Annotated in this window: 47 protein-coding genes and 3 pseudogenes (1 of these 50 running past the window's edge); 32 read left to right on the top strand and 18 right to left on the bottom strand. The window is 62.7% G+C overall.

Going from position 1 to position 57,671, the window contains the following annotated elements; genetic code table 11:
- Positions 1–1,378, top strand: the 3' portion of a protein-coding gene (locus tag G7025_RS17475) for an acyl-CoA dehydrogenase (protein WP_181080384.1). Its footprint begins 425 nt before the window's first position; only the last 1,378 of its 1,803 coding nucleotides appear in the window; its start codon lies beyond the left edge, outside the window; it ends in the stop codon at positions 1,376–1,378.
- Here G7025_RS17475 and G7025_RS17470 read toward each other — a convergent pair.
- Positions 1,375–1,665, bottom strand: coding sequence for a cell division protein ZapA (locus tag G7025_RS17470; protein ID WP_181080383.1), 291 nt, complete (start codon positions 1,663–1,665; stop codon positions 1,375–1,377). The genes G7025_RS17475 and G7025_RS17470 overlap by 4 nt on opposite strands.
- Positions 1,662–1,892, bottom strand: coding sequence for a hypothetical protein (locus G7025_RS17465; RefSeq protein ID WP_024073014.1), 231 nt, complete (start codon positions 1,890–1,892; stop codon positions 1,662–1,664). The genes G7025_RS17470 and G7025_RS17465 overlap by 4 nt, the downstream gene beginning before the upstream one ends.
- Before the next feature lie 281 nt (positions 1,893–2,173).
- Here G7025_RS17465 and G7025_RS27145 point away from each other — a divergent pair.
- The 6 genes and pseudogenes from G7025_RS27145 to trxC form a co-directional block, all read left to right on the top strand.
- Positions 2,174–2,944 (top strand): annotated as a pseudogene (locus G7025_RS27145) (MCP four helix bundle domain-containing protein); the annotation flags it as partial.
- Positions 2,927–3,799, top strand: a complete 873-nt coding sequence (locus G7025_RS27140; RefSeq protein ID WP_370694756.1) for a methyl-accepting chemotaxis protein — start codon at positions 2,927–2,929, stop codon at positions 3,797–3,799. The pseudogene G7025_RS27145 and the gene G7025_RS27140, both read left to right, overlap by 18 nt.
- Before the next feature lie 175 nt (positions 3,800–3,974).
- Positions 3,975–5,717: a potassium/proton antiporter gene (locus G7025_RS17455; protein WP_181080381.1), complete on the top strand. Its 1,743-nt coding sequence runs from the start codon at positions 3,975–3,977 to the stop codon at positions 5,715–5,717.
- A gap of 49 nt (positions 5,718–5,766) precedes the next feature.
- Positions 5,767–9,150, top strand: coding sequence for a mechanosensitive channel MscK (mscK, locus tag G7025_RS17450; protein WP_181080380.1), 3,384 nt, complete (start codon positions 5,767–5,769; stop codon positions 9,148–9,150).
- A gap of 48 nt (positions 9,151–9,198) precedes the next feature.
- Complete coding sequence (gene selO, locus G7025_RS17445; RefSeq protein WP_181080379.1) at positions 9,199–10,662, top strand: protein adenylyltransferase SelO; 1,464 nt, start codon at positions 9,199–9,201, stop codon at positions 10,660–10,662.
- Positions 10,663–10,749: 87 nt separating this feature from the next.
- Positions 10,750–11,184 carry a thioredoxin TrxC gene (gene trxC, locus G7025_RS17440; protein ID WP_181080378.1) on the top strand — a complete coding sequence of 145 codons (435 nt, stop codon included), beginning with the start codon at positions 10,750–10,752 and terminating at the stop codon, positions 11,182–11,184.
- Between the two features lie 133 nt (positions 11,185–11,317).
- Here trxC and G7025_RS17435 read toward each other — a convergent pair whose 3' ends face one another.
- On the bottom strand, positions 11,318–12,088 hold the full coding sequence (locus tag G7025_RS17435) for a ParA family protein (RefSeq protein WP_181080377.1): 771 nt from the start codon (positions 12,086–12,088) through the stop codon (positions 11,318–11,320).
- A 337-nt stretch (positions 12,089–12,425) separates the two neighbouring features.
- Between G7025_RS17435 and G7025_RS17430 the strand changes: the two genes are divergently transcribed.
- From G7025_RS17430 to G7025_RS17335, 20 genes are read left to right on the top strand one after another with little or no spacing between them, the layout of a single operon-like run.
- Complete coding sequence (locus G7025_RS17430) at positions 12,426–13,145, top strand: beta-ketoacyl synthase chain length factor (protein WP_181080376.1); 720 nt, start codon at positions 12,426–12,428, stop codon at positions 13,143–13,145.
- Complete coding sequence (locus G7025_RS17425; protein ID WP_181080375.1) at positions 13,121–13,927, top strand: lysophospholipid acyltransferase family protein; 807 nt, start codon at positions 13,121–13,123, stop codon at positions 13,925–13,927. The genes G7025_RS17430 and G7025_RS17425 overlap by 25 nt, the downstream gene beginning before the upstream one ends.
- Positions 13,911–14,180, top strand: a complete 270-nt coding sequence (locus G7025_RS17420) for a phosphopantetheine-binding protein (protein WP_181080374.1) — start codon at positions 13,911–13,913, stop codon at positions 14,178–14,180. The genes G7025_RS17425 and G7025_RS17420 overlap by 17 nt, the downstream gene beginning before the upstream one ends.
- Positions 14,181–14,189: 9 nt before the next feature.
- Positions 14,190–14,444 carry an acyl carrier protein gene (locus tag G7025_RS17415; RefSeq protein WP_181080373.1) on the top strand — a complete coding sequence of 85 codons (255 nt, stop codon included), beginning with the start codon at positions 14,190–14,192 and terminating at the stop codon, positions 14,442–14,444.
- The gene (locus G7025_RS17410; protein WP_181080372.1) at positions 14,441–14,986 is read left to right on the top strand and encodes a COG4648 family protein; all 546 of its coding nucleotides are present in this window, start codon (positions 14,441–14,443) and stop codon (positions 14,984–14,986) included. The genes G7025_RS17415 and G7025_RS17410 overlap by 4 nt, the downstream gene beginning before the upstream one ends.
- Positions 14,983–16,647, top strand: coding sequence for an acyl-CoA synthetase family protein (locus tag G7025_RS17405; RefSeq protein WP_181080371.1), 1,665 nt, complete (start codon positions 14,983–14,985; stop codon positions 16,645–16,647). Before G7025_RS17410 ends, G7025_RS17405 begins: the two co-directional genes overlap by 4 nt.
- Positions 16,640–17,374 carry a glycosyltransferase family 2 protein gene (locus tag G7025_RS17400; protein WP_181080370.1) on the top strand — a complete coding sequence of 245 codons (735 nt, stop codon included), beginning with the start codon at positions 16,640–16,642 and terminating at the stop codon, positions 17,372–17,374. The genes G7025_RS17405 and G7025_RS17400 overlap by 8 nt, the downstream gene beginning before the upstream one ends.
- Complete coding sequence (locus tag G7025_RS17395; protein ID WP_034095529.1) at positions 17,371–18,306, top strand: LpxL/LpxP family acyltransferase; 936 nt, start codon at positions 17,371–17,373, stop codon at positions 18,304–18,306. Before G7025_RS17400 ends, G7025_RS17395 begins: the two co-directional genes overlap by 4 nt.
- Entirely contained in the window at positions 18,290–19,831 is a 1,542-nt protein-coding gene (locus tag G7025_RS17390; RefSeq protein ID WP_181080369.1) for an HAL/PAL/TAL family ammonia-lyase, read from the top strand. The genes G7025_RS17395 and G7025_RS17390 overlap by 17 nt, the downstream gene beginning before the upstream one ends.
- Positions 19,824–20,249: an acyl-CoA thioesterase gene (locus G7025_RS17385; protein WP_181080368.1), complete on the top strand. Its 426-nt coding sequence runs from the start codon at positions 19,824–19,826 to the stop codon at positions 20,247–20,249. The genes G7025_RS17390 and G7025_RS17385 overlap by 8 nt, the downstream gene beginning before the upstream one ends.
- Complete coding sequence (locus G7025_RS17380) at positions 20,246–20,836, top strand: outer membrane lipoprotein carrier protein LolA (protein WP_181080367.1); 591 nt, start codon at positions 20,246–20,248, stop codon at positions 20,834–20,836. The genes G7025_RS17385 and G7025_RS17380 overlap by 4 nt, the downstream gene beginning before the upstream one ends.
- Entirely contained in the window at positions 20,808–23,138 is a 2,331-nt protein-coding gene (locus G7025_RS17375; protein WP_181080366.1) for an MMPL family transporter, read from the top strand. Before G7025_RS17380 ends, G7025_RS17375 begins: the two co-directional genes overlap by 29 nt.
- A gap of 33 nt (positions 23,139–23,171) precedes the next feature.
- A complete protein-coding gene (locus G7025_RS17370; protein ID WP_181080365.1) occupies positions 23,172–24,419 on the top strand; it encodes an NAD(P)/FAD-dependent oxidoreductase in 1,248 nt (415 codons plus the stop codon).
- On the top strand, positions 24,416–25,150 hold the full coding sequence (locus tag G7025_RS17365; RefSeq protein ID WP_181080364.1) for a class I SAM-dependent methyltransferase: 735 nt from the start codon (positions 24,416–24,418) through the stop codon (positions 25,148–25,150). The genes G7025_RS17370 and G7025_RS17365 overlap by 4 nt, the downstream gene beginning before the upstream one ends.
- Positions 25,147–25,629 carry a hypothetical protein gene (locus G7025_RS17360; protein ID WP_181080363.1) on the top strand — a complete coding sequence of 161 codons (483 nt, stop codon included), beginning with the start codon at positions 25,147–25,149 and terminating at the stop codon, positions 25,627–25,629. Before G7025_RS17365 ends, G7025_RS17360 begins: the two co-directional genes overlap by 4 nt.
- Positions 25,626–26,792, top strand: coding sequence for a beta-ketoacyl-[acyl-carrier-protein] synthase family protein (locus G7025_RS17355; RefSeq protein ID WP_181080362.1), 1,167 nt, complete (start codon positions 25,626–25,628; stop codon positions 26,790–26,792). The genes G7025_RS17360 and G7025_RS17355 overlap by 4 nt, the downstream gene beginning before the upstream one ends.
- Complete coding sequence (locus G7025_RS17350) at positions 26,789–27,250, top strand: hotdog family protein (protein ID WP_034136590.1); 462 nt, start codon at positions 26,789–26,791, stop codon at positions 27,248–27,250. The genes G7025_RS17355 and G7025_RS17350 overlap by 4 nt, the downstream gene beginning before the upstream one ends.
- Positions 27,247–27,975, top strand: a complete 729-nt coding sequence (gene fabG, locus G7025_RS17345) for a 3-oxoacyl-ACP reductase FabG (RefSeq protein ID WP_181080361.1) — start codon at positions 27,247–27,249, stop codon at positions 27,973–27,975. The genes G7025_RS17350 and fabG overlap by 4 nt, the downstream gene beginning before the upstream one ends.
- Entirely contained in the window at positions 27,975–29,201 is a 1,227-nt protein-coding gene (locus tag G7025_RS17340; RefSeq protein WP_034095712.1) for a beta-ketoacyl-ACP synthase, read from the top strand. The genes fabG and G7025_RS17340 overlap by 1 nt, the downstream gene beginning before the upstream one ends.
- 26 nt (positions 29,202–29,227) lie before the next feature.
- Positions 29,228–29,674: a hypothetical protein gene (locus G7025_RS17335; protein WP_181080360.1), complete on the top strand. Its 447-nt coding sequence runs from the start codon at positions 29,228–29,230 to the stop codon at positions 29,672–29,674.
- 103 nt (positions 29,675–29,777) lie between these two features.
- On the opposite strand, the gene G7025_RS17330 is transcribed toward G7025_RS17335, so the two are convergent.
- Positions 29,778–30,701: a LysR family transcriptional regulator gene (locus tag G7025_RS17330; protein WP_181080359.1), complete on the bottom strand. Its 924-nt coding sequence runs from the start codon at positions 30,699–30,701 to the stop codon at positions 29,778–29,780.
- Between the two features lie 125 nt (positions 30,702–30,826).
- Between G7025_RS17330 and G7025_RS17325 the strand changes: the two genes are divergently transcribed.
- Positions 30,827–32,095 (top strand): MFS transporter, encoded by a 1,269-nt coding sequence (locus G7025_RS17325; RefSeq protein WP_181080358.1) that lies wholly within the window; start codon positions 30,827–30,829, stop codon positions 32,093–32,095.
- A gap of 32 nt (positions 32,096–32,127) precedes the next feature.
- Here G7025_RS17325 and G7025_RS17320 read toward each other — a convergent pair.
- The 11 genes and pseudogenes from G7025_RS17320 to pilM form a co-directional block, all read right to left on the bottom strand.
- Positions 32,128–32,616 (bottom strand): annotated as a pseudogene (locus G7025_RS17320) (cytochrome b/b6 domain-containing protein); the annotation flags it as partial.
- Between the two features lie 194 nt (positions 32,617–32,810).
- Positions 32,811–33,878 (bottom strand): uroporphyrinogen decarboxylase, encoded by a 1,068-nt coding sequence (hemE, locus tag G7025_RS17315; protein WP_181080357.1) that lies wholly within the window; start codon positions 33,876–33,878, stop codon positions 32,811–32,813.
- A gap of 129 nt (positions 33,879–34,007) precedes the next feature.
- Positions 34,008–35,426, bottom strand: coding sequence for an FAD-dependent oxidoreductase (locus G7025_RS17310; protein ID WP_181080356.1), 1,419 nt, complete (start codon positions 35,424–35,426; stop codon positions 34,008–34,010).
- A gap of 32 nt (positions 35,427–35,458) precedes the next feature.
- On the bottom strand, positions 35,459–39,904 hold the full coding sequence (gltB, locus tag G7025_RS17305) for a glutamate synthase large subunit (RefSeq protein WP_181080355.1): 4,446 nt from the start codon (positions 39,902–39,904) through the stop codon (positions 35,459–35,461).
- A gap of 350 nt (positions 39,905–40,254) precedes the next feature.
- Positions 40,255–41,832: an SPOR domain-containing protein gene (locus G7025_RS17300; protein ID WP_181080354.1), complete on the bottom strand. Its 1,578-nt coding sequence runs from the start codon at positions 41,830–41,832 to the stop codon at positions 40,255–40,257.
- A 10-nt stretch (positions 41,833–41,842) separates the two neighbouring features.
- The gene (aroB, locus tag G7025_RS17295; protein ID WP_181080353.1) at positions 41,843–42,943 is read right to left on the bottom strand and encodes a 3-dehydroquinate synthase; all 1,101 of its coding nucleotides are present in this window, start codon (positions 42,941–42,943) and stop codon (positions 41,843–41,845) included.
- Between the two features lie 125 nt (positions 42,944–43,068).
- Entirely contained in the window at positions 43,069–43,587 is a 519-nt protein-coding gene (gene aroK, locus G7025_RS17290; protein WP_034105907.1) for a shikimate kinase AroK, read from the bottom strand.
- Positions 43,588–43,591: 4 nt separating this feature from the next.
- Positions 43,592–44,848: pseudogene (locus tag G7025_RS17285) on the bottom strand (type IV pilus secretin PilQ); the annotation flags it as partial.
- Positions 44,849–44,987: 139 nt separating this feature from the next.
- Positions 44,988–45,968, bottom strand: a complete 981-nt coding sequence (locus G7025_RS17280) for a pilus assembly protein PilP (protein ID WP_181080352.1) — start codon at positions 45,966–45,968, stop codon at positions 44,988–44,990.
- The gene (locus G7025_RS17275) at positions 45,965–46,519 is read right to left on the bottom strand and encodes a PilN domain-containing protein (RefSeq protein ID WP_253510060.1); all 555 of its coding nucleotides are present in this window, start codon (positions 46,517–46,519) and stop codon (positions 45,965–45,967) included. The genes G7025_RS17280 and G7025_RS17275 overlap by 4 nt, the downstream gene beginning before the upstream one ends.
- Positions 46,516–47,169: a type IV pilus biogenesis protein PilM gene (pilM, locus tag G7025_RS17270; protein ID WP_181080350.1), complete on the bottom strand. Its 654-nt coding sequence runs from the start codon at positions 47,167–47,169 to the stop codon at positions 46,516–46,518. The genes G7025_RS17275 and pilM overlap by 4 nt, the downstream gene beginning before the upstream one ends.
- Positions 47,170–47,385: 216 nt before the next feature.
- Between pilM and G7025_RS17265 the strand changes: the two genes are divergently transcribed.
- A complete protein-coding gene (locus G7025_RS17265) occupies positions 47,386–49,851 on the top strand; it encodes a penicillin-binding protein 1A (RefSeq protein WP_375139338.1) in 2,466 nt (821 codons plus the stop codon).
- 136 nt (positions 49,852–49,987) lie between these two features.
- Here the strand turns inward: G7025_RS17265 and G7025_RS17260 are convergent, their stop codons facing one another.
- The 3 genes from G7025_RS17260 to rpmE form a co-directional block, all read right to left on the bottom strand.
- Positions 49,988–51,256 carry a malic enzyme-like NAD(P)-binding protein gene (locus tag G7025_RS17260; protein ID WP_181080348.1) on the bottom strand — a complete coding sequence of 423 codons (1,269 nt, stop codon included), beginning with the start codon at positions 51,254–51,256 and terminating at the stop codon, positions 49,988–49,990.
- A 181-nt stretch (positions 51,257–51,437) separates the two neighbouring features.
- Positions 51,438–52,244 carry a thermonuclease family protein gene (locus G7025_RS17255; RefSeq protein WP_181080347.1) on the bottom strand — a complete coding sequence of 269 codons (807 nt, stop codon included), beginning with the start codon at positions 52,242–52,244 and terminating at the stop codon, positions 51,438–51,440.
- 14 nt (positions 52,245–52,258) lie between these two features.
- Positions 52,259–52,492: a 50S ribosomal protein L31 gene (rpmE, locus tag G7025_RS17250; RefSeq protein ID WP_005784030.1), complete on the bottom strand. Its 234-nt coding sequence runs from the start codon at positions 52,490–52,492 to the stop codon at positions 52,259–52,261.
- Between the two features lie 216 nt (positions 52,493–52,708).
- On the opposite strand from rpmE, the gene G7025_RS17245 reads away from it, so the two are divergent.
- The 3 genes from G7025_RS17245 (at position 52,709) to G7025_RS17235 (ending at position 57,478) form a co-directional block, all read left to right on the top strand.
- Positions 52,709–54,928: a primosomal protein N' gene (locus tag G7025_RS17245; RefSeq protein WP_181080346.1), complete on the top strand. Its 2,220-nt coding sequence runs from the start codon at positions 52,709–52,711 to the stop codon at positions 54,926–54,928.
- A 110-nt stretch (positions 54,929–55,038) separates the two neighbouring features.
- The gene (gene argS, locus G7025_RS17240; protein WP_181080345.1) at positions 55,039–56,775 is read left to right on the top strand and encodes an arginine--tRNA ligase; all 1,737 of its coding nucleotides are present in this window, start codon (positions 55,039–55,041) and stop codon (positions 56,773–56,775) included.
- A gap of 1 nt (position 56,776) precedes the next feature.
- The gene (locus G7025_RS17235) at positions 56,777–57,478 is read left to right on the top strand and encodes an SPOR domain-containing protein (RefSeq protein WP_181080344.1); all 702 of its coding nucleotides are present in this window, start codon (positions 56,777–56,779) and stop codon (positions 57,476–57,478) included.
- Positions 57,479–57,671 lie beyond the last annotated feature (193 nt).

Below are 57,671 nucleotides of genomic sequence, written 5' to 3'. Positions count from 1 at the left end.
CGAGGAGCAGAAACAGCGCTTCCTGCAGCCGATGATCGAAGGACGCTTCTTCGGCACCATGGCGTTGACCGAGCCCCATGCCGGCTCGTCGTTGTCGGATATTCGTACACGCGCAGAACCTGCGGATGACGGCACCTATCGCCTCAAAGGCAACAAGATCTTTATTTCCGGCGGTGATCACCCCTTGTCGGAAAACATCGTGCACATGGTGCTGGCCAAGTTGCCGGATGCGCCGCCTGGGGTGAAGGGCATTTCGCTGTTTATCGTGCCTAAATTCCTGGTCAACGACGACGGCAGCCTGGGCGCACGCAACGACGTGCTGCTGGCAGGGCTGTTTCACAAGATGGGCTGGCGTGGCACCACGTCCACAGCGCTGAATTTCGGTGACAACGGCAACTGCGTGGGCTACCTGGTAGGCAAGCCGCATCAGGGCCTGAGCTGCATGTTCCAGATGATGAACGAGGCGCGTATTGGCGTGGGCATGGGCGCGGTGATGCTCGGCTACGCCGGTTACCTGTACTCGCTGGAATACGCCCGCGAACGCCCGCAAGGCCGCTTGCCGGACAGTAAGGACCCCACGACCGCACCGGTCTCGATCATCCAGCACGCGGACATCAAGCGCATGCTGCTGACGCAAAAAGCCTACGTGGAAGGTGCCTTCGATCTTGGCCTGTATGCGGCGCGCCTGTTCGACGACACCACTACGCTGGTCAGCGAGGCAGAGCGCAAGCAGGCCCACGAATTGCTGGACCTGCTCACCCCCATCGTTAAATCCTGGCCGTCGGAGTTCTGCCTCAAGGCCAACGAGCTGGCGATCCAGATTCTCGGCGGCCACGGCTACACCCGCGAATACCCGGTGGAGCAGTACTACCGTGATAACCGCCTCAATCCGATCCATGAAGGCACCCATGGCATCCAGTCCCTGGACTTGCTGGGTCGCAAGCTGGCGCAGAACGGCGGCGCGGGGCTCAAGCAACTGATCCGCCTGATCGCCGACACCGGCGCGCGCGCCCAGCAGTACCCGTCACTCACCGCATTGCGTGAACCGCTGGAGCACCTGCTCAACAGACTGCAAAGCGTCACACTCGGCCTGTTGACGGACCTCGCGCAAGGCAAGGTCAACAGCAGCCTGGCGAACTCGGCGCTGTACCTGAAGGTGTTCGGGCACACGGTGATTGGCTGGCGCTGGCTGGAACAGGCGATTCGCGCCGAGGAAGGACTGGCCAAGGGCAATGCAGCGGACGCTGCGTTTTATAAAGGCAAGCTCCAGGCTGCCCGGTACTTCCTGACCTGGGAAGTACCGAGCTGCCATCATGAACTGGCGATTCTGGAGGCACGGGACGATACGTGCCTCGCGATGCAGGATGAGTGGTTCTAAGGCTGGATCGCCTTGGAAATCACCTCGACCGTGGCGCTGACTTGCTCTTGGTAACGGTCGAGTTCCTGTTGATGGGCCTGCTGCATTTCGATCTGCTCGGCGCATAGATTCAGCGCCGCCAGCACCAGTAATTTGTCACCGATCAACGTCGGGTACTTCTTCTTGGTGGTGGCCAGGGAGGCCTTGAGCATGGTCACGGCGTGCATCAGGGTCGTGTCTTCCCCGGCCGGCGCCTTGATCGAGTAATCCTCGCCGAGGATCGAAACGACCTTTATCCCTTCATTCATGCGCTCACAGGACCTGCGCTCACGCGCTCAACCAGCGCTTGGATACGGGCAGCGGTAGCACCGTGCTTTTCTTCCTGTTCCATCAGGTTCAGTTGCAGGCTGTCGTTTTCATCCTTGGCACGAGCGAGTTCTGCCTTAAGGGCTTCATTGCTGCCCAGCAAGTCCTGGTTTTGCTGTACCAAGTCGCTGACCAGTTGTTCCAGTTGGCTGAGGGATGCTTCTAACATTTTGATTTCTCGAGCTTTTTAAAAGGGCGGTGACGATAAAGAAAATTCACCTCGGATGCCAGGCTTATCCCGGCGCGCAGCCCGGTTTTTCAAGGGGCAGGCCACGCTTTCGAGCCTTAGTGACTGCAATTCCCCCATCTGGTTCCTGAATCGGCCAAACCCCTCGTCAGGTGCGACAAAAACGCACAGCCCCCTTTAGACTTTAGTCTTACGACCGATAGCCATGCACATCCCGTCTCACGGCCGCACGGATCGCGCTTTTCCCCCTTCAGGATTTCAGCATGTCGCTTCGTAATATGAATATCGCGCCGAGGGCTTTCCTCGGTTTCGCGTTGATTGGTGCACTGATGTTGTTTCTCGGTGTGTTTGCCCTGAACCAGATGAGTAAGATCCGAGCCGCCGCGCAAGACATCACCCTGTCCAGTGTGCCGAGCATCCGCGCACTGGATGAATTCACCCAACTGACCCTGCGCCTGCGGGTACTGTCGTACCGCCTGCTGACCAATCGCGAACCGGACGTGCAGCAAAAAACCCTGGAAGCGTTCGAACTGCGCAACCAACAGATCCGCACCGCCCAGGCTACCTACGAAAAGCTGATTGAAAGCCGCGAGGAGCGCGCTGCCTACGATGAGTACGTGCAGCTGCTCGGCCAGTACCACCAGATCGAAGCGCGCATGAAGAGCCTGTCCCTGGCTAATCAGATGGATCAGCTGCGGACCCTGCTCAACACTGAGCTGTTGAGTAACTCGGAGCAGGTCAACGCAGTACTGACACGCCTGCTGGATATCAACAACAGCATGGCGCTGGCGACCAATCAGGAAGCCAAGGATCAATACACCCTGGCCTTTGACCTGGTGGTGGGCCTGCTGGTGCTCGCCACCGCGTTGACGATGCTGTTCGCCTGGCTATTGACCCGCAGCATCACGCTGCCGATTTCCCAGGCATTGAGCGCCGCCGAGACCATCGCCGAGGGCAACCTGACGCAGCCGGTCCAGGTCGAAGGCAACGACGAAGCCGGTCGCCTGCTCGCCGCCATGGCGAAGATGCAGACCAAATTGCGCGACACCCTGCAGCGTATCGCCGGCTCGGCCACTCAGTTGGCCTCGGCGGCGGAAGAACTGAACGCAGTCACCGACGAAAGCGCGCGCGGCCTGACCCGACAGAACAACGAAATCGAACAGGCCGCCACGGCGGTCAACGAGATGACCAGCGCCGTCGAAGAAGTCGCGCGCAATGCCGTGAGCACGTCCGAAGCCTCACGCAATGCCACCGCTTCAGCCGGCGACGGCCGCGATCTGGTGCAGGAAACCGTCAGCGCCATCGAGCGTATGAGCGGCGACGTGCAGGCCACCGCCACCTTGATCGGTGACCTGGCCACTGAGTCGCGGGACATCGGCAAAGTGCTGGATGTGATCCGCGGCCTGGCCGACCAGACCAACCTGCTGGCCCTGAACGCCGCCATCGAAGCGGCTCGTGCCGGTGAAGCCGGGCGTGGATTTGCGGTGGTCGCCGACGAAGTCCGCGCCCTGGCCCATCGCACGCAGCAGTCCACCAGCGAAATCGAGCGGATGATCGGCAGCATCCAAGCCGGCACCGAACACGCCGTGAACTCGATGCGTAACAGCACCGAGCGCGCGGAATCGACGCTGAACATCGCCAAAGGCGCAGGGATGTCCCTGGAGACCATCAACAGCGCAATCGTCGAGATCAACGAACGTAACCTGGTGATCGCCAGCGCGGCGGAAGAGCAGGCGCAGGTGGCGCGGGAAGTGGATCGCAACCTGGTGAATATTCGTGATTTGTCGGTGCAATCGGCTACGGGCGCCAGCCAGACCAGCGCCGCGAGCAGCGAATTGTCACGCCTGGCGGTAGACCTGAACGGGATGGTAGGCCGCTTCCGCCTCTAACTGCCTGCACAGGCTTGAAAAATGTGGGAGAGGCTTGCCCCTCCCCCATTTGGATCCAGGTGAATCAGAAAAGCTTTTTGACAGGGCGGCAATTCAACAGGTTAGAATCCCTGGCACGCAGACTGCATGGTCAGTTTGCGCCTCGTCTTATGTATCTGCTTATGGAGTACTGCCTTTGAATGCGACGACCATCAACAGCCTGTTCTTGATCGGCGCGTTGCTGGTAAGTGCGAGCATTCTGGTCAGTTCTCTTTCTTCACGCCTGGGCATCCCGATCCTGGTGATCATCCTGGCCGTGGGCATGGTCGCCGGCGTCGACGGCGGCGGCATCATCTTCGACAACTACCCGACCGCCTACCTGGTGGGCAACCTCGCACTGGCCGTGATCCTGCTCGACGGCGGCCTGCGAACCCGGGTGGCGAGTTTCCGCGTGGCGCTCTGGCCGGCTTTATCGCTGGCCACGGTCGGGGTGTTGATCACCACCGGCCTTACCGGCATGGCGGCGGCCTGGCTGTTCAACCTCAACATTATCCAAGGCTTGCTGATCGGCGCGATTGTCGGTTCCACGGACGCCGCGGCGGTGTTCTCACTGCTGGGCGGCAAGGGTCTGAATGAGCGGGTCAGCGCCAGCCTGGAAATCGAATCCGGCAGCAACGACCCGATGGCGGTGTTCCTCACCGTCACCCTGATCGACATGCTCGCCAGCGGCCAGACCGGCCTGCACTGGAGCCTGCTGACACATTTGGTGCGCGAATTCGGCATCGGTGGCCTGGTCGGCCTGGGTGGCGGTTGGCTGATGCTGCAATTGGTCAATCGTATCAACCTGGCCACCGGCCTCTATCCGATCCTGGTGATCGCCGGCGGCCTGTTCGTTTTCGCCTTGACCAACGCCTTCCACGGCAGCGGCTTCCTCGCCGTGTACCTCTGCGGCCTCGTCATCGGTAACCGCCCGGTGCGCAGCCGGCATGGCATCTTGCATATGCTCGATGGCATGGCCTGGCTGGCGCAGATCGGCATGTTCCTAGTGCTGGGCCTGCTGGTCACGCCCCATGACCTGCTGCCGATCGCCCTGCCGGCCCTGGGCCTGGCGCTGTGGATGATCCTGTTCGCGCGGCCGCTGTCGGTGATGGTCGGCCTGTTGCCGTTCAAGGCCTTCCACGGCCGCGAAAAAGCCTTCATCGCCTGGGTCGGCCTGCGCGGCGCGGTGCCGATCATCCTGGCGGTGTTCCCGCTGATGGCCGGCCTGCCCCATGCGCAGCTGTACTTTAACCTGGCGTTCTTTATCGTGCTGGTGTCGCTGCTGGTGCAGGGCACGAGCCTGCCGTGGGTGGCCAAGCTGCTCAAGGTCACCGTTCCGCCGGACCCGGCGCCGATCTCCCGCGCGGCACTCGAGGTCCACGTCACCAGCGAGTGGGAGTTGTTCGTCTACCGCCTGGGCGCGGAAAAATGGTGCATCGGCGCGGCCCTGCGTGAGCTGAAAATGCCCGAAGGCACGCGCATCGCTGCGCTGTTTCGTGGCCAACAACTGCTCCATCCGTCGGGTAGTACGGTGCTGGAAGTCGGCGATCTGCTCTGTGTCATCGGCCACGAACACAACCTGCCGGCCCTGGGCAAACTGTTCAGCCAGGCGCCGCAACGTGGCCTGGACCTGCGCTTCTTCGGCGACTTCGTCCTCGAAGGCGACGCCCAACTGGGTGCGGTATCGGCGCTGTACGGCCTCAAACTCGACGGCATCGATCCGGACATGCCGCTGAGCCGATTCATCACCCAGAAAGTCGGCGGCGCCCCGGTGGTGGGCGACCAGGTGGAGTGGAACAACACCATCTGGACCGTCGCGGTCATGGACGGGAACAAGATCGGCAAAGTCGGCGTCAGATTCCCCGAAGGAAGTCGCCCGGGCCCCGGGCTCTTCCTCTAAACTGCGGGGCGACAATGCCCCCGATTCTTCACTTGCTCGACCGGTCTCTATGCCAATCCTGCGCACTTTTCTCGCCACTGCCCTGCTGGGCCTGACTCTTTGTGTCGGCAGCGTCTACGCCGCCGACCCTCCCAGCGCCGACGCCATCCAGCAATCCCTGGACAAACTGCCCGACCGCAAGCTGCCCGACGCCGACATGAAGGCGTTGCAGGCGATCCTGCAGCAGACGCTGACTTACCTGAGCAACAAGCAGGATTACGAGCAGCGCCTGGCCGACCTCAAGCGCCAGCTGGAAAACGCGCCACGCGAGACCGCCGATAACCAGCGCGAGCTGGCCCGACTCAAGGCCACCAAAATCGTGCCCGTGGCCCAGCGCTACGCCACGTTGCCGGTGCCGCAGCTCGAACAACTGCTGGTGCAGCGCAGCACCCAGCAAGGCGACCTGCAAAAAGAGCTGGCCGACGCCAATAGCCTGACCATCGCCGCCCAGACCCGCCCCGAGCGGGCGCAGACCGAAATCAGCAGCAGCCAGACGCGCATCCAGCAGATCAATACGATCCTCAAGACCGGCAAGGACAATGGCAAAGCCCTCAGTGGCGACCAGCGCAACCAGCTGAACGCTGAACTCGCCGCCTTGAACGCATTGATCCCGTTGCGCCGCCAGGAACTGGCCGGCAACAGCCAATTGCAAGACCTGGGCAACAGCCAGCACGACCTGATCCAGGAAAAAACCGCGCGCCTGGAGCAGGAAATCCAGGACCTGCAAACCCTGATCAACCAGAAGCGCCTGGCCCAATCGCAGCAAACCGTTACGCAGCAGTCCATCGAAGCGCAGAAAGCCGGCGGCAGCAGCCTGCTGGCCACCGAAAGCGCGGCCAACCTGAAGCTCTCGGACTACCTGCTCAAAAGCACCGACCGCCTCAACGACCTGACCCAGAAAAACCTGCAGACCAAGCAGCAGCTGGACACCGTCACCCAGAGCGACTCGGCGCTGGACGAGCAGATCAACGTGCTCAAGGGCAGCCTGCTGCTTTCCAAGATTCTGTATAAGCAAAAACAGGCATTGCCGCGTCTGACGGTGGACCGCGACCTGGCGGACGATATCGCCAACATTCGCCTGTACCAGTTCGAGGTCAACCAGCAGCGCGAGCTGATCAGCTCCCCCAGTGCCTATGTGGATAACCTGCTGACCAATCAGCCACCGGACGAGGTGACCCCGCAACTGCGGCGCACCCTGCTGGAACTGGCGATTACCCGCAGCGACCTGCTCGAACGCCTGAGCCGCGAGTTAAGCGCGCTGCTGAACGAATCCATCACCCTGCAACTGAACCAGAAACAACTGCTCAGCACCGCCACCACCCTGCGCGCCACGCTGGACGAACAGATGTTCTGGATCCCCAGCAACAAGCCGCTGGACACTGAGTGGCTGGAAACCGTGCCGGCGCACCTGAGCAAGCAAGTCACCACCCTGCCCTGGGCCTCCAGCGTCAGCGAATTGTATGACGGCCTGATCCAGCGCCCGCTGCTGTTTCTGCCATTGCTGCTGTTGATCGGCGCGCTGCTGTGGCGCCGCAAGGCCCTGTATCAGCGCCTGAACAAGGTGCACCTGGACATCGGCCACTTCAAGCGCGACAGCCAGTGGCACACGCCGCAGGCCATTCTGATCAACATTCTGCTGGCCATGCCGGTGTCCCTGGGCCTGGCCTTGTGCGGCTACGCGCTGCAGATCGACGCCCGAGGGCAGAACGCCAACCTGGGTTCGGCGCTGCTGCAGCTGGCCCAGGCGTGGCTGGTGTTCTACACCGCTTACCGGATTCTGGCGCCGGGCGGCGTGGCCGAATTGCACTTCCGCTGGGAAAAACCCCAGGTTGAATTCCTCCAAGGCTGGGTGCGCAAGCTCGGGTTGGTGGTGCTGGCACTCGTGGCGGTGGTAGCTATCGCCGAACACCAGCCGGCGGCGCTGGCCGACGATGTGCTGGGCATCGGCGTGGTGCTGACCTGCTACGCGTTGATGGCCTGGCTGCTGGGTCGCCTGCTGCTCTACAGCCCGACCCACGAAAAAGCCTCGCTGTTTCGCAAAGCCGTGGGCCTGTTGTTCACCGCGCTGCCCGTCGCGCTGTTTATCGCGGTGTGCTTCGGCTACTACTACACCGCTCTCAAGCTCAGCGACCGTTTGATCAACACCCTCTACCTGCTGATGCTCTGGCTGGTGATCGAAGCCACCTTTGTGCGCGGCCTCGGTGTCGCGGCGCGGCGCCTGGCTTATTCGCGTGCCCTGGCCAAACGCCAGGCTGCCAAGGAAGCCGGCGAAGGCGAAGCGGTGATCGAAGAACCGACCCTGGACATCGAACAGGTCAACGAACAGTCCATGCGCCTGATCCGCCTGGCCTTGCTCGGCGGCTTCATCGCGGCCCTGTACTGGGTGTGGTCGGACCTGATCTCGGTATTTTCCTACCTGGACAACGTCACCCTGTACGAATACACCAGCGGCACCGGCGCGAATATCAGCATGGTGCCCATCAGCATCGGCGACTTGCTCGGCGCGCTGATCATCATTGGCATCACCTTCGCCCTGGCGCGCAACCTGCCCGGCCTGCTGGAAGTGCTGGTGCTGTCCAAACTGGACCTGGCCCAGGGCAGCGCCTACGCCACCACCACCTTGCTGTCCTACATCATTGCCGGCGTGGGTTTTGTTTCGACCCTGTCCACCCTCGGCGTGAGCTGGGACAAGCTGCAATGGCTGGTGGCCGCGCTGTCGGTGGGCCTGGGCTTCGGCATGCAGGAAATTTTTGCCAACTTTATTTCCGGCATCATGATCCTGTTCGAACGCCCGGTGCGCATCGGCGACACCATCACCATCGGCAACCTGTCGGGCACGGTGAGCAAGATCCGCATCCGCGCCACCACCATCACCGATTTCGACCGCAAGGACATCATTGTCCCGAACAAAACGTTTATCACCGGGCAACTGATCAACTGGTCGCTGACCGACACCATCACCCGCGTCACGCTGAAACTGGGCGTGGACTACGGCTCCGACCTGGACCTGGTGAAGGAACTGCTGCTCAAGGCCGCGAGGGAAAACCCACGGGTTCTGAAAGATCCGGAACCCCATGTGTACTTCCTCAACTTCGGCGAAAGCACTCTGGACCACGAACTGCGCATGCACGTGCGCGACCTGGGCGACCGCAACCCGGTACTGGACGAGGTCAACCGCTATATCAACCGTGAGTTCAAGAAACAGCACATCAACATCTCGTTCCGGCAGATGGAGGTGTACCTCAAGAACATGCACGGCCAGGAATATAAGCTGGTGCCGGTCGAGGACGAGCGCAAGACCATCGCCGCCTCGACGCCGGAGCAGGACGCACCCGAGCCGCCCGCCGGAAAAGTCCAGGATGCACCTGAACCGCCACCGAGCAAACTCGACTAACGCATCCAGCCCCAGCAAAATGCGGGGGCATTCTGCTGGAGATGGCCGGTGAAAGCCCTCGATGAACTGACCTTCGACAACCGCTTCGCCCGTTTGGGCGACGCGTTCTCAACCCACGTTCTGCCCGAGCCCCTCGACGAGCCACGCCTGGTGGTGGCAAGCAATGCGGCCATGGCCCTGCTCGATCTCGACCCGGCGGTGGCGGCAACGCCGGTGTTTGCCGAACTGTTCGGTGGCCACAAGCTGTGGGCCGAAGCCGAACCGCGGGCGATGGTGTATTCCGGGCACCAGTTCGGCGGCTACACGCCGCAACTCGGCGACGGCCGGGGGTTGCTGTTGGGCGAGGTGTACAACGAAGCCGGCGAACACTGGGACCTGCACCTCAAGGGCGCGGGGATGACACCCTACTCGCGCATGGGGGATGGCCGCGCGGTCCTGCGCTCGTCGATTCGCGAGTTCCTGGCGTCCGAAGCGCTGCACGCCCTGGGCATTCCCACCAGCCGCGCGCTGTGCGTGATCGGCTCCGACACGCCGGTATGGCGCGAGAAGCAAGAGCGCGGCGCAATGGTCCTGCGCCTGGCGCCCAGCCACATCCGCTTCGGGCATTTCGAATATTTTTATTACACCAAGCAGCCCGAGCAGCAGGCGCAACTGGCCGAACACGTGTTGAACCTGCACTACCCCGAATGCCGCGAACAGCCCGAGCCGTATCTGGCGATGTTCCGCGAAATCGTCGAACGCAATGCCGAGCTGATCGCCAAATGGCAGGCCTATGGTTTCTGCCACGGTGTGATGAACACTGACAACATGTCGATCCTGGGCATCACTTTCGATTACGGGCCGTTTGCGTTTCTGGATGATTTTGACGCGCATTTCATCTGCAACCATTCCGATCATGAAGGGCGCTATTCCTTCAGCAACCAAGTGCCGATTGGCCAGTGGAACCTCAGCGCGCTGGCCCAGGCGCTCACGCCGTTTATCAGCGTGGACGCCTTGAAGGAAGCGCTTGGCCTGTACCTGCCGTACTACCAGGCCCACTACCTGGACCTGATGCGCCGCCGATTGGGGCTGACCACCGCCGAGGACGACGACCAGAAGCTGGTCGAGCGGTTGCTCAAGCTGATGCAGAACAGCGGCGTGGATTACACACTGTTCTGGCGCCGCCTGGGGGATGAATCGGCAGCGCTGGCGGTGGCGAAGCTGCGCGATGATTTTGTCGACATGGCCGGGTTCGATGCCTGGGCGGAACTGTATAGAGCCCGTGTAGCGCGGGACGGGGACTACAGCGAAGAACAGCGTCGTGAACGGATGCACGCGGTAAACCCGCTGTACATCCTGCGCAATTACCTGGCGCAAAACGCCATTACCGCCGCCGAGTCAGGTGACTACAGCGAAGTACGGCGGCTGCACGAGGTGCTTTCCAAGCCGTTTGAGGAGCAGCCCGGCATGGAACAGTACGCGCAACGGCCGCCGGATTGGGGTAAGCATCTGGAGATCAGTTGTTCGTCGTGAAATCGAGAGGTCGACGCATGCTGGCTACCTTGATAAACACCGGCGGCGGCGCCAAATAAAATCCATTGGCCATCCCAGGAGCCCACCATGTCCGAACCTCTCGTCATCCCTTGCCCCCATTGCAACGGCCTCAACCGCATCCCCGGCGAACGTCTGGGTGATGCGCCCAAGTGCGGGCGCTGCAAGCAAGCGGTGCTACTGAGCAAGCCTTTCGAGTTGAAGCAAGGCGACTACGCCAGTCAGATCAAGGGCGATCTGCCACTATTGGTGGATGTGTGGGCCGACTGGTGCGGGCCGTGCAAGTCGTTTGCGCCGGTGTTTGAGCAGGCGGCCGGGCAGCTGGAAGGCAAGTGCCGGCTGGCCAAGCTGGACAGCGAAGCCAACCAGCCGTTGTCGGCGCAACTGGGGATTCGGTCGATACCCAGTCTGATTCTGTTCAAAAACGGCCGTGAAGTGGCGCGCCAGAGCGGGGCGTTCCCGCTGCCGCAATTAATGAGCTGGTTGCGTAGCCAGGGGATATAACCGGACCGACACAATGCTGGACACTGTGGGAGGGGGCTTGCCCCCGATGCGGAGGGTCAGCTCCAAATGAGTTAGCTGGCAATACGCTATCGGGGCAAGCCCCTCCCGCCTTGGATCTGTGTGGCGCTTGAGCTCAGGTGCCTTCCAGCAGGTTATGCAGCTCCACAAATTGCTGGGTCAGCTTGTGCCGTGGGTCAAGGTGGATCAGCGGCCGGCTTTCCTGGTGCGATTCGCGCATGCGCACGGAGCTGGCCAGGTACACGGGCAGCACCGGCAGGCCTTCGGCGATCAACTCGTCGAGCATCTGCTGCGGCAGGCTGGCGCGGGCCTGGAACTGATTGACCACGATGCCTTCCACTTCCAGCCCTTCGTTGTGGTCTTCCTTCAATTCTTCGATTTCCGCCAGCAGGCCATACAGGGCCTGGCGCGAGAAGCTGTCACAGTCGAAGGGGATCAACACGCGATCAGCGGCAATCAGCGCCGAAACCGCATAAAAATTCAATGCCGGGGGTGTATCCAGGTAAATCCGGTCGTAATCTTCGCCCAGTTCATCCAGCAGCTTTCGCAGCTTGTTGATCTTGTGCTTGGCTTCGAGTTTGGGTTGCAGGTCTGCCAGTTCGGCGGTGGCGGTGATCACATGAAGGTTGTCGAACGGCGTTTCGTAGATATCCACCTTGTTCTTCTTGGAAAACGGCCCGGAAGACAGGGTCTGCTTGAAAAAATCGGCGATGCCCATGGGAATGTCGTCGCCGGTCAAGCCGGTGAGGTACTGGGTTGAATTGGCTTGTGCATCCAGGTCCACCAACAGGGTTCGATAGCCTTCGCTGGCGCTGACCGCCGCCAGGTTGCAGGCGATGCTGGATTTACCCACGCCGCCTTTCTGATTGAACACCACACGCCGCATGGAAAAACCTCCGTGTATCAATGAATGTCCGAGTGTAGAGGGCAAAAGCGCCTGTTAGCTACCTCGTTCATCCATGCAGTGCTGCATCGACAGAACGCAGTCGTATGACACACACGAATGATTCGGAACGGTCTGACAATCCAACCAGCGCTTGGGTAACGGACAATCTGTCAATCTTTCCCGTGATTTTGTAATCGACCTTGAACATTTTTTTACCAATGTTTGCTAGAACCCCACGGCACCCGGATAATGCGCGCCATTCGGCGCTTGCTCCCTGTCCCGGTATTCGGGGCCAAATGCCGCACATGGAAGCCCGCAGGGGCGGGATAACTTCTCAGTGATCAACTTCAACATCGCCCAATGGCGCGCCTGGGCCCCTGGCCTGGAGAGTGCGGACGACTGGCACGCCTGGTGCAAGGCCCCGGTGTTGCTGCCCGAAAGCGAAGCCTCTCCCGACGTGTCATTTCTGCCAGCCATTCAACGCCGACGCCTGAGCCGCCTGGCGCGCATGGCTTTCAGTGTGGGTTGGCCGCTGGCCGAGGGCCTGCAGGACCTGCCGCTGGTATTTGTGTCGCGCCACGGCGAAACCCCGCGCACCCTCGACATCCTCAGCGACCTGGCCCACGAACAGCCATTGTCGCCGACCCAGTTCAGCCTGTCGGTGCACAACGCAGTGATCGGCCTGTGGTCGATCCTGCGCAATGAAACCAGCGAAATGACCGCCCTCGCCGCCGCCGGCGACGGCCTGGAACACGGCCTGCTCGAAGCCGCCGCGTTGCTCAATGAAGGCGCACCGGCGGTGTTGCTGGTGATCACCGAAGAGCAGCCGCCCGCCGCCTATGCCAGCTGGATCCATGACGTGCCTTTCCCCTACGCGCTTGGCCTGCTGCTCACCCCAGGCGACGAGTGGCAACTGGAACTCACCACCGGCACTGTCCAAGCCACTCAAACCCAGTGGCCCCACGCCCTGAACCTGCTGCGCACCCTGCTCACCAACCAGGGCGCGTGCCAACATGCCTGGAAGAACCGCGTATGGAATTGGCAACGCACGCCATGACCGACAAGCCAAGGGACGCCTACTACTGGCGCCTGTGCGCCACGGCCGCCAGTTTCGCCCTGTTCGGTGTCGGCGGGCTGTGCCTGCGCCTGCTGGTGTTTCCCCTGCTCAATTGCCTGCCGGGCAGCGCGGCCCGGCATCGAGGTCGTGCGCGGCACATGATCAGTTGGCTGTTCTGGTTCTTCATTGGTCTGATGCAACGCGCCGGCGTGCTGACCTACAGCGTCGAAGGCGCCGAAAAACTCGGTCGCCCCGGCCAGATGATCATTGCCAATCACCCTTCGCTGATCGATGTGGTGTTCCTGATCGGCCTGGTACGCCAGGCCAATTGTGTGGTCAAGCAGAGCCTGTGGCAGAACCCCTTTACCCGCGGGCCGGTACGCGACGCCGGATATATCAGCAACGACGGCAGCGCCGAGATGCTCGACGCCGCCGCCGGCGCCCTGCAAAGCGGGCAAACCCTGATCATCTTCCCCGAAGGCACCCGCACCACGCCCGGCGCCGCGCCGGCCTTTCATCGCGGGGGCGCCGCCATTGCCCTGCGAGGTGCGACAATCATCACCCCCGTCATGATCAAAGTCAGCCCCACCACCCTGACCAAGGCCGAACCCTGGTATCGCATCCCCAAACGCCGCGTGCACTTCAGTTTGCGGGTCGGGGCCGATATAGAACCACAGGCGTTCGCAACTCTGGGGCCCGCGCCCCAGGCCTCACGCAAGCTCAACGATTACCTGCATCACTATTTCACTAAGGAGCTCGCCGAAGATGAGCGACCAACATAGCCTTGAGCACGACATAAAGATGCTGATCATCGAGGCCCTGGGCCTGGAAGACATCAGCGCCGACGACATCGGCAGCGATCAAACCCTGTTCGGCGAAGGCCTGGGCCTGGATTCGGTAGACGCCCTGGAACTGGGCCTGGCGATCCAGAAAACGTACGGTATCAAGATCGATGCCGACGCCAAGGACACCCGCAATCACTTCACCAACGTGGCCAGCCTTGCGGCGTTCGTCACGGCCAGACAGGCAGCTTGAGACCGGACCATGCAAACTCGTGACGAAATTTTCAACACCCTGCGCGATGCCTTGGTGGAACTGTTTGAACTGCCCCCGGAGCGCGTCACCCTCGACGCCAACCTGTATCAGGACCTGGAAATCGACAGCATCGATGCGGTGGACCTGATCGACCATATCAAGCGCCAGACCGGCAAGAAGATCGCCGCCGAGGAATTCAAGGCGGTGCGCACTGTGAACGATGTGGTTGAGGCGGTGTACCGTCTGGTCCAACCGGCCGCATGAGCCGGCTGATCGGCCTTGGCCTGTTGCTGGCGGGGCTGTTGTACCCCTTCGCGGTGTATTACGGCACCGAGCATTTTGCGCCGTGGCAATTCGGCCTGCTGCTGGGCGGCCTGTGGCTGTTGCGGGCGCTCACCGCCGCGCGCAGACCCGGCAGCCGCTGGATGGCGGTGGCGGTGATCGTGTTCTGCCTGCTGCTGGCCTGGTTCGACAACCCGCAGCTGCTGCGCTGGTACCCGAGCCTGGTCAGCGCGTTCATGCTCACGCTGTTCGGCTTGAGCCTGAAATACGGCCCGCCGATGGTTGAACGCCTGGCGCGCATGACGGAACCGGAGCTGCCACCCGAAGCCATCGTGTACACGCGCCAGGTCACCGTGGTCTGGAGTGTCTTTTTCTTGGTTAATGGCCTGCTCGCGGCCGCCCTCACCTTGTGGGCACCGCTGAGCTGGTGGACGTTGTACAACGGCCTGATCGCTTACGGGCTGATGGGGCTGCTGTTTGCCGTGGAATGGCTGGTACGACAAAGGGTGCGGGGCCGCATATGAATTGGTTGAACCTTGAGCATCTGTTGCTTGAGCCGGTGGCGCAGCGTTCGGTGTGCGCCAACCTGAATCACGCCCAACTGCGCGACCAGGCTCTGTGCCTGGCCGCCGGGCTGCAACGCCGTGGCATCCAGCGCCTGGCCGTGCACCTGGAAGATGCCGGCCTGCTGGCGATCGCCCTGCTGGGCGCCTGGCGTGCCGGGGTCAGCGTGCTGCTGCCCGCCGACCTGCAACCCCAGACCCGTCAACGCTGGGACGAATGCGTGGATGCCTGGCTGACCGAGGCCGCTGACCTTGACGCCGTGTATCAGTCGCCCCTGAACCCGGCCGCGCTGGACCTGGACACCTGCCAACTGAGCCTGTGCACCTCCGGCTCCAGCGGCGAACCCAAGCGCATCGACAAGACCCTGCGCCAGTTGGCCAACGAAGTGCAGGCCCTGGAAACCCTATGGGGCGCCGACCTCGACGGTGCCTGCATCATCGGCAGTGTCGCCACGCAGCATATCTACGGCTTGCTGTTCCGTGTGCTGTGGCCGCTGTGTGCCGGTCGCACGTTTGTGCGTCAGCAACTGGCCTTCCCCGAAGATTTACAGCGCGCCAGCCGCGAACACACACGGTTTGCCTGGGTGGCCAGCCCGGCGCTGCTCAAGCGCATGGGCGACAACCTTGATTGGCCGGCGCTGAGCCAGGTAGCGCGCGTGTTCTCCTCCGGCGGCGCGTTGCCGATGGAAGCCGCCGGCAGTCTGTATGAACGCCTGCAGCAATGGCCGACGGAAATCCTCGGCAGCTCGGAAACCGGCGGCATTGCCTGGCGCCAGGGCAATCAACCCTGGCAGCCGTTTGCCGATGTGCACCTGAGCCAAGACGCCGACGGCGCCCTGCGCATCGCTTCGCCGTACCTGCCGGCCGGGCATATCGAGCAGACCGCCGACGCCGCGCGCCTGCATGCCGATGGCCGCTTCGAGCTGCTGGGGCGTCTGGATCGCATCGTCAAACTGGAAGAAAAACGCATCTCCCTGCCCATGCTCGAACAGGCGTTGATGGCCCACCCGTGGGTGGCCGAAACACGGTTGGGCGTGGTCGAGGAAAACCGCGCGTCCCTCGGCGCCCTCGTGGTGTTAAGCGCCGCCGGTGTGCACGCCCTGCGCAATCAGGGGCGGCGCAGCGTCACCCAGACCCTGCGCCAGCACTTGAGCCAACATTGCGAAGCCCTGGCCCTGCCGCGCCGCTGGCGCCTGCTGAGCCAACTGCCACTCAACGCCCAAGGCAAACTGCCCCAGGCCGACGTGGCGGCGCTGCTCATGGCGCCACGGCCGAAGGCACCGCAGGTGTTGGAACAGGTTGAAATCGACGGCGAATGGACGCTGCAATTGAGCGTACCGCCGGACCTGGCGTATTTCAGCGGGCACTTTCCGGTCACACCGGTTCTGCCGGGGGTGGTGCAAGTGGAATGGGCGTTCAACCTCGGCCGACAACTGCTCGACCTGCCGCCGACCTTTGCCGGCATGGAAGTGCTCAAGTTCCAGCAACTGGTACGCCCCGGCGACCAGATCGAACTGCACCTGCGTTTCGACACAGAGCGCGGCAAATTGTATTTCGCCTATCGCAACGACGTCGCCGCGTGCTCCAGTGGCCGCATTCTGCTGGAACCTGCCCATGCATAACCCCTGCGCGCTGATCCCGGTCTATAACCACGAAGCCGCCGTGCCCGCCGTGGTCCATAGCCTGTTGAACAGCGGCCTGCCGTGCCTGTTGGTGGACGATGGCAGCAGCCCGGCCTGCGCAGCGGTGCTGGCGCAACTGGCGCGGCTGGAGAATGTCACCCTGCTGACCCTGCCGACCAACCAGGGCAAAGGCGGCGCGGTGATGGCGGGCTTTCGCGAAGCGGCGCGCCTGGGCTTCAGTCATGCCTTGCAGGTCGATGCCGACGGCCAACACGACCTGCGCGAAGTCGAGACCTTTATCGACGCCTCTCGCCGCCAGCCCGACGCGCTGATCTGCGGCTACCCCGAATACGACGAAAGCGTGCCCAAAGGCCGGCTGTACGCGCGTTACCTGACCCACGTATGGGTATGGATCAATACCCTGTCGCTGCAGATCCGCGACTCGATGTGCGGCTTTCGCGTGTACCCGCTGGCGCTGGTGTTGGCCCTGATGGATTCGGCCTACATCGGCACGCACATGGATTTTGATTCCGACATCCTGGTGCGTCTGGCCTGGCGCAACCAGCCCATGCGCTGGCTGCCGACGCAGGTGCACTACCCGGCCGACGGCCTGTCGCACTTTCGCCTGTTGCGCGACAACGTGCGCATCAGCGCCATGCATGCGCGGCTGTTCTTCGGCATGCTGGTGCGCGCGCCGATGATCCTGTGGCGGCGGTGGCAGGCATGAGCGACAGCACCAAGCACTGGGCCGACCGCGAAGAACGCGGCAGCTATTGGCTGATGAAACTCACCGCGTTCGCCGCCAAGGTGCTGGGCCGGCGCCTGCTGAGCCCGGTGCTGTACGGCATCGTGTTGTACTTCTTCGTGTTCGGCCGCACCGCGCGCCAGAGCGCCTGGCAGTACCAGCAGCGCCTGGCCGAGTGGAGCGGGCGCGATGAACTGCGCCCCTCCCATAGAAAAGTCTTCGGCCAGTTCATGGCCTTCGCCGACGCCCTGCTCGACAAGCTCGATGTGTGGAACGGCAAGCTGCGCATCGAACAGATCGACATCGACGACCCGGCCAAACTACGCGGGCAATTGCGCGGCGAGCGCGGGCAGATGCTGGTGGGGGCACACCTGGGCAATCTGGAAGTGTGCCGCGCCCTGGCGGAAATCGGCGAACAAGTGACCATGAACGTGCTGGTACACACCAAACACGCTGAACGTTTCAACCGTTTGCTGGGCGAAGCCGGCGCGACCCATTTGCGCCTGATTCAGGTCAGCGAGCTGGACCCGGCGACCATGCTGTTGCTCAGCCAGCGCCTGGACGAAGGCGAATGGCTGGCGATTGCCGGCGACCGCGTGCCGCTGCACGGCGGGCGCACGGTGCGCGTGGATTTCCTCGGGCACGCCGCCGCATTTCCCCAGGGCCCTTGGCTCTTGGCCGGCCTGCTCAACTGCCCGGTGAACCTGCTGATGTGCCTCAAGCACAATGGCCGTTATCGCCTGACCATCGAACCGTTCGCGCCATCGATCGAATGGAAACGCAGCACCCGCGAGCAGGTCATCGCCCAGTGGACCTCACGCTACGCCGCGCGCCTGGCCGATTTCTGCCTGGAAGCGCCCCAACAATGGTTCAACTTTTACCCTTTCTGGAAGACCGATGACGACGCATCTTGAGCCGGTAACCTTTGGCGAACGCCCCCTGCGCATCGAAGACGTGCTGGCCCTGGCCAACCGTCAGGTGCCTACCCAACTGCAAAGCGACGCGGCCTATCGCCAGCGCATCGCCAAGGGCGCGCAGTTCCTCGACTCGCTGCTGGACAAGGAAGGCGTGATCTACGGCGTGACCACCGGCTACGGCGACTCTTGCGTGGTGGCGGTACCGTTGCAGCATGTCGAAGCCCTGCCCCGTCATCTGTATACCTTCCACGGCTGCGGCCTGGGGCAGTTACTCGACGCCCAGGCCACCCGCGCCGTGCTGGCCGCGCGCTTGCAGTCGCTGTGCCACGGCGTGTCCGGGGTACGCGTTGAGTTACTGGAGCGTCTGCAAGCGTTTCTGGAACACGACGTGCTGCCGCTGATCCCGCAGGAAGGTTCGGTGGGCGCCAGCGGCGACCTGACGCCGCTGTCCTATGTGGCGGCGACGCTGTCCGGCGAACGTGAGGTGCTGTTCCGTGGCGAACGCCGCGCGGCCGCCGATGTGCATCGCGAACTGGGTTGGCAACCGCTGGTGCTGCGCCCCAAGGAAGCCCTGGCCTTGATGAACGGCACCGCCGTAATGACCGGCCTGGCCTGCCTGGCGTTTGCCCGCGCCGACTATCTGCTGCAACTGGCCACGCGTATCACCGCGCTGAACGTGGTGGCGCTGCAAGGCAACCCCGAACACTTCGACGAGCGCCTGTTCGCCGCCAAGCCGCACCCGGGGCAGATGCAAGTCGCCGCCTGGCTGCGCAAGGACTTGGCGATTGATGCACCCACCGCGCCGCTGCACCGCTTGCAGGATCGCTATTCGCTGCGCTGCGCTCCCCATGTGCTCGGCGTGCTGGCCGACAGCCTGAATTGGCTGCGTTCGTTTATCGAAATCGAGCTGAACAGCGCCAACGACAACCCGATCATCGACGCCGAGGAGGAACGCGTACTGCACGGTGGGCATTTTTACGGCGGGCATATCGCCTTCGCCATGGACAGCCTCAAGACCCTGGTGGCCAACGTCGCCGACCTGCTCGACCGACAACTGGCCCTGCTGGTGGACGTGCGCTACAACCACGGCCTGCCGAGCAACCTGTCCGGCGCGCCGGCCGACCGCGCGATGATCAACCACGGCTTCAAGGCGGTGCAGATCGGCACCAGCGCCTGGACCGCCGAAGCGTTGAAAAACACCATGCCGGCCAGCGTGTTCTCGCGCTCCACCGAATGCCACAACCAGGACAAAGTCAGCATGGGCACCATCGCCGCCCGCGATGCGATCCGCGTGCTGGAGCTGACCGAACAGGTCGCCGCCGCCACGCTGCTGGCCGCCAACCAGGGCGTGTGGCTGCGCGCCCAGGCCGACGACGCGCGCCCGCTGCCACCGGCGCTGGCGGCCATGCACGCAGAACTGACCCAAGACTTCCCACCGGTGATCGAAGACCGCGCCCTGGAAGGCGAGCTGCGCCTGTGTCTGCAACGCATCGCCGAACAACATTGGAGGCTGCATGCGTAGTCAGGGCGTGTTGCACTGCGACACCGAGATCCTCGTGCCGTTTTTCGATGTCGACACCATGCACGTGGTGTGGCACGGGCACTATGTGAAATACCTGGAAGTGGCGCGCTGCGCGCTGCTGGACAAGATCGGCCACAACTACACGCACATGCTCGACTCGGGCTATGCCTGGCCGGTCATCGACATGCAACTGCGCTATGTGCGGGGGGCGGTGTTCGGCCAGACCCTCAATGTGCGCGCCAGCCTGGTGGAATGGGAGAACCGCTTGAAGGTCAACTACCTGATTACCGACCGGGCCAGCGGCGAGCGCCTGACCCGCGCCAGCACCGTGCAGGTGGCGGTAGAAATCGTCACTCGCGAGATGCAGCTGGCGTCCCCCAAAGTCTTCACCGACGCCGTCGACAGGGCCTTGTCATGAAACTGATCACCTTCCTCGGCGCATTGCTGCTGTCGCTTCAAGCCCAGGCCTTCGACCTGCAGCAACTCAGCGACCAGTTGGCCAAACCCTCGGTGATCCACGGCAGCTTCACCCAAGAAAAACACCTGCGCGCCCTGCCGCAGCCGTTGGTCAGCAAAGGCACCTTCGTCCTGGCCAAGGACCACGGCTTGCTATGGCTGCTCAAGACGCCGTTGCAACAGGATTACCGCATCAGCGCCCAAGGCATCGCCCGCCGTGATGCCAATGGCTGGCAGTTGCTGCCGAACAAGAGCGCCGGCGCCGAGCAGAATCGTTTGTTCCTCGCCGTGCTGCAAGGCGACAGCAGTGGCTTGCAACGTGACTTCGAGCTGCAACTGCAAGGCGAGGCCACGCAGTGGAAGCTCACGCTGATCCCGCGCTCGCTGCTGCTCAAGCAAGTATTCACCCGGATCAACATCGAGGGTGGCGCGCTGGTGCAAACCATCGAACTGCTGGAAACCCAGGGCGACAGTACCGTATTGCGTATGCAGGACAGCACCGCCGATCAACCTTTGAGCGATGCGGAGCAACACGATTTTGCCCAGTGAGCGCCAGCTGCCGCGCCTGTTCCTGATCCTGCTGGTGGCCGTGCTGGCCCTGGCCGGCTGGCAGTGGCGCCACGGCGCGCCACTGTCGGCCAACCTGATGGAGCTGGTGCCCGGCAGCACGCCGAATGCTCTGGAGCAGCAGGCCGAGCAGCGCATGCAGGAGCCGCTGAACCGCGAGATGCTGGTACTGGTGGGGCACACCGACCGCCAGCAGGCGGTGGCCGTGGCCCGGCAATTGGGCGAACGCTGGCAGGCCAGCGGCCTGTTCGAAAAGGTGCAGTGGAACCTGCAGGCCGATCTACCGGCGCTGCGCGAGCAACTGCTGCGCGGACGTCTGGCGATGCTGTCGGCCAAGGACCGCGCGCAACTGATCGAGCATCCCGACGCTTTCATCCAGCAGCGTGTGCAAGCGCTGTTCGACCCCTTCACCGGCTTCAGCCTGGTGCCCAGCCAGGAGGATTGGCTGGGCCTGACGGGGCGCATCCAGAACAGCCAACCGCAACGTGGCGCGGTGCAATTGGATATCGGCAGCGGTGCGCTGATTGCCGATGCCGACGGCAAGAGTTGGGTGCTGCTGCGCGCGCGCACCACCGGCAACGCCTTCGATATGCACCTGCCACTGCGCGTGGCGGACCTGCTCCAGGCCAGCCGCGCCGAGGCCGACGCACAGGGCGCGCAATTGCTGGCCGCCAGCGGCCTGCTGTACGCCGCCAACGGTCAGCAACAGGCCACTCGCGAAATCACCTGGGTTGGCGGCGGCGCGACCGTAGGCATTCTGTTGCTGCTGTTGCTGGCGTTCCGGCGCTGGCGCGTGCTGCTGGCGTTCGTGCCGGTACTGGTGGGCATGCTGTTCGGCGCGGTGGCCTGTGTGGCGCTGTTCGGCCATATGCATGTGATGACGCTGGTGCTGGGCTCGAGCTTGATCGGCGTGGCGGTGGATTACCCGCTGCACTACTTGTCCAAGAGTTGGAGCCTGCAACCGTGGCGCAGCTGGCCGGCGCTGCGCCTGACGTTACCGGGGCTGAGCCTGAGCCTGGCGACCAGTTGCATCGGCTACCTGGCGCTGGCCTGGACGCCGTTCCCGGCACTGACCCAGATCGCTGTGTTCTCCGCCGCCGGGCTGGTGGGGGCGTACCTGTCGGCGGTGTGCCTGTTGCCGGCGCTGCTCAACGGCGTCGAACTGCGCCCGGCGCACTGGCCGTTGCGCATCGCCGAACGCCTATGGCAGCTGCGCGCCGCGTTGCTCAAGCGCGTCCCCAGTGCGGTGTTGCTGGCGTTGGTGCTGCTGTTCTGCGCCGGCGGCCTGTGGCAGTTGAATACCAAGAACGACATTCGCCAATGGATCGGCGCGCCGCCGCAGTTGCTACAGGAGGCCCAGGCCGTGGCGCGCATCACCGGGTTCCAGCCCACCAGCCAGTTCTTTCTGGTGCGCGCGCCGGACCAGCCCCAGTTGCTGGAGCGCCTGGACACCCTGGGCCAGCGTCTGGATCAATTGGTGAACACGGGCAAACTACAGGGCTACCTGGCACTCAACCAATTGGTCAGCCGCCCCGCCGAGCAACAGCAGGTGCGCGACGCATTGAACCGCCTGCCCCAGCATTGGCAGCCGCTGCTGGACCTCGGCGTGCCCGCCAGTGCCCTGCAGGCGGAAATCGCACAACTGCAGGCGCTGCCCACCGAAGACATCGACGCCGCACTGGCGGGCCCGCTGGCCGAACCCTGGCGCACACTGTGGCTGGGGCCGGTGGACGGCGGCGTGGCGGCGATGGTCAGCCTGCAAGGCTTGAACAACCCGGCGTTGCTGCACGCTCAGGCGGCGGATCTGCCGGGCGTGCAACTGGTGGATCGCCTGGGTGACCTGAACCGGGTGTTCGCCGCCACGCAGATCAGCGCCGCCGAATTGAAGCTGCTGTCGTGCGGGTTGATCGTCCTGCTGCTCATCATGCCGTTTGGTGTCGGCGGTGCCTTGCGCATCGTCGCACTGCCGCTGCTGGCCGCGCTGTGCAGCCTGGCCAGCCTCGGTTGGCTGGGCCAGCCGCTGACGCTGTTCAGCCTGTTCGGCCTGCTGCTGGTGACGGCGATCAGTGTCGACTACGCGATCCTGATGCGCGAACAGATCGGCGGCGCGGCGGTCAGCCTGCTGGGTACACTGCTGGCGGCGCTGACGACATGGCTATCGTTTGGTCTGCTGGCGGTGTCGAGTACACCGGCGGTGAGTAATTTCGGTCTATCGGTCAGCCTGGGCCTGGCGTTCAGCTTTATGCTGGCGCCCTGGGCCGGCCAACAGAAACATGCCTTATGAATGTGATTATCGCCAATGCGGCAAGGAGCCCTCGTGCCCACAGTTGAAATGGAACGCCGCCAGGTCCTGGTGATCGGTGCCGGCCCATCAGGTGCCATCGCCGCCGCGCTGCTCAAGCGCAAAGGGCATGATGTATTGATCATCGAGCGCCAGCACTTTCCGCGATTCTCGATCGGTGAAAGCCTGCTGTCCCACTGCATCGATTTCATCGAAGAGGCCGGCATGCTGGACGCCGTGCAGGCAGCAGGTTTCCAACTGAAAACCGGTGCCGCGTTCGCCTGGGGCGAGCGCTACAGCGCCTTCGATTTCAGCGATACGTTCAGCGATGGCAAGCCCACCACGTTCCAGGTGCAGCGCGGCGAGTTCGACAAGTTGCTGGCCGACCAGGCCGAACTGCAGGGTGTGGATATCCGCTACGGCGAAACCATCGTCGGCGTGGACTTCAAAGGTGACTGCCGTTACTTGCATGTGCGTCGCGAGAACGGCAGCGAGTACCACCTCAAGGCCAAGTTCGTGCTCGATGCCAGCGGCTACGGCCGCGTGCTGCCGCGCCTGCTGGACCTGGAAGCTCCGTCGAATTTTCCGGTGCGTCAGGCGGTGTTCACCCACGTCGAAGACCGCATCGAACACCCAGGCTTCGACCGCACCAAGATCCTCGTGACCACCCATCCCACCCAGCGCGACATCTGGTTCTGGACCATACCGTTCAGCAACGGCCGCTGCTCAGTGGGGGTGGTTGCGGCCAAGGAGCATTTCGACACCCGTGGCGATGATCTGGACGCTTGCCTGCGCGGCTTTATCGCCGAAACGCCGAGCCTGGCCGGCGTGCTGCAAAACGCTGTGTGGGATACGCCGGCGCGCAGCATCGGCGGCTACTCGGCGAACGTCACCACCTTGCACGGCCCGGGCTTTGCGCTGTTGGGCAACGCAGCGGAATTCCTCGACCCGGTGTTCTCCTCCGGTGTGACCATCGCCATGCGCTCGGCCAGCATGGCCGCCGGCGTGCTGCACCGCCAGTTGAGCGGCGAGACGGTGGATTGGCAGACCGAATTCGCCGCGCCCCTCAAGCGCGGCGTCGATACTTTCCGTTGCTACGTCGAAGGCTGGTACGCCGGGACGTTCCAGGATGTAATTTTCCATCCCGGCAGCGCCCCGGAGATTCGCCGCATGATCAGCTCGATCCTTGCCGGCTATGCATGGGACGAGCGCAACCCGTTTGTCAGCGAGCCCAAGCGACGCTTGCGGATGTTGTCGGAAATCTGTGCGAGTGAGCCGGTATGAGTACGCCCTACCTGAGCAAAAACTACGTCGAGGAAACCCGCTTCGGCCTGTGGTTCCTGCGCAGCCACACCTGGCAACACTACGTGCTGCGCGTGGCCATCAACGACCTGCGCGGCCTGTTCAGCGAGCCGCTGCCCCAGGCGCCGGTGCTGCTGGACGCCGGTTGCGGTCAGGGCAAATCGTTCACCCTGCTGCAACAAGCGTTTGCACCGGCGCGCCTGATCGGCCTGGATGCCGACCCCCACAGTTTGCAGATGAGCCAGGCCGAAGCCGAGCGCCAGGGCCTGAACGTCGAGCTGATCGGCAGCGATTGCGCCACCCTCGACATGGCCGACGACAGCGTCGACCTGCTGTTCTGCCACCAGACCTTTCACCATCTGGTGGAACAGCACCGTGCGCTGCAAGAGTTCTACCGGGTGCTCAAACCCGGCGGCTACCTGTTGTTTGCCGAATCCACCGAAGCCTATATCGACACCTGGGTGATCCGGTGGCTGTTCCGCCACCCCATGCACGTGCAGAAAAGCGCCGAAGAATACCTGGCGATGCTGCGCGAGCAAGGCTTTGAGTTTGGCCCGCAGAACGTTTCATACCCCTACCTGTGGTGGAGCCGCTCGAAGGATTTCGGCCTGCTCGAACGCCTGCGCCTGCGCCGGCCGAAACCGGTGGGCCAGCGCGAAGAAACCCTGGTCAACTGCGTGGCGCGCAAACCCTTGGCGAGCGTTGCGCCATGATCCGCGCGTTATTGATCGGTTGCCTGTTGCTGCTCAGCGCCTGCGCCAGCCAGCCGCCGCTGCCCGCGACCACCCCGCGCCTGCCGCTGCCGCTGCAACTGCATGTGCAACGCCTGGCGGACGGCCAGACCCAGGATTGGCTGCTGGTGGTGCAACGCGAAGGCGCCGCATTGCGCTGGTCGATGATGGACCCGCTGGGTATTCCCCAGGCCCGGCAGAAACTGGTCGACGGCCAGTGGCAGGCCGATGGCTTGCTGCCGCCCAACCCGCAGGCGCGTGAGCTGTTCGCCGCGCTGTTATTTGCCCTGACGTCGGCGGATGAGGTGCGCGCGCTGTACCCCAGCGCCCAGGCGCGGGACCTGACGCGCACCCTGCCGGGCCATTGGCAGATCGTGTACCAGTCTTCCGAAGTATTCCGCGTGAACATCGCGGGGCAGCCTTTGAGCTACCGCATCACGCCGCTTGGAGCCGCCCGATGAGCGCCTACCTGAACGCCCTCGGCCTGATCTGCGCCCTTGGCCGAGGCCAGGCCGAAGTCAGCCGCAACCTGTTCGCCGGCGATTGCTCGGGCATGCGCGCCGAAAGTGGCTGGGTGCCGGAACGCGTATTGCCGGTGGGCGGCGTGCAGGGTGAGCTGGCGCGTATCCCGGTTGAACTGGGCCAGCAAAGCAGCCGCAACAATCAACTGTTGCTGGAAGCGGCGTTGCAGATCGAGGACGAGATTCGCCAGGCCATCCACACCTACGGCACCTCGCGCGTGGGCGTGGTGCTCGGCACCAGTACTTCGGGCATCGATGAGGCCAGTCGCGGCATCGCCGAGTACCTGCGTGACAACCACTTCCCCGGCACCTATGACTATCAGCAACAGGAACTCAGTGCGCCGGCAAATTTCCTCGCCGACTGGTTGCAACTGAGCGGCCCGGCCTATGTGATTTCCACCGCCTGCACCTCCAGCGCCCGTGCGCTGATGAGTGCCCGGCGCCTGCTGGACCTGGGCCTGTGCGACGCGGTGATCTGCGGCGGCGTGGACAGCCTGTGCAAGCTGACCCTCAACGGTTTCAGCGCGCTGGAAGCGGTATCCGACACGCGCTGCAACCCGTTTTCGCGCAACCGCGACGGCATCAATATCGGTGAAGCGGCCGTGCTGTTCCTGATGAGCAGGCAACCGGCGCCCATCGCCCTGTTGGGCAGCGGCGCCAGTTGCGATGCGCACCATATTTCCGCGCCGGAGCCGAGCGGCAAGGGCGCGTTGCAGGCGATGCGCAAGGCCTTGGCCAGCGCAAAACTGATGCCTGAGCAGATCGGCTACCTGAACCTGCATGGCACCGCTACCCAGCACAACGACGCCATGGAAAGCCTGGCAGTCGCCAGCCTGTTCCCCGCCGGCGTGACCTGCTCGTCGACCAAACCCATGAGCGGCCATACCCTGGGCGCCGCCGGCGCGCTGGAAGCCGCGTTCTGCTGGCTGAGCCTGCGCCACGGCCAGGTGCCACCGCATGTTTGGGACGGCGAGGCCGACCCTGTGCTCCCGGCCTTGCAATGGGCGCGTGTCGGCGAACCTTTGGAGAAAACCTGCCTGATGAGCAACTCGTTTGCCTTCGGCGGCAACAACGTCAGCCTGATTATCGGAGAGGCCCCATGATCGATTGGCCACTCGCCGAACTGATCCCCCACGCGGGCGACATGATCCTGATCGACCAGGTGCTGTCGTTCGACGAAGAACAGATTCACACCCGCGCCACCGTCAAGCCCGGTGGCCTGTTCAACCGCCCTGACGGCAGCCTGCCGGCCTGGGTCGGCATCGAACTGATGGCCCAGAGCGTCGCCGCCTACGCCGGCTGCCACGCCCGCCGCAAAGGCGAGCCGGTGGCGTTGGGCTTCCTGCTGGGCACGCGTAAGTTCGAGTGCAACGTCGAGCACTTCCCGGCCGGCGCCGAGCTGAGCATCCACGGCCTGCGGTCGCTGGAAGACGACAACGGCATGGGTGTGTTCGAATGCCACCTGCGCGGCGACGGGTTCCACGCCAGCGCGCGCTTGAACGTATTTCGACCGCCCCAGGCGGCCGCCTATTTAGATGAATCGAAGGACGAAACGCCATGACTGAATCCGTACTGGTCACCGGCTCCAGCCGTGGCATCGGCCGCGCCATTGCCCTGCGCCTGGCCCAGGCGGGCCACGACATTGTGCTGCACTGCCGCAGCGGCCGCGCCGAGGCGGATGCGGTGCAGGTGCAGATCCAGGCCCTGGGCCGTCAGGCGCGGGTGCTGCAGTTCGACGTGGCGGATCGCGCCAGCTGCAAGCACATCCTTGAAGCCGATGTGGAGCAACACGGCGCCTATTACGGCGTGGTGCTCAACGCCGGCCTGACCCGCGACGGCGCGTTCCCGGCCTTGTCGGAGGACGACTGGGACGTGGTGATGCGCACCAATCTGGACGGTTTCTACAACGTGCTGCACCCGGTGATGATGCCGATGATCCGTCGTCGCGCGGCCGGGCGCATCGTGTGCATTACCTCGGTATCGGGGCTGATCGGCAATCGCGGGCAGGTCAACTACAGTGCCTCGAAAGCCGGCCTGATCGGCGCGGCCAAGGCCCTGGCCATCGAGCTGGGCAAGCGCAGGATCACGGTCAACTGCGTCGCGCCGGGGCTGATCGACACGGCCATGCTGGACGAAAACGTACCCGTCGAGGAACTGATGAAAATGATCCCGGCACAACGCATGGGCACCCCGGAAGAAGTGGCCGGGGCGGTGAACTTCCTGATGTCTGCGGAAGCCGGTTACATCACCCGCCAGGTGCTGGCGGTGAATGGGGGCCTGTGCTGATGAAGCGTGTCGTCGTCACCGGCATGGCCGGCGTGACCTCCCTGGGCAGCGACTGGCCGACCATTTCGGCCAACTTCCGCGCCAACCGCAGCGGTATCCGGCGCATGGACGAATGGGACCGTTTCACCGAACTGAACACGCGCTTGGCCGGGCCCATCGACGATTTCGTGGTGCCCTCCCACTGGACACGCAAGCAACTGCGCAGCATGGGCCGCGTCTCGCGCCTGGCGGTGTGGGCCGCGGAGCAGGCGTTGCAGGATGCCGGTTTGCTCGGCGATGAGTCGATCAAGGACGGGCGCATGGGCGTGGCCTGTGGTTCGTCCACCGGCAGCACCGATGAGATCAAGGCTTTCGGCAACATGCTGCTCAACTCGGTGGCCGAGGGGCTCAACGCCAACTCCTATGTGCGCATGATGCCGCACACCACGGCGGCGAATATCAGCATTTTTTTTGGCCTGACCGGGCGCTTGATTCCCACTTCGAGCGCCTGCACCAGCGGCAGCCAGGGCATCGGCTACGCCTACGAGGCGATCAAGTTCGGGCGCCTGCCGTTGATGCTCGCCGGCGGTGCCGAAGAGCTGTGCCCCACCGAAGCCATGGTATTCGATGCGCTGTACGCCACCAGCCTGAAAAACGACGCACCGCAAACCAGCCCACGCCCCTACGACAGCGGCCGCGACGGCCTGGTGATCGGTGAAGGCGGCGGCATGCTGGTGCTCGAAGAACTGGAACACGCCCTGGCGCGCGGTGCGCATATCCATGCCGAAATCGTCGGCTTCGGCAGTAACGCCGACGGCCAGCACACCACCCGCCCGGAACAGAAAACCATGCGCCGTGCCATGGAACTGGCCCTGGAAGACGCCGGGCTGGCACCGGCCGCCATCGGTTACGTAAACGGGCATGGCACCGCCACCGATCAGGGCGACATCGCCGAGACCCTGGCCACCAGCAGCCTGTTCGGCAGTCGCATGCCTATCAGTTCGCAAAAGAGCTTTCTGGGCCACACCCTGGGCGCGTGCGGGGCGCTGGAGTCGTGGTTCAGCATCGAAATGATGAACCGCGACCAGTACGTGCACACTTTCAACCTGGACACGGTCGACCCGCAGTGCGGCGAGCTGGATTACCTGCAGGGCGGCTTTCGCCAGATGCATCACGACTATGTGATGAACAACAATTTTGCCTTTGGTGGCGTCAATACGTCGCTGATCTTTCGCCGCTGGTCCTGATTTTTTAATCGATTGGAGAAAACGGAATGTCTTCCTTGCTACGCGCCACCTTCATCACTTTGGCTCTGCTGAGCGCCGCCGGTTGCACCAGCAAACCGGTGCTCAACCCTCACAGTGAGCTACCGGCCGGAACGCAGGTCAGCGAAGAAAAAATGAAGCAGGTGATCGTCAACGCCTTGCAGAAACGCGAATGGACCGTGCAGCGCCTGAGCCCGCAACTGGTTCAGGCCGAAATCACCGTACGCGGCCAGTACCACGCTGAAATCGACATCCACTACACCCGCAGTAGCTATGCCATCACCTACCGCGACAGCCGCGACCTGGGCTACAAGGACGGCAAGATCCATCGCAATTACAACCGCTGGGTGAACAACCTGGATAACGACATCATGGCGGGGTTGCGCAGTAATGGTGTGAGTGGCGAGGCAGGGTCGGCGGCGCAGTTGTTTGAGCAGACGGGAACGTCGAAGTAAAACCAAAGCCAGGCACCACCTCTGTGGCGAGCGGGCTTGCCCCGCGTTGGGCTGCGAAGCGGCCCCAACAAGATCACCGCGTTTTTTCAGACAGATCACAGCGTCAGATTTGGGGCTGCTGCGCAGCCCAACGCGGGGCAAGCCCGCTCACCACCAACAACTCCACAAACGCCTTCGCCATCGGCGTTTGTGCGCCTTTGCGCTGTACCAGCCAGACCGCCGTCACCGCCTCCTGATCCAGCAACGTGCGATAGACCACGCCATCGATGCGGATGCGCTGATACGACGCCGGCAGTACCGACACGCCTAACCCCGCCGCCACCAACCCGATAATCGTCATCGCCTCCCCCGCTTCCTGGGCGAAGCGCGGGCTGAAGCCGGCGTCGCGGCACAGATTGAGCAGCTGGGCGTACAAGCCACTGCCGTAACTGCGTGGGAAAAACACAAACGGCTCCTGCGCCAATTGCGCCAGGTGCAAGCCACGCTCGGAGCCTTGCGCCAAGGGGTGGCCGGCGCTCAGCACGGCCACCAGCGGTTCGCGCATCAGCTCGATCACAGCCAGCGAATCCGGCAAGGGCAACGGACGCATCAGCCCGACCTGAATCGACTCATCCACCAGCGACTCGGCCACCTCGGTGCTGCTCATTTCCTGCAGGTTGAGGTGAACCGCCGGGAATGCCTGACGGAAGGCAAAGATCGCCTGGGGAATGCTGGCATTGAACGGCGCCGATGACGTGAAGCCAATCTTCAATTCTCCCAGTTCGCCCAACTGTGCCCGCCGCGCCACGTCTGCGGCTTTATCGACCTGGGCTAGCACCAGGCGTGCCTCTTGCAGGAACAGGCGCCCCGCTTCACTCAGTTCGACCCGACGATTGGTGCGCTCGAACAGCCGCGCCCCCACTTCGTTCTCCAACGCCTGGATCTGCTGGCTCAGGGGCGGTTGCGAGATGCCCAGTACCTGCGCCGCACGGCCAAAATGCAGCTCTTCGGCGACCGCGATGAAATACCGCAGATGACGTAATTCCATGCTTGCCTCATTAGGTCGTTAAAGCTATCAAACAGGTCGAACAATATATTGGAAAGAATCATTAGCCAGCTATATGCTTTTTTGCATTGCCTGCTCTGCCCGGCTTTTATCGCCCCGAGGTCTCTGTGAAACCTGCTGTCGCGCCACTCGCTCAAGATGCCCCGCCCACCGCTCTGGATGAGGTGGTGGCGCAACTTAACGACGAGTACATCGAAAAAGGCACGCCGCTGTTCATGCGCACGGTGCTCGCGCTGTTCTCCGGCGGCTTCGCCACGTTTGCCCTGCTGTATTGCGTACAGCCGATGATGCCGGCGCTGTCCCATGAGTTTTCCATCAACGCGGCGCAGAGCAGCCTGGTCCTCTCGGTTTCCACGGCGATGCTGGCGCTGGGGCTGCTGATCACCGGTCCGATTTCAGACACCCTGGGGCGTAAACCGGTGATGGTGGCCGCGTTGTTCTGTGCCGCGCTTGCCACCATCGCCAGCGGCCTGATGCCTTCCTGGGAAGGCATCCTGTTTATGCGTGCGCTGGTGGGGCTGGCGCTCAGTGGGCTGGCGGCCGTGGCCATGACGTACTTGAGCGAAGAGATCCACCCTCAACACATCGGTCTGGCCATGGGCCTGTATATCGGCGGCAACGCCATCGGCGGCATGAGCGGGCGCCTGATCATGGGAGTACTGATCGATTTCGTCAGTTGGCACACCGGGATGCTGATCATCGGCGCCCTGGCGCTGGTTGCCGCGACGGTGTTCTGGAAAATCCTTCCCGAATCGCGCAATTTCCGCCCTCGCAGCCTGAGGCCGCGCAGCCTGCTGGACGGGTTTGTCATGCACTTCAAGGATGCCGGGCTGCCTTGGCTGTTTCTGGAAGCGTTCCTGCTGATGGGTGCGTTCGTGACCTTGTTCAACTACATCGGTTATCGCCTGCTCGCCGCCCCTTACGATCTGAGCCAGGCGTGGGTGGGCCTGTTATCGCTGGTCTACCTCTCGGGCATCTACAGCTCGGCCAGGATCGGTTCGCTGGCCGACCGCCTCGGCCGCCGGCGCGTGCTGTGGGCCACCATCCTGGTGATGCTGGCGGGCATGGCCCTGACCCTGTTCACACCGTTGTGGCTGATCGTTCCGGGCATGCTGGTGTTCACTTTCGGGTTTTTCGGCGCCCACTCGGTGGCCAGCAGCTGGATCGGCCGCCGTGCGGTGAAAGCCAAAGGGCAAGCATCGTCGCTGTACCTGTTCTGCTACTACGCCGGGTCGAGTATTGCCGGCACGGCGGGCGGGTTCTTCTGGCACTTTGGCGGATGGCATGGCATTGGCGGTTTTATCGTTGCGCTGTTGATCGGCGCCTTGCTGGTGGCGTTGAAGCTGGCAAAGCTGCCACCGCTGGCCTCGGCCTGAGGAGCGGCCGCCGCGAACGACATCCGCGCCATCACCCGCTTGCCGCGACGTTCATGCAGGACCACCGCGCCGATGTGCAGCACCAGCATCAACAACAGCGCCACGCAGGACAGCACGTGTACGCGGGTATAGAGGGCGATACGCGCAGGGTCGGTTTCAAATGGCGCAATGAAGGCCAGGTTAAAGATATTGATCGGTCGATCCATCATCAGCACGCCCGTCGCCAGCACCACGGCCAGCACCAGGTACATGGCCTTATGCACCAGCAACGCCATGTATTCCTGCAACGTGCGCTTGATGGAAAAATCCAGGCCATGGCCGAAGGAGCAGTACACCCGCAAGGCAAAAACCGGAATATAGAGGGTGGTCAACGACACATTGAAGAACGCGACCCATGCCTTTACCGACGCCGGCACGCTGAAGACGGCCACGGCAAAACCGGACAACAAAGACCACATAATGATGACGGCCGAAACCCAATGCAGCAGTTTCTGGCCCGTTGAATACGCTGAAGTGTTCATCCTGATAGCACCTGACAATGAACGCCAATCGCTGGCGAGTGGAAACGTCGGGTAGGATTTTTACCGAGGCGAGTTACCAGAGGCTGTAGGAGAAATCCCAACCTCTGCAGACTATCAAGGCAGGACTTAACGAACGCTGAAGCGCAGCGAGCCGCCCTCTGCCAGGCAGGGGGCGGCTCGCTTGGGGCGGGATGTTACTGGTGATATTGCGCGGACAATTCGTGCACAGCTTGCAGGAACGCGCCGGCGTGGTCTGGATTCACTTCCGGGGTGATGCCATGGCCGAGGTTGAACACGTGTCCGGTGCCGTTGCCATAACTGGCCAGGATGCGCCCGACTTCGGCGCGAATCGCTTCCGGCTTGGCGTACAGCACGGTCGGGTCCATGTTGCCTTGCAGCGCGACCTGGCTGCCGACGCGACGGCGGGCCTCGCCGATATCGCAGGTCCAATCCAGGCCCAAGGCGTCCGCACCGGCATCGGCGATGCTTTCCAGCCACAGGCCACCCCCCTTGGTGAACAGAATGACCGGCACCTGGCGGCCTTCGTGTTCACGGATCAGGCCGCTGACGATCTTGCGCATGTAGGCCAGGGAGAATTCCTGGTACGCCGCTGCCGACAGGTTGCCGCCCCAGGTATCGAAGATCTGTACGGCTTGCGCACCGGCCATGATCTGGCCGTTGAGGTACGCGGTCACCGACTGGGCCAGCTTGTCCAGCAGCAGGTGCATGGCTTGAGGGTTGTCGTAGAGCATGGCTTTGGTCTTGCGGAAGTCTTTCGACGAGCCGCCTTCGACCATGTAGGTGGCCAGGGTCCACGGGCTGCCGGAGAAGCCGATCAGCGGCACGCGCCCGTTGAGCTCGCGGCGGATGGTGCTGACGGCGTCCATCACGTAGCCCAGGTCCTTGTGCGGATCGGGAATCGGCAGGGCCTCGATGTCGGCCAGGGTGCTGACGACTTTGCGGAAACGTGGACCTTCACCGGTCTCGAAGTACAGGCCCTGGCCCATGGCATCGGGGATGGTGAGGATATCGGAGAACAGAATGGCCGCATCCAGTTGTGGGTAGCGGTCCAGAGGCTGCATCGTGACTTCGCAGGCGAACGCAGGGTTCATGCACAAGCTCATGAAGTCGCCGGCGTGGGCGCGGCTGGCGCGGTATTCCGGCAGGTAGCGACCGGCTTGACGCATCATCCACACGGGGGTGACGTCTACAGGCTGCTTGAGCAGGGCACGCAGGAAACGGTCGTTCTTGAGGGCAGTCATGTCGGCATCCGCAAAAAAAGTGCGGGTATGGTCTCAAAAGACAGCGGCAAGCGGCAAGCTACAAGCGGCAAGTTGAAGCCATTGTGCTTTTAACTTGCCGCTTGCCGCTTGAAACTTGCCGCTACGTCATCAGACGCACAGGTAATCCAGGATCCCTTCAGCCGCATTACGGCCTTCGAAGATCGCGGTTACCACCAGGTCGGAACCGCGCACCATATCGCCACCGGCGAAGATTTTCGGGTTGCTGGTCTGGTGCTTGTACTGGCCTTGTTCCGGGGCGACGACGCGGCCCTGGCTGTCGGTCTGGATCTGGAACTGCTCGAACCACGGCGCCGGGCTTGGGCGGAAACCGAATGCGATGACCACGGCGTCGGCCGGGATGATCTCTTCGGAGCCCGGGATCGGCTCGGGGCTGCGACGGCCACGGGCATCCGGTGCGCCGAGACGGGTCTCGACCACCTTGACGCCTTCGACGCGATCTTCACCGACAATCGCGATCGGCTGGCGGTTGTAGAGGAATTTCACCCCCTCTTCCTTGGCGTTCTTCACCTCTTTGCGCGAACCCGGCATGTTGGCTTCGTCACGACGGTAGGCACAGGTTACCGACTTGGCACCCTGGCGAATCGACGTACGGTTGCAGTCCATCGCGGTGTCACCACCGCCCAGCACCACGACCTTCTTGCCTTTCATGTCGACAAAATCTTCCGGCGACTTTTCGAAACCCAGGTTGCGGTTGACGTTGGCGATCAGGAAGTCCAGAGCGTCGTACACACCCGGCAGGTCCTCACCGGCAAAGCCGCCCTTCATGTAGGTATAGGTGCCCATGCCCATGAACACGGCATCGTATTCTTCGAGCAGTTGCTCCATGGTCACGTCCTTGCCGATTTCGGTATTGAGGCGGAACTCGATACCCATGCCGGTGAAGACTTCGCGACGATGGCTCAGGACGGTTTTTTCCAGCTTGAACTCGGGGATACCGAAGGTCAGCAGGCCGCCGATTTCCGGGTTCTTGTCGAATACCACCGGGGTCACGCCGCCACGCACCAGCACGTCGGCGCAACCCAGGCCGGCAGGGCCTGCGCCAATGATCGCCACGCGCTTGCCGGTCGGCTTGACCTTGGACATGTCCGGGCGCCAGCCCATGGCGAACGCCGTGTCGGTGATGTACTTCTCAACCGAACCGATGGTCACCGCACCGAAACCGTCGTTAAGGGTGCAGGCACCCTCGCACAGACGATCCTGTGGGCACACCCGGCCGCACACTTCCGGCAGGGTGTTGGTCTGGTGCGACAGCTCGGCGGCGGCGAGGATGTTGCCCTCGGCCACCAACTTCAGCCAGTTGGGAATGAAGTTGTGCACCGGGCACTTCCATTCGCAATACGGGTTACCGCAGCCCAGGCAACGGTGTGCCTGTTCGGCCGAATGCTGGGGTTTGAAGGGTTCGTAGATTTCCACGAACTCTTTCTTGCGTTGACGCAACAGTTTCTTCTTCGGATCTTTGCGCCCGACATCGATGAACTGGAAGTCGTTATTCAGACGTTCAGCCATGTTAAAACCTCATCAAACTCTTCAGGCGCATATCACTGCGGGTTGGCACGGATGCTGGAAAGCAACGATTTCAGGTTGGCAGCCTTGGGCTTGACCAGCCAGAAACGACGCAGGTAATCATCGAGATTCTCGGCGAGGTTGCGACCCCATTCGCTGCCGGTTTCCTCGACGTACTCGTCCAGCACGTGCTGCAAGTGGTTCCGGTAGGATTCCATGGCTTCGCCGCTGATCCGCTGGATCTCGACCAACTCGTGGTTGACCTTGTCGACGAAGGTGTTGTCCTGATCCAGCACGTAGGCGAAACCGCCGGTCATGCCCGAACCGAAGTTGTAACCGGTCTTGCCCAGCACCGCGACAAAACCACCGGTCATGTACTCGCAGCAGTGGTCGCCCGTGCCTTCAACCACGGTGTGGGCACCGGAGTTACGCACGGCAAAACGCTCACCGGCCGTACCGGCGGCGAACAGCTTGCCGCCCGTGGCGCCGTACAAGCAGGTGTTGCCGATAATGGCACTGTCCTGGGTCTTGTAGACGCTGCCTGTAGGCGGAACGATCACCAGCTTGCCGCCGGTCATGCCCTTGCCCACGTAGTCGTTGGCGTCGCCTTCGAGGTACATGTTCAGGCCACCGGCGTTCCATACGCCGAAGCTCTGGCCAGCGGTGCCCTTGAAGCGGAACGTGATCGGCGCCTTCGCCATGCCCTGGTTGCCGTGCTTGCGCGCAATTTCGCCGGAGATGCGTGCGCCGATGGAACGGTCGCAGTTGCAGATGTCCAGGGCGAATTCGCCACCGCTGGCGTCGTTGATCGAGGAGCTGGCCATCTCGACCATTTTCTCGGCCAGCAGGCCTTTGTCGAACGGTGGGTTGCGGTCCACCTGGCAGAATTGCGGCTTGTCTGCCGGGATGTGATCGCTGCCCAGCAGCGGCGTGAGGTCCAGGTGCTGTTGCTTGGCGGTCTGGCCTTCAAGGATGTCCAGCAGGTCGGTACGACCGATCAGCTCTTCCAGCGAGCGCACGCCCAGCTTGGCCAGCCACTCACGGGTTTCTTCGGCGACGTAGGTGAAGAAATTCACCACCATGTCGACGGTACCGATGTAGTGATCCTTGCGCAGCTTCTCGTTCTGAGTGGCGACGCCGGTGGCGCAGTTGTTCAGGTGGCAGATGCGCAGGTATTTGCAGCCCAGGGCGATCATCGGCGCGGTGCCGAAGCCGAAGCTCTCGGCGCCGAGGATTGCCGCCTTGATCACGTCAAGACCGGTTTTCAGGCCGCCGTCGGTTTGCACACGGACCTTGCCGCGCAGGTCGTTGCCGCGCAGGGTCTGGTGGGTCTCGGCCAGGCCGAGCTCCCACGGCGCGCCGGCGTATTTGATGGAGGTCAGCGGCGATGCGCCGGTGCCGCCGTCGTAACCGGAGATGGTGATCAGGTCGGCATAGGCCTTGGCCACACCGGCGGCGATGGTGCCTACGCCGGCTTCCGCGACCAGCTTCACCGAGACCAGCGCCTGCGGGTTGACTTGTTTGAGGTCGAAAATCAGCTGCGACAAATCTTCGATCGAATAGATGTCGTGGTGCGGCGGTGGGGAGATCAGGGTCACGCCCGGGACCGCATAACGCAGCTTGGCGATCAGACCGTTGACCTTGCCGCCCGGCAGCTGGCCGCCCTCACCGGGCTTGGCGCCCTGGGCTACCTTGATCTGCAGCACTTCGGCGTTGACCAGGTATTCCGGCGTGACGCCGAAACGACCAGTCGCGACCTGCTTGATTTTCGAACTCTTGATAGTGCCGTAGCGCGCCGGGTCTTCACCGCCTTCGCCGGAGTTGGAGCGCGCCCCCAGGCGGTTCATGGCTTCGGCCAGGGCTTCGTGGGCCTCGGGCGACAAGGCGCCCAGGGAAATACCCGCAGAGTCGAAACGCTTGAGGATCGATTCCAGCGGCTCGACTTCGCTGATGTCCATCGGCGTGTCCAAGGTCTTGACCTTGAGCAAGTCACGGATCATCGATACCGGGCGGTTATCCACCAGACTCGTGTATTGCTTGAACTTGGCGTAGTCGCCCTGCTGCACGGCGGCTTGCAGGGTGCTGACCACGTCCGGGTTGTACGCGTGATACTCGCCACCGTGCACAAACTTGAGCAGGCCGCCTTGCTGGATCGGCTTGCGCGCGCTCCAGGCTTCGGCCGCCAGGGCTTTCTGCTCGGCTTCGATGTCGACGAACCGCGCGCCCTTGATACGGCTCGGCACGCCACGGAAGCTCAGCTCGCAGACTTCTTCCGACAGGCCGATGGCTTCGAACAACTGCGCCCCACGGTAGGAGGTGACGGTGGAGATGCCCATCTTCGACAGGATCTTCAGCAGGCCTTTGGTGATGCCCTTGCGGTAGTTCTTGAACACCTCGTAGAGGTCGCCCAGTACTTCACCGGTACGGATCAGGTCACCCAGCACTTCATAGGCGAGGAACGGGTACACCGCCGAGGCGCCGAAGCCGATCAGCACCGCAAAGTGATGCGGGTCGCGGGCGGTGGCGGTTTCCACGAGGATGTTGGAATCGCAGCGCAGGCCTTTTTCGGTCAGGCGGTGGTGCACGGCACCGGTAGCCAGCGAGGCATGGATCGGCAGCTTGCCCGGCGCAATATGACGGTCGGTCAGCACGATCTGGGTACGCCCGGCGCGCACGGCTTCTTCGGCCTGGTCGGCGACGTTGCGCACTGCGGCTTCAAGGCCGAGGCTCTCGTCATAGTTCAGGTCGATGATCTGACGGTCGAAGCCTGGGCGCTCCAGGTTCATCAACGAACGCCACTTGGCCGGGGAGATGACCGGCGAGCTGAGGATCACACGGGAGGCGTGCTCGGGCGACTCCTGGAAAATATTGCGCTCGGCACCGAGACACACTTCCAGGGACATCACGATAGCTTCGCGCAGCGGATCGATCGGTGGGTTGGTCACCTGGGCGAATTGCTGGCGGAAGTAGTCGTATGGCGTGCGCACGCGCTGGGACAAGACGGCCATCGGCGTGTCGTCGCCCATGGAGCCGACCGCCTCGTAGCCTTGCTCGCCGAGCGGACGCAGCACCTGGTCGCGCTCTTCGAACGTGACCTGATACATCTTCATGTACTGCTTGAGCTGGTCGATGTCGTAGAAGGCCGAACCGTGGTCGTTGTCTTCCATGGTCGCCTGGATGCGCAGGGCGTTCTTGCGCAGCCATTGTTTGTACGGGTGACGCGACTTCAAGCGGTTGTCGATGGCGTCGGTGTCGAGGATCTGCCCGGTTTCGGTGTCCACGGCCAGGATCTGGCCAGGGCCGACGCGGCCTTTGGCGATCACGTCTTCAGGCTTGTAGTCCCATACGCCGATTTCCGACGCCAGGGTGATAAAGCCGTTGGTGGTGGTGACCCAACGCGCCGGGCGCAGACCGTTGCGGTCGAGCAGGCACACCGCGTAGCGGCCGTCGGTCATGACCACGCCGGCCGGGCCGTCCCACGGCTCCATGTGCATCGAGTTGTACTCGTAGAATGCACGCAGGTCCGGGTCCATGGTCTCGACGTTCTGCCACGCTGGCGGAATGATCATGCGCACGCCACGGAACAGGTCGATGCCGCCGGTGACCATCAGTTCGAGCATGTTGTCCATGCTGGAGGAGTCGGAGCCCACGCGGTTGACCAGCGGGCCGAGCTCTTCCAGGTCCATCAGGTCATTGGCGAATTTGGTGCGACGGGCCACGGCCCAGTTGCGGTTGCCGGTGATGGTGTTGATCTCGCCATTGTGGGCGAGGAAGCGAAACGGCTGGGCCAGCGGCCATTTCGGCAGGGTGTTGGTGGAGAAGCGCTGGTGGAACACGCAGATTGCGGTCTGCAGACGCTCATCGCTCAGGTCTGGATAGAAGGCGGTGAGGTCCGCCGGCATCATCAGGCCTTTATAAATGATGGTCTTGTGGGAAAAGCTGCAGATGTAGTGGTCGGTGTCGGCAGCGTTGGCCACGGACGAGCGACGACGGGAGGTGAACAGCTTGATCGCCATGTCCTGGTCGCTCAGGCCTTCACCGGCGATGAACACCTGTTCGATCTGCGGCAGGCGCTCATGGGCCAGACGGCCGAGCACGCTGGTGTCGATCGGCACTTTGCGCCAGCCGACAAGTTGCAGGCCGGCGGCGACGATCTCGCGGTTCATGTTCTCGCGAGCGGCTTCGGCTTTCACCGGGTCCTGGTTGAAAAACACCATGCCCACGGCGTACTGCTTGGGCAGGTCGACCGCGAAATGCTCCTTGGCGACAGCGCGCAGGAACTGGTCGGGCTTTTGAATCAGCAAGCCGCAACCGTCACCGGTCTTGCCGTCGGCGTTGATCCCACCGCGGTGGGTCATGCAGGTCAGGGCCTCGATGGCCGTTTGCAGAAGGGTATGACTGGGCTCGCCCTGCATATGGGCTATCAGGCCGAATCCGCAGTTATCCTTGAATTCATCGGGTTGGTACAGACCTGCTTTCATAGACACTTTCTCACCAGGCTGCCTCTTATACCGAGGCAAATTTCTTTTCAATTCAACCGGTTACCTTCCACGCCGAACGTTCGCCGGCTTAGCGGGGGCAAAAGGGAGGTCATTGTACACACCGACACAGACGCTCACAAATTTAGCGACGAAATGTCGCAAATCTATGTCGCATTTATGAAAGGTTTAAAGCGATATGCTGTGCTAGTCAAAACTTTTTTAATTCTGACCGCTACGACTCAAAAGCTACCGTGACGCAGACACCACAAAGCGCGCGGTCCCTGGAGACTGCACGCCATGCGATTTTTTTGAGGTGCCGGGAGGGCGGCCTGGGTAAGGCCGCCGGATCTTCAGCGAGTTGTTGCGAGTTCTTGTTGAACGCTGGCAACAGTGCGAGGCCAAGGTTTACCAGCCTGAACCTTCGCTGGCAAGGCCTTGATAGCGGAATCAGCGGCTGCACGGCTGGAGAAGTTGCCGTAGGTGATCACATAGAGAGGCTTGCCGTTGAGCACTTTCTTGAAATAACGGTACTCGCCGCCCTGCTCTTTCACGAACGCCTGGGCATTGGCTTCGGAGCTGGTGCCGAGGATCTGCACCACGAAGTTACCGCTCGGCTGGCTGGCGTACCAACTGCTGCCGGCGGCGCCTGCCTTGGCCACGGTGGTGGCGGGTTTTTCAGCGGGCTTGGCGGCCGGGGCCGGCTTGGCCGCAGGGGCTGGCGCAGGCGCTGCGACCACAGGCTTGGTGACCGGTGCAGGTTTGGCGGTTGCGACGGTCGGTGCCGGCGTTGGGGCAGGCGTCGGCTTGGCAGCGGGCTGGCCGGCCGGTACGCCCGCAGGCGGCGCGGTGGTGGTTACGGTCGGCGGCGTGGCGCTGGAGCCTTCCACCGGCACGCCGTCGTCGCCTTCGGAAATGCCACCGGCTTCTTCGGCGAGCGGGCCGCGCATCACAGGCTGACCGACCATCGGCAGGTTGGTCGGCTGACCGGAGTTGGCGAATTCGACATTCGGTGTGGGTTTGCCCAGTGGCAACTGCGCCTGTTCGGCAGGCGCGCCAGCAGGGGTGGGAGCCTTGTTGCGGCCTGGGATCAACCAGGCGGCGGCAACGGCAACCACGACCACTGCGGAAATGGCCAGTACGTGCTTCTTAGGCATAGTGAACCCCATCTTTGGACGCTTGACCGCTGAGCGGCTGGCAATCATGGCTTCGATCATCGCATCGCGGGCAACCTGGTTGATGGTGCCAGGCCAGCCGCCTGCGCTGTCGTGAATATCAGAGATCTGCGCAGCGGAGAAAAGTTCGATGCCCGCCCCTGCGCCTTCGAGGCGTTGAGCCAGGTATTCGCGGGTTTCTTCCTCTTCATACGGCTGCAGTTCGATGACGTGGAACAGTTCCTGATCGCCACTGATCTGCTCAAGGTCGGCGATCAGCGAAGACTCACCAAACAGGAACACATGGGGGCGACCTTCCGGCGTACCCGCAGCCAACGCCAGCAGGGCTTCCAGGGCCGATTCGTCGAGCTGCTCGGCATCGTCCACCAGCAGGTAGACCTCCTGGCCGGTCAAGCCCAACTGCACCACCTGCTTGAGGATCGCGCTCGGCTCGGCGGTGGCCACATCCAGCGCCTGGGCCACCTGGCTCAGCACACCCGCCGCATCAGCGGCGCCGCGGGCCGACACCACCACGCTCTGTACCGATTGCTTGTTGGTACTGGCAACCAGGGCCTGGCGCAGCAACGTCTTGCCGCTGCCCAAGGGGCCCGTGACGACCAGCAGCAACTGGCTGTAGCGCGCGAGATGGTGAAGCTGCCCCAGCACCGGCTTGCGCTGGGCAGGGAAGAATTTGAAACCCGGCACCCGTGGAGCAAAAGGGTCGTGGCTTAACTGGTAATGGCCGAGGAACGCCTCGTCGGCATGCAAACTAGTCATGGTGATCCTGTTAACCTTTAAGCTGGGCCAGGGCGCGGTAATCCGCTCCCAGCGTGGCCTGTAAAATCTCTCTCGGATAATCGTCGGTCACCACCGCTTCGCCCATGTGGCGCAGCAGCACCAGTCGCAGTCGACCGTCGATCACTTTCTTGTCTATTGCCATATGTTCGAGGAAATCCGCCTCGGTCATCTCCTGCGGCGGAACGACCGGCAGACCGGCCCGCTGAAACAGGCGAATACCGCGATCCCGCTCCTGGGCGCTGATCCAGCCAAGCCGGTGCGACATGTCCATAGCCATCACCGTGCCAGCCGCCACGGCCTCGCCATGCAACCACACACCATAGCCCATGTGGGTTTCGATCGCATGCCCGAAGGTGTGACCCAGATTCAACGTGGCCCGCACGCCGGACTCACGCTCGTCGGCATTGACCACCAGGGCCTTGGCGGCGCAGGAGCGGGAAATCGCTTCGGTGAGCGCCACCTGATCGAGGCCGCGCAAGGCGTCCATGTGCTCTTCCAGCCAAGTCAGGAAAGGCTCATCGCAGATCAATCCATACTTGATGACTTCCGCCAGGCCCGCCGACAGCTCACGCGGCGGCAGCGTGTTAAGGGTAGCGGTGTCGATCAACACGGCATTGGGCTGATAGAACGCACCGACCATGTTCTTGCCCAGCGGATGGTTGATGCCGGTCTTACCGCCCACCGACGAATCGACCTGGGACAGCAGGGTGGTCGGCACCTGGATAAAGTCCACGCCGCGCTGGTAGCAGGCAGCGGCGAAACCAGCCATATCGCCGATAACGCCGCCTCCGAGGGCCACCACCGTGGTACGCCGGTCATGGCGCGCGGTCAGCAGGCCATCGAAAATCAGTTGCAGGGTTTGCCAGTTCTTGTGGGCTTCGCCGTCGGGCAGTATTACCGAAATCACCGAGTAGGCCGCAAGGCTGCGGCTCAGACGCTCAAGATACAGCGGCGCGACCGTTTCGTTGGAGATGATCGCCACTTGCCGCCCGGCAATGTGCGGTGCGAGCAACTCGGGCTGGCCCAACAGGCCCTCGCCAATGTGGATCGGGTAGCTGCGCTCGCCTAGATCGACCTTAAGTGTCTGCATGTGTCCCCGCGTGAGAGATGAATTGACGACCGGTAACGTCAGGATACGACGCTGCCTGATGGCTCTACGCCACAACCCGCAGGGCGATGGCGCGACGCCGAGAATAGCGCATTTCGCCCCTGGCTTTAACGGGGAGGCAGCCGTTGCAGGCGCTCAAGAATGTCGAGCACCACCATACGTGGCGGCCGCTCATCGGTTTCCACCACCAGATCGGCAATTTCCCGATACAGCGGATCGCGCAGCGTCAGTAGATCGCGCAGGGTTTTCGCCGGATCGGCGGTGCGCAGCAATGGGCGATTGCGATCGCGCGCAGTCCGACCGACCTGCTGCTCGACTGATGCATGCAGGTAAACCACCCGACCACCGGCATGCAGCGCACGGCGGTTTTCATCGCGCATCACTGCGCCACCGCCGGTGGCCAATACCACGCCATCGCAGCCGCATAATTCAGCAATCATTGCCTGCTCGCGGTCGCGAAAGCCCAGTTCGCCTTCTTTATCGAAGATCCACGGGATATTGGCACCCGTGCGCAATTCAATTTCCTTATCGGAGTCTTTGAACGGCAGGCGCAGCTCTTTGGCCAGCAAACGGCCGATGGTGCTTTTTCCAGCCCCCATCGGTCCCACAAGAATCAAATTTCGCACAGAATCAACGACTCACAACAATCGCCTGGTTATTCATAATACGCGGAGTCAGGAATACCAGCAGCTCGGATTTTTTCTCCGCCAGCACATCGCGCCGGAAAAGGCGGCCAAGATACGGCACATCGCCCAAAAATGGCACTTTATCTACCACTTTGCTTTGGGTATTGGAGAAAACTCCGCCGATCACAATGGTCTCGCCATCCTTGACCAGCACCTTGGCGTTGACCTCGTTTTTCTTGATCGGTGGTACGTCGTTGAGCCTGTTGAGATAGTCCGGCTCATCCTTGGTGACTTTCACTTCCATGATCACCCGGTCATCAGGGGTGATCTGAGGGGTCACTTCCAACGACAGCGAGGCCTCCTTGAACGACACCGACGTGGCGCCACTGGAGCTGGACTCCTGGTACGGAATCTCGGTGCCCTTAAGGATGCGCGCGGTCTCCTTGTCGGAGGTCACGACCTTGGGCTGGGAAACGATCTCGCCGTTGCCGGTCTTTTCCATGGCCGTCAGTTCCAGGTCCAGCAGCACATTGTCGGTGATGTAAGCCACACCCAGGCCGGACGCGCCGGCTATTGCGCCGAGGTCGACAAACGGTGAGCCAGGCGGATTTTCCGGCGGTTCTACGCCATCGGGCAGGGGCTTTGGAATGCCACCGGCCTGCCAGTTGCCGCGATTGAGCCGTCCGCCCCAGCGTGCTCCCAGGCTTTTGTCGTAATCGACGTTGGCCTCCACGATCCGCGCTTCGATCATGACCTGCCGCACGGGGATATCCAACTGCGCCACGATGCGCCGCAGCTCGTCGAGCCGCTCGCCGGTCTGGTAGGCGATGATGTTGTTGGTGCGCTCATCCACCGCCACCGAACCGCGTTCGTCGGTGGCCCCTTCAAGGCCGGTCACCGACTGGAACAGCCTGGCCAGATCGGCTGCCTTGGCATAATTGACCTGCAACAGCTCCCGCCGCAGCGGTGTGAGGTTGGCTATCTGCCTGCGCGACTCCAGCGTCAGCAGTTCGCGGGCTGCCAATTCCTCGGCGGGCGCTACCAGCAATACGCCGGCGTGAATGCGCTTATCCAACCCCTTGGTCTGTAACACCAGCTCCAGCGCCTGATCCCAGGGCACATCTTTGAGGCGCAGTGTGATCGAACCCTGGACGTCATCGCTGGCGACCAGGTTAAGGCCGGCCACATCGGCAATCTGCTGCAATACCGCGCGCAGCTCTATGTTCTGGAAGTTGAGCGTGAGCTTGTCGCCGCTGTAGGCCCCCGCCATGGCCCCACCCGGCGGCGGCAGTTGAATAAGATCTATACGGTTGGGCACAGCGGCAGCCATCGGTGCTGTGAACGCTATCCATAGCGCCACACCGAAGGACGAGAAAGTCCTTTTCATTTGTTCGATTCCGTTATGAGTTGACGTTCAACACGAGGGTTCTGGGGCGCTCCAGCCACGCACCCTGTTTATCGGGAAACAGCTCGACCACTTCAATATGGCTGTCATGAATAGCCGTAACGCGCCCGTGGTCCGGCCCGAGATAATCGCCCAGCGCCAGGCGATACACATCGGTCGCCACGCGCAACAGCGCAAAGGTCTGCGCGCCTCGCGCGAGCGTGCCGACCATCTGGAAGCGCTCCAGCGCCTGGCGCTCCAGAGGGCCTCTGGGCCGCTCCAGATCCGGCGCAGGCGCACGCCGCCCAGGCCTATGCTCAACCTGCAAGGTCGACGGCTGGAACGGATCGCGCAAACCGGCCCCTTGATAGACGAAGGATGCGCCTTGCGGCAGTGGTCGCTCACGCACCGGAGCCCCAACGGCGGCCTGATCACGCCGGTACGTCTTGACCAGCAGATCGAGGCGCAATAATCGGCCCTCACGCTGCACGTCCATCTCATGCACCGTGGTAAGTCGCGAAAGCCCTTCAACGGCGCTCATAAACATGGCCAGATCGTGATAGGCACCCGTGACGCCGATCTGCATCGGCTGCGCGGTATACAGCGGCGCCGGCTGTTCTTCCTGCGGAGCCACCCTTTCGACTAACACGCCATTGGCCAGCGCCAACCGCGCGATATCCTCCAGCAGGCCGGGCATTTCGGACCCGCCGGGCAACAGCCGTAACAGTGCATCGGCCTCGGCCTGCATCACTTGGAGCTGCCGCGCACGCACGTCACGGCTGGCCGCTACGGCGCTCTGCTGCGCGAGTTGCTGGCGAAGAATCCCCTCCTGCGCCTGTGCCTGATGCAACCGAGCCCGTGCAGGACTCAAGAGCATCCATTCACCCACAGCCAGCACTGCACCGGCCAGGACGCAGCCGAGCAAGAGCTTGCCAGGCAAGGGCCATTTTGCAGCGTGGTAAGAGAGTGCGCCGAGTTCGAGCCTGGGCAGGCTCATGGCTGGGCCTCGGAGGATTCTCCCTGGCGCACCATCAATTGAAATTCGTTATCACCGCTCGCACCTTCGGTGCGCACGTGCTGCAGGCGCGCTGTGTGGACGCCTTGCGACACCTCCAGCCGGCGCATCAGTTGGGCAATGTCCTGGCTGGATTCGGCACTGCCGCGAATACTCACCGTATCGCCTTTGGCCACTACTTCATGCAGATGCACCCCATCCGGCACCGCACGCGCCAGTTGGTCCAGTAACTGGGCGCCGGAAGAGCGACCATTGTGCAAGTCCTGCACGATCTTCATTCGCTCGGCCAACTGCTGGCTTTGCGCCTCCAGGTCGTCAAGGGTCTTGATGCTGGAATCCTGAAGAGCGAGATCTTTGTCCAGGTGATTATTACGCGTCACCTGCCGATCGATCGCCTGGTCAATGACCTGGTCCGCCAGCCACACAACCACCAACGCCACGCAGACGAACACCAGCATCAACACCATAAAGTAGCGGCGTCGCCGCTCGGCCCGAGCCTGGCGCCAGGGCAAAAGATTGATACGTGTCTTCAAGCGAAACTCCTCAGGGCCAGTCCGCAGGCGATTCCCATTCCTTGGGCATCCATGGCCCATTGTGCACCATCGACTCGATGGCCCGACGTGAAGCTGGCGAAATCCTGACTGCTCGCGCGCGCCATTGCAAACGCTTCAACATCGACCACCGCCGGCACCAGCCCAGCCATGGCCAGAACGGCCTCCCGGGCCTCCACATGTTCCTTCAGGCACGCCGCCAGCAATACCTCGACCCGTGTCGGGTCAGCAACCGAGCGCCCCTGGACTTGAAAGTCGAAGGCCATGTCATCCAACGGGTATGGAATGTACTGCTCTGCCTCCCTCTCGACCACCCCCGCCATCTCTTCCTCCGCGAGCCCGGCCTCCAGCTCGATCAATCGCGTGATGACCGAAGGGCCCGACACCGCCACTGCAGCGCGCCTGGACGTTGCCTGAACCCTGGGCAGCGCCGCGCGCAGGGCCTGCCCGATGCCTTCGAAGTCCAAAAAAGCACCATCTACCACCGCCCGGGCGGGCAACCCGTGGATGGCATACCCTGCGACGCTGTAACCAGCGGGATCGAGCCGCAACTCGACGAGCCTGATGGCCGTGTCGCTGATATCGATGCCCAGCAAGGTGTCGACTTTTCGCCTGAATAATCCTTTTCTCATAAAACTCCCCAAAACTTTCCCTGTCATACCGCCTGGTTGCCTGACACCGTGCATTCGGTCGCCTTGTTGCAGAGGCGCGAATGACGCCCCAGGCCGAAAATGCTTTAATGCCCAGCGTTTTTTCCCGCTTTTATCTGCAGCTCGGGTTGATCCATCGTTCGCCATGCATGCCCCGACGCCTAACCCATTCTTTTCTCTGGAAATCCAAAAGCCTTGATTCGTCTGCTGAAGTTTTTCGGGTACTCCATTGTCGCCATCGTCTGCGGGCTCCTGCTCGTGCTCAGCGGGGCGTATCTCTACCTTAGTCCGGGTTTACCGTCGGTAGAGGCCCTCAGAAGTATCCAGTTGCAGATTCCTCTGCGGGTCTACAGCAGCGATGAAAAACTGATCGCGGAGTTCGGCGAAATGCGCCGCACACCGATCCGTTTTGCCGACATTCCGCCCAATTTCATCAGCGCCCTGCTGTCGGCCGAGGACGATAATTTTGCCAACCACTATGGCGTCGACCCCAGCAGCCTGGTGCGCGCCGCGACACAGTTGGTAAAAAGCGGACATATTCAATCCGGCGGCAGCACCATCACCATGCAGGTGGCGAAGAACTTCTTCCTCACCAGCGAGCGCAGTTTTTCACGCAAGGCCACCGAGATCCTCCTGGCCCTGCAGATCGAGCGCCAGCTGACCAAGGACGAGATCCTCGAGCTGTACGTCAACAAGATCTACCTGGGCAACCGCGCCTACGGCATCGAAGCCGCGTCCCAGGTGTACTACGGCAAGTCCATCCGCGACGCCAGCCTGGCGCAGATGGCCATGATCGCCGGCCTGCCCAAGGCTCCGTCGCGCTTCAACCCCCTGGCCAACCCGGCACGCAGCAAAGAGCGTCGCGACTGGATCCTGGGACGCATGTACAAGCTGGGCAAGATTTCCCAGAGTGCTTACGAAAGCGCCGTGGCCGAGCCACTGAATGCCAGCTATCACGTGCCGACGCCGGAAGTGAATGCACCGTATATCGCCGAAATGGCCCGCGCCGAGATGGTCGGTCGCTACGGCAGCGACGCCTACACCGAAGGCTTTCGCGTGACCACTACCGTTCCGAGCGATTTGCAGGAAATTGCCAACGATTCGGTGCATTCCGGGTTGGTTGCCTACGACCAGCGTCACGGCTACCGCGGCCCCGAATCACGCCTGCCAGGCAAGACCCTGAGCGCCTGGACCGCAGAGTTGGGTAAACAGCGCCCGATCAGCGGCCTGGAGCCGGCCATTGTCACCCAGGTCAAGAAAGACGGCCTGCAAGTGCTCACCCGTACCGGCGAAGCCCACGTGGCGTGGGACAGCATGAAATGGGCGCGCCCTTTCCTGAATACCAACAGCATGGGCGCCATGCCCAAGCAGCCATCGGACGTCTCGCAGGTGGGCGACCTGATCCGTGTGCAACGCCAGAAGGACGACAGCCTGAAATTCAGCCAGGTGCCATTGGCCCAGGGCGCGCTGGTATCGCTGGACCCGCAGAACGGTGCGATTCGCGCCCTGGTCGGCGGCTTCGCGTTCGAACAGAGCAACTACAACCGCGCCACCCAGGCCAAGCGCCAACCGGGTTCGAGTTTCAAACCGTTCATCTACAGCGCCGCGCTGGATAACGGCTACACGGCTGCCAGCCTGGTCAACGATGCGCCGATCGTGTTTGTAGACGAGTATCTGGACAAGGTCTGGCGCCCGAAGAACGACACCAACACCTTCCTCGGTCCGATCCGTATCCGTGAAGCGCTGTACAAGTCGCGCAACCTTGTGTCGATCCGCCTGCTGCAGGCCATGGGCGTCGGCAAGACCATCGACTACATCACGCGCTTTGGCTTCAACAAGTCAGACCTGCCGCCGAACCTGTCGCTGGCGCTCGGCACCGCCACCCTCACGCCGATGGAAATCGCCACCGGCTGGAGCACCTTTGCCAACGGCGGCTACAAGATCACGCCGTACCTGATCGACAAGATCGAAAGCCGCAACGGCGACACCCTCTTCACCGCAAACCCGCCACGCGTTCCGGGCGATGTGGTCAACGGTGTGGCGGCCACTGACGGCCTGGCCGCGCCGAGCCACGGCGGCATCACCATCGAGCCAACACCCGGCACGACTCCGGCAGCCGCCAACCCCAGCGCCCCCAGCGAACCGCAGGCACCGGCTGTGGCCGAGCGCGTGGTGGATGGCCGTACCACCTACATCCTCAACAGCATCCTGGAAGATGTGATCAAGAAGGGCACCGGCCGCCGCGCCCTGGCCCTGGGCCGCGCGGATATCGCGGGCAAGACCGGTACTACCAACGAATCCAAGGACGCCTGGTTCTCCGGCTACAACGGCGACTACGTCACCACGGTGTGGACCGGCTATGACCAACCGGAAAGCCTCGGTCGCCGTGAGTTCGGCGGCACCGTCGCGCTGCCGATCTGGATGAGCTACATGGGCGCAGCCTTGAAGGACAAGCCGCTGCACACCCAGCCGGAACCGGAAGGCATCCTCAGCCTGAGGATCGACCCGGTGAGTGGCCGTGCGGCCTCGCCAAGCACGCCGAATGCGTACTTCGAACTGTTCAAGAGCGAAGACACGCCGCCGTCGGTCAACGAACTGGGCAACGGCGTCGTACCAGGCAGCCCGCTGCCGGCGGATGAAGGCGCGCCGATCGATCTCTTTTAGAGAGCGGCAAGCTGTCAGCTACAAGCGGCAAGTTAAGAGCTGCGATGTGCCGTTCTTGAACTTGTCGCTTGCAGCTTGAAACTTCCCCATAAAAAAACCCGGCGTTCTTAGCCGGGTTTTTTTATGGGTCTACGGCTTAGCCGTTGAACACATCATCCACGCTCTGCAGCGGGTAGTTTTTCGGATACGGCAGGGTCGCCACACCGGTCTCGATCGCAGCCTTGGCCACGGCGTCGGAGATCAGGGTGATCAGGCGCTTGTCCATTGGTTTCGGGATGATGTACTCACGTCCGAATTCCAGCTTGGCGCCACCGTAGGCGTCGCACACGTCCTGAGGCACCGGCAGCTTGGCCAGTTCACGCAGGGCGTTGGCGGCCGCTACTTTCATTTCTTCGTTGATGCGCTTGGCGCGAACGTCCAGAGCACCACGGAAGATGAACGGGAAGCCCAATACGTTGTTGACCTGGTTCGGGTAGTCCGAACGACCGGTGGCCATGATCACGTCGCTGCGGGTGGCGTGAGCCAGTTCCGGCGCGATTTCAGGGTCTGGGTTGGAGCAGGCGAACACGATCGGGTTGGCTGCCATGGACTTGAGGCCTTCGGCGCTCAGCAGGTTCGGGCCGGACAGGCCGACGAATACGTCAGCGCCGTTCAGCGCGTCAGCCAGGGTGCGCTTGGAGGACGGGTGGGCAAACATCGCCTTGTACTGGTTCAGGTCGGTACGCTCGGACTGGATAACGCCCTTGCTGTCGACCATGTAGATGTTTTCCAGCTTGGCGCCCATGCTGACGATCAACTTCATGCAGGAGATGGCCGCCGCACCGGCACCCAGGCAGACGATCTTGGCGTCAGCCAGGGTTTTGCCGGCGATTTCCAGCGCATTGATCATGCCGGCCGCGGTCACGATCGCGGTGCCGTGCTGGTCATCGTGGAATACCGGAATGTCGCACTGTTCGATCAGGGCCTTTTCGATCTCGAAGCACTCAGGCGCCTTGATGTCTTCCAGGTTGATGCCACCGAAGGTGATGGAAATGCGCTTGACCGTGTCGATGAAGGCCTGCGGGCTTTCGGAATCGACTTCGATGTCGAACACGTCGATGCCGGCAAAGCGCTTGAACAGCACGCCTTTACCTTCCATGACCGGCTTGGATGCCAATGGGCCGAGGTTGCCCAGGCCGAGAATCGCGGTGCCATCGGAAATTACTGCAACCAGGTTGCCTTTGCCGGTGTACTTGTACGCCAGCTCGGGGTCGCGAGCGATTTCACGTACGGGCTCGGCCACGCCAGGGCTGTAAGCCAGCGACAGGTCGCGGGCGGTGGCGGTGGCTTTGGTGAGCTCTACACTCAGCTTTCCTGGACGAGGATGGGCATGATATTCGAGAGCGGCAGTTTTCAAATCAGACATATCGGCATTCCGCTTTTACTGTTGGTCGACGGACCGCCGAGGATACGCGTGTCGCAAAGTCCCTACAAGACTGGGCAGTCACCGGTGTCAAGGCCCCAAAGCGCCGTACTTTGGTCTAAGGCCACGGGATACAAGGGCTTGACTGTTCACAATCCACTTAAAAAATGTCTACAACTTTTTATCAGCGATGCACTTTCAGCATGCCGGGATCGGTCAGTGGCAATAACCAACGCGCCTGATGAGTTTTAATGCCACCGCGCCGGGCGCGATCCTGCACCCAGCCTCGAGCCTCGACGGTCTCGCCCTGCAGATTCTTCAGCAGGCGACTGTCGAAGTGCCCGGCCAGATCGGGCGCAATGCGTAATACCAATGAGCCCTGCAACTCGATCCAGATTCCGCCACGGTTGCGTTCGATACCGCGAACTTGCCCACTGATCACGGCGAATCCGGAACGTTTGACGTGTGCCACCGTGCGCACCGGCGATTGGCGCCACAACCCCTTTTGCGCATTGCGCGCGCTGGCTTCGGCAGCCTGCTGGCATGTCACCAGGTCGACATTCGGCGCGACCGCGACCTGAAACCCCAGGCCGTCGGCGAGCAACTGCGCTTCCAGGTTGCGGCCATCGGCGCCGTATAGATGGGCCAGGGTTCGCCCGTAGCGATCCTTGGCCTCACGTCCCGGCACCAGGCCGACCCGCCCGCCACTGGCCTGCACCAACGCCTGCAGACGCTGGCGCGCGGCGACTGCGAATGGCTCGTCAGGGCGCCCCTTCTGGCCGATTTCCGGCGCATTGAGGCCAATCATGCGCACGCTGCGACCATCGCTGAGACGCACGGTGTCGCCATCCACCACCCGCGCCACCTGCACCTGCACCAAGGACGCCGGCGCGCTGCAAAAGGCCTGCGCTTGAACGGCCGACAGCCAAATCCCAGGCACAAAAAAGGCGCCCACAAGGGACGCCTTCTTCAACCACAGGTAAAAGCCCATAAGGCTTTTGAACCTTACTCTGCTGGAGTAGCAGCAGGCTTCTTGCCGAAAGCACCAAAGCGATCTGCGAAGCGCTGTACACGGCCGCCGGTGTCCAGAGTTTTCTGCTTACCGGTGTAGAACGGGTGGCACTCGTTGCATACGTCAGTACCCAGTGGCTTGCACAGGTTCGAACGAGTTTCGAACTTGTTGCCGCAGCTGCAGGTCACTTCGATGGTTTCGTACGCTGGATGGATATCGGCTTTCATGGTGACTTCCTCTGGCTAGCGTGCCGCCACTCGACACTATTGTCGAATACCGCACGTAATTAGGCCGCGGATTCTACCAGACCTTTGTAATCGCGCAAGCGGCCCCTATGCCAGAAAAGCCCCTTTCATCAGAAAACCACGGCATACCCATTAACGCCCTCCTCTGCTAGGCTCGCGCCCCTGCGCCACCGCCTGCCTTTATAAGAGACTCCCTGCGTGCCCGACGCCATTTTGCGCCTCGCCCTGCCCTCGCCCCTGCGCCGCCTGTTCGATTACCGTGCGCCGGCCGGCGTGCTGCGTGCGCAGTTGCAGCCGGGGATGCGCGTGCGTGTGCCGTTCGGCCGTCGGGAAATGATCGGGATCCTGGTGGAAGTGGCCGACCACAGCGAGGTGCCGGCCGAGAAACTCAAGCCGGCCGTGGCGATCCTCGACGCCACCCCGCCGCTGCCGCCTGCGCTGTTCAAGCTATGCCTGTGGACCGCGCAGTATTACCAGCACAGCCTGGGCGATACCTTGAGCTGGGCGCTGCCGGTTCTGCTGCGCCAGGGCGAACTGGCCGAGGCGCGCCAGGAACGTTTCTGGTCGACGGTGCCCGGCGCGCGCCTGGACGACCCACGCATCGCCCGCGCCCCGCGCCAGCGTGAAGCCCTGGCGACGCTGGCTCAACACCCCCATGGCGTGGCGCATCAATTGTTGAGCAAGCTAATGCTGAGCAAGGACAGCCTCGACCTGCTGCTCGCCAAAGGCCTGGTGCAGGTGGAAATCCGCAAGCATGCCCCCGACGCCCGCCACGAACACTGGCTGGCCCAGCCGGAACTGCCGTTGAATGCCGAACAGCGTGCCGCCTATGAAGCGATTCGCGCCGGCTTCGACAGCTTCAATGCGTTCCTGCTGGCCGGCGTGACCGGCAGTGGCAAGACCGAAGTTTATCTGCAACTGATCCGTGAAACCCTGCAGGCCGGCAAACAAGCCCTGGTGCTGATCCCGGAGATCAACCTCGGCCCACAAACCCTGGCCCGCTTCGAACAACGCTTCAATGCACGCATTGCCCTGGTGCATTCGGCGGTCAACGACCGTGAGCGCCTGGAGTCCTGGCTGGCGGCGCGGGACGGCGAGGCCGATATCATTATCGGCACCCGTTCGGCGCTGTTCACGCCAATGAAAAACCCTGGGCTGATCATCATCGACGAGGAGCACGACGGCTCCTATAAACAGCAGGAAGGCCTGCGCTACCACGCCCGCGACCTGGCGTTGGTGCGCGCGCGCCAGGAAGACATTCCGATTGTGCTGGGTTCGGCCACGCCATCGCTGGAGAGCCTGCACAACGCCTACACCGGCCGTTACGGACTCCTGCGCTTGAATGAGCGAGCCGGTGGCGCCAAACAACCACGTTTCCTGCGGTTGGACGTGAAAAGTCGCCCACTGGACAGCGGCATTTCCGGGCCGATGCAGCAAGCCATCGGCCAGACCCTCGCCGCCGGACAGCAGGTGCTGGTGTTCCTCAACCGCCGCGGGTTTGCCCCCACCCTGCTGTGCCATGACTGCGGCTGGATGTCCGAGTGCGAACGCTGCGATGCGCGCATGACCGTGCATCAGCGCTACGGCGAGTTGCGTTGCCATCACTGCGGCCACGTGGAACGGGTGCCACGCCACTGCCCGCAATGCGGCAAAGTGGACCTGCGACCGGTCGGCGCGGGTACCGAGCGCGCCGAGGAGCGCCTGGGCATTCTGTTCCCTGACTACCCGGTGCTGCGGGTCGACCGCGACAGCACCTCGCGCAAAGACGCGATGAACCAGCTGTTCGCCACGATCCAGAAGGGCCAGCCGTGCATCCTCGTGGGCACGCAGATGCTCGCCAAGGGTCATCACTTCCCTCGGGTGACGCTGGTGTCGATCCTGGACGCCGACGGCGGCCTGTTTTCCGGGGATTTCCGTGCCAGCGAACGCATGGCCCAGTTGATCGTGCAAGTCGCCGGCCGCGCGGGACGCGCCGAGGAGCCTGGGCGAGTGATCATCCAGACGCACCTGGCCGACCATCCGTTGCTGATCCAGCTGACCGAACAAGGTTATTTTGCCTTTGCCGAACAGGCCCTGAGCGAGCGTCGTTCCGCCGGCCTGCCGCCATTCGCGCACTTGGCGCTGCTGCGCGCCGAGGCTCATAAACCCGGGCAGGCCGAAGGTTTTCTGGATGAAGCCTGCAGCGCCGCCGAACGTTTGCTCGGCGAGCTGGGTCTGACCGGCATCGAACTGCTCGGCCCGGTGCCCGCGCCCATGGAACGCCGCGCCGGACGTTATCGTGCTCAACTGCTTTTGCAAGCAACGTCACGTGCGCCCTTGCATCGCCTGTTAAGTAGCTGGTTACTTGCGCTGGAGCAAATGCCAAGCGGTCGCCAGGTGAGATGGTCGTTGGACGTAGACCCGGTAGATTTGTATTAAGCCTGGCCACAGGTCCCGCGAAGGTTGGCAAGCCCGCCCCCGCCACGGATAATGCCCAGTTTTTCCACCTGCGCATCGCGCGCCGCCGCTTGCGGTCGAAAGAGAACACCATGAAAGACACCATTCGCCAGCTGATCCAACAAGCCCTCACCCAACTCGTCAACGAAGGTGTGTTGCCTGAAGGCCTGACGCCGGCGATCCAGGTGGAGAACACCCGTGACAAGACCCACGGCGACTTCGCCAGCAATATTGCGATGATGCTGGCCAAGCCGGCCGGCATGAAGCCGCGCGACCTGGCGGAGAAAATCATCGCCGCCCTGCCCGCCGACCCGCAGGTGAGCAAGGCCGAGATCGCAGGCCCGGGCTTTATCAATATCTTCCAGAACACCCAGGCCCTGGCCTCGCGCCTGGACGCCGCGCTGGCCGATGCCCGTATCGGCGCGCGCAAGGCCGGCGACATCCAACGCGTGGTCATCGACCTGTCGGCGCCCAACCTGGCTAAAGAGATGCACGTCGGCCACCTGCGCTCGACCATCATCGGCGACGGCGTGGCACGGGTGCTGGAGTTCCTCGGCGACACCGTGATTCGCCAGAACCACGTCGGCGACTGGGGTACCCAGTTCGGCATGCTGATGGCCTACCTGCAGGAAAATCCGATCACCAGCAATGAGCTGTCGGACCTGGAAAACTTCTACCGCGCCGCCAAGAAGCGCTTCGACGAATCCGAAGCGTTCGCCGACCGCGCCCGTGGCCTGGTGGTCAAGCTGCAGGCCGGCGACGAGGAATGCCTGGACCTGTGGAATCGCTTCCGCGATATCTCGCTGTCCCACTGCCAGGAAATCTACGAGCTGCTCAACGTCAAGTTGACCATGGCCGACGTGATGGGCGAGAGCGCCTATAACGACGACCTGATCAATGTGGTCAACGACCTCAAAGCCAAGGGTTTGCTGGTGGAGAGCAACGGCGCGCAGTGCGTGTTCCTCGAAGAATTCAAGACCGCCGACGGCGAGCCGCTGCCGGTGATCATCGTCAAGGCCGATGGCGGCTATCTGTACGCCACCACCGACCTGGCGGCCGTGCGCTACCGCAGCGGCGTGCTCAAGGCGGACCGTGCGTTGTACTTCGTCGACCAGCGCCAGGCCCTGCACTTCCAACAGGTGTTCGAGGTGGCACGCCGCGCCGGGTTCGTTACCCACCCGATGCACATGGAACACATGGGCTTCGGCACCATGAACGGCGCCGACGGCCGACCGTTCAAGACCCGCGATGGCGGCACCGTCAAGCTGATCGACCTGCTTAACGAAGCCCAGGAACGGGCCTACAACCTGGTGAAGGAAAAGAACCCGGAGCTGGCCGAGGCCGACTTGCGCAATATCGCCCGCGTAGTAGGCATCGGCGCGGTGAAGTACGCCGACCTGTCCAAGCACCGCACCAGCGACTACAGCTTCAACTTCGACCTGATGCTCAACTTCGAAGGCAACACCGCGCCGTACCTGCTGTATGCCTACACCCGCGTGGCCGGTGTGTTCCGCAAACTGGGCAAGGACTTCAGCCAGGTCGAAGGCCGGATCGTGCTGGACGCGCCCCATGAACAGGACCTGGCCGCCAAGCTGGCGCAGTTCGGCGAAGTGCTGAACAGCGTTGGCGAAAAAGGCACGCCGCATATCCTGTGCACCTATTTGTACGAAGTAGCCGGGTTGTTCTCCAGCTTCTACGAGAACTGCCCGATCCTCACCGCCGACGACGAAGCCCAGAAGCAGAGTCGCCTGCGCCTGGCCGCACTGGCTGGACGGACCCTCAAGCAAGGCCTGGAGTTGTTGGGCCTGGAAACCCTGGAGCGTATGTAAGTTGGCTGCCAAGAAAAAACCTGCACCCAAGCGCGGCGCGAGCCGCTACCAGGCCCCGGCGAAGAAGCCGATCCCGGGCTGGTTGTGGATGGCTATCGGCCTCACGGTCGGTGCGTTTGTGGTGTTTCTGATGAAGCTGGACCCGGGTCAGGGCGATGACGTCAAACGGGTCAAGCAGGAACAGCAGAAAGCCTCGAAGATCGCCGAAGCCAACAAGACCGCCCCGAGCCCGACCGCACCGGTGAAGCCCAAATACGACTTCTATACGCTGCTGCCGGAATCGGAAGTGATCGTCCCGCCCGACGCCGTCCCGGAAAAAACCCTGCCGACGCCGCAAGTGCCGACCACCCCGGTCACCCCGGCCGAAGCCGCCAAGATCGATACCGCACGCGCCCAGGCAGCGCTGGCCGGCATCACCCCGCCGCCGGCACCACCGGTCGCCGAGACCAAGGCGGCACCGGTGACCAAGTTCTTCCTGCAGGCCGGTTCGTTCCCGAAACAGGCGGACGCCGATCGCGTGCGTGCGCAGATCATCCTGCTGGGCCAGACGGTGACCGTGGAGTCCGGCACGGTGAAGGACGCGACCTGGTATCGCGTGCTGGTAGGGCCGTTCAGCAACCGCGAACAGCTGACCGTGGCGCAGAAGCAATTGGCCGGGGCCGGGTTTAGCAACCTGTTGTTACAACAGCGCCAGAGCCGCTGATTTCGAAGACACACCAGCATAAATGTGGGAGAGGGCTTGCCCCCGATAGCGGTAGATCAGTCAATATTTTCGGTGACTGATACACCGCCATCGGGGGCAAGTCCCCTCCCACTTTTGGTTTTGCAGTGCTCTGAAATGGGTGTCAGACCGATAAACACCACTCGTCCGCCATAAACCCCCATGGTTGAAATCC

This window comes from Pseudomonas lurida (assembly GCF_013522705.1).
In the GTDB taxonomy this organism is placed as follows: Bacteria; Pseudomonadota; Gammaproteobacteria; order Pseudomonadales; family Pseudomonadaceae; genus Aquipseudomonas; species Aquipseudomonas quebecensis.
The sequence above is the reverse complement of the archived record's forward strand: the minus strand, read 5'-3'. Positions and strand labels throughout refer to the sequence as shown.

Bases quoted from the DNA above. Each gene is read 5' to 3' on its own strand.
- G7025_RS17300 (WP_181080354.1), bottom strand. From the start codon at position 41,832: ATGACTAGTTTGCATGCCGACGAGGCGTTCCTCGGCCATTACCAGTTA.
- G7025_RS17260 (WP_181080348.1), bottom strand. From the start codon at position 51,256: ATGTCTGATTTGAAAACTGCCGCTCTCGAATATCATGCCCATCCTCGT.
- gltB (WP_181080355.1), bottom strand. From the start codon at position 39,904: ATGAAAGCAGGTCTGTACCAACCCGATGAATTCAAGGATAACTGCGGA.
- G7025_RS17405 (WP_181080371.1), top strand. From the start codon at position 14,983: ATGAATTGGTTGAACCTTGAGCATCTGTTGCTTGAGCCGGTGGCGCAG.
- G7025_RS17470 (WP_181080383.1), bottom strand. From the start codon at position 1,665: ATGAATGAAGGGATAAAGGTCGTTTCGATCCTCGGCGAGGATTACTCG.
- mscK (WP_181080380.1), top strand. From the start codon at position 5,767: ATGCCAATCCTGCGCACTTTTCTCGCCACTGCCCTGCTGGGCCTGACT.
- G7025_RS17420 (WP_181080374.1), top strand. From the start codon at position 13,911: ATGAGCGACCAACATAGCCTTGAGCACGACATAAAGATGCTGATCATC.
- G7025_RS17355 (WP_181080362.1), top strand. From the start codon at position 25,626: ATGAGCGCCTACCTGAACGCCCTCGGCCTGATCTGCGCCCTTGGCCGA.
- G7025_RS17385 (WP_181080368.1), top strand. From the start codon at position 19,824: ATGCGTAGTCAGGGCGTGTTGCACTGCGACACCGAGATCCTCGTGCCG.
- fabG (WP_181080361.1), top strand. From the start codon at position 27,247: ATGACTGAATCCGTACTGGTCACCGGCTCCAGCCGTGGCATCGGCCGC.
- pilM (WP_181080350.1), bottom strand. From the start codon at position 47,169: ATGAGAAAAGGATTATTCAGGCGAAAAGTCGACACCTTGCTGGGCATC.
- G7025_RS17390 (WP_181080369.1), top strand. From the start codon at position 18,290: ATGACGACGCATCTTGAGCCGGTAACCTTTGGCGAACGCCCCCTGCGC.
- G7025_RS27140 (WP_370694756.1), top strand. From the start codon at position 2,927: ATGGCGAAGATGCAGACCAAATTGCGCGACACCCTGCAGCGTATCGCC.
- hemE (WP_181080357.1), bottom strand. From the start codon at position 33,878: ATGACTGCCCTCAAGAACGACCGTTTCCTGCGTGCCCTGCTCAAGCAG.
- rpmE (WP_005784030.1), bottom strand. From the start codon at position 52,492: ATGAAAGCCGATATCCATCCAGCGTACGAAACCATCGAAGTGACCTGC.
- G7025_RS17340 (WP_034095712.1), top strand. From the start codon at position 27,975: ATGAAGCGTGTCGTCGTCACCGGCATGGCCGGCGTGACCTCCCTGGGC.
- G7025_RS17280 (WP_181080352.1), bottom strand. From the start codon at position 45,968: ATGAGCCTGCCCAGGCTCGAACTCGGCGCACTCTCTTACCACGCTGCA.
- argS (WP_181080345.1), top strand. From the start codon at position 55,039: ATGAAAGACACCATTCGCCAGCTGATCCAACAAGCCCTCACCCAACTC.
- G7025_RS17410 (WP_181080372.1), top strand. From the start codon at position 14,441: ATGAGCCGGCTGATCGGCCTTGGCCTGTTGCTGGCGGGGCTGTTGTAC.
- G7025_RS17400 (WP_181080370.1), top strand. From the start codon at position 16,640: ATGCATAACCCCTGCGCGCTGATCCCGGTCTATAACCACGAAGCCGCC.
- G7025_RS17380 (WP_181080367.1), top strand. From the start codon at position 20,246: ATGAAACTGATCACCTTCCTCGGCGCATTGCTGCTGTCGCTTCAAGCC.
- G7025_RS17435 (WP_181080377.1), bottom strand. From the start codon at position 12,088: ATGCGGCGTGTGGTGTTCAATCAGAAAGGCGGCGTGGGTAAATCCAGC.
- G7025_RS17425 (WP_181080375.1), top strand. From the start codon at position 13,121: ATGGAATTGGCAACGCACGCCATGACCGACAAGCCAAGGGACGCCTAC.
- G7025_RS17335 (WP_181080360.1), top strand. From the start codon at position 29,228: ATGTCTTCCTTGCTACGCGCCACCTTCATCACTTTGGCTCTGCTGAGC.
- G7025_RS17350 (WP_034136590.1), top strand. From the start codon at position 26,789: ATGATCGATTGGCCACTCGCCGAACTGATCCCCCACGCGGGCGACATG.
- G7025_RS17365 (WP_181080364.1), top strand. From the start codon at position 24,416: ATGAGTACGCCCTACCTGAGCAAAAACTACGTCGAGGAAACCCGCTTC.
- aroB (WP_181080353.1), bottom strand. From the start codon at position 42,943: ATGCAGACACTTAAGGTCGATCTAGGCGAGCGCAGCTACCCGATCCAC.
- G7025_RS17360 (WP_181080363.1), top strand. From the start codon at position 25,147: ATGATCCGCGCGTTATTGATCGGTTGCCTGTTGCTGCTCAGCGCCTGC.
- G7025_RS17310 (WP_181080356.1), bottom strand. From the start codon at position 35,426: ATGGCTGAACGTCTGAATAACGACTTCCAGTTCATCGATGTCGGGCGC.
- G7025_RS17415 (WP_181080373.1), top strand. From the start codon at position 14,190: ATGCAAACTCGTGACGAAATTTTCAACACCCTGCGCGATGCCTTGGTG.
- G7025_RS17465 (WP_024073014.1), bottom strand. From the start codon at position 1,892: ATGTTAGAAGCATCCCTCAGCCAACTGGAACAACTGGTCAGCGACTTG.
- G7025_RS17375 (WP_181080366.1), top strand. From the start codon at position 20,808: ATGCGGAGCAACACGATTTTGCCCAGTGAGCGCCAGCTGCCGCGCCTG.
- G7025_RS17330 (WP_181080359.1), bottom strand. From the start codon at position 30,701: ATGGAATTACGTCATCTGCGGTATTTCATCGCGGTCGCCGAAGAGCTG.
- trxC (WP_181080378.1), top strand. From the start codon at position 10,750: ATGTCCGAACCTCTCGTCATCCCTTGCCCCCATTGCAACGGCCTCAAC.
- G7025_RS17395 (WP_034095529.1), top strand. From the start codon at position 17,371: ATGAGCGACAGCACCAAGCACTGGGCCGACCGCGAAGAACGCGGCAGC.
- G7025_RS17255 (WP_181080347.1), bottom strand. From the start codon at position 52,244: ATGGGCTTTTACCTGTGGTTGAAGAAGGCGTCCCTTGTGGGCGCCTTT.